Genomic DNA, 56,900 nt, shown 5'->3' with positions numbered 1-56,900 from the left:
GCCGCGACGGTCGCACCGTCTACGCGGTCAACGAACTGCCCGGCGACGACGGGCCGGCGACGCAGCGCGGCGGTGTCAGCGCGTTCCGCTTCGACGCGAAGACGGGCGCGCTGACCTTCATCGACCGCGTGTCGTCGGAGGGGAACGATCCTTGCTATCTCGCGCTGTCGCCGGACGGCAAGTACCTCGTGACAGCCAACTATTCGGTTGCGGCGGATCCGGGCGGCAGCTTCGCGGTGTTCCCGCTGCGCGACGACGGCGCGGTCGGCCAGGCCGTGCTGACCGTGCACCATGAAGGCACGGGGCCCGTGAAGGGCCGCCAGGACGGCGCGCACGTGCACTCGACGGTGTTTTCGCCGGACGGTCGTTACCTGTTCGTGCAGGATCTCGGCGCGGACAAGATCTACGGCTACCGCTACACGGTGGACGGCAGCCGCGGGCTGATCGGCCCGACCGACACGCGCTACACGACGGTGAAGGCCGGTTCGGGCCCGCGTCACATGGTGTTCGGCGCCGACGGCCGGTTCGCGTACGTGACGAGCGAGCTGAACGCGTCGGTCGAGGTGTTCGGCTACCACGACGGCAAGCTGACGCCGGTCGAGACGGTGCCGATGACGGCGCCGGGCTTCAAGGGCAAGGTCGGCGGCGGTGCGATTCATCTGTCGCCGGACGGCCGCTTCCTGTATGCGAGCAACCGCGGCGACGCGAACGACATCGTGATCTACGCGGTGAACAAGGCCGACGGCCGGCTCAAGCACGTCGGCCGCCAGTCGAGCCTCGGCAAGACGCCGCGCGAGTTCCTGATCGATCCGACCGGCAAGTGGCTGATCGTCGGCAACCAGGACAGCGATACGTTCTACGTGTTCAGCCGCGATGCCGAAACGGGGCAGCTCGGCGCGAATCCGCAGAAGGTTGCGGTCGGCAAGCCGGTCGACTTCAAGCTGGTGCCGGCGCTGTAAATGACGAAGGGCGCTGCCGAAGCAGCGCCCTTCGTGTTCCGGGGCGGCCGGTTTCGCGGTGCGCCCGCGCCGGCCGATCGCGGCCGGGCGGCCGCCTTGCTCAGTCGGCCGCGGCCGGCACGAGCACCTCGCGGCTGCCGTTGATGCCCATCGCCGATACGAGCCCGGCCGCTTCCATCTGCTCGACGAGGCGCGCGGCGCGGTTGTAGCCGATCCGCAACTGCCGCTGCACCGACGAGATCGACGCGCGCCGCGTGCGCACGACGAACGCGACAGCTTCGTCGTACAGCGGATCGGCTTCCGCGTCCGGCGCTTCGCCGAACAGGTCCTGCGTCGCACCGTCGGCGGCCGGGCCGTCGAGAATTCCTTCCTCGTACTGCGGCTCGCCGAACTGCTTCAGGTACTCGACGATCCGGTGCACTTCCTCGTCGGCGACGAACGCGCCGTGTACGCGCTGCGGGTAACCGGTGCCCGGCGGCAGGAACAGCATGTCGCCCATCCCGAGCAGCGATTCGGCGCCCATCTGGTCGAGGATCGTGCGCGAGTCGATCTTCGACGACACCTGGAACGCGACGCGCGTCGGGATGTTCGCCTTGATCAGGCCGGTGATCACGTCGACGGACGGACGCTGCGTCGCGAGGATCAGGTGGATGCCGGCCGCGCGCGCCTTCTGCGCGAGACGCGCGATCAGCTCTTCGATCTTCTTGCCGGCGACCATCATCAGGTCGGCCAGCTCGTCGATCACGACGACGATCAGCGGCAGCTTCGACAGCGGCTCGGGATCTTCGGGCGTCAGCGAGAACGGGTTGCCGATCTTCTTTTCCTTCGCTTCCGCGTCGCGGATCTTCTGGTTGAAGCCCGCGAGGTTGCGCACGCCGACGGCCGACATCAGCCGGTAGCGCTTCTCCATTTCGCCGACGCACCAGTTCAGCGCGTTCGCCGCGAGCTTCATGTCGGTGACGACCGGCGCGAGCAGGTGCGGGATGCCTTCGTAGACCGACAGTTCCAGCATCTTCGGGTCGATCATGATGAGCCGCACGTCCTCGGGCGTCGCCTTGTACAGCAGCGACAGGATCATCGCGTTGATCGCGACCGACTTGCCCGAGCCCGTCGTGCCGGCGACGAGCATGTGCGGCGCCTTCGCGAGATCGGTCACGACCGGGTGGCCGGTGATGTCCTTGCCCATCGCGATCGTCAGTTGCGACGGCGAATGCTGGTACTCGCGCGCGGCAAGGATTTCCGACAGGCGGATCATCTGGCGCTTCGCGTTCGGCAGTTCGAGGCCCATGCAGGTCTTGCCGGGGATCGTCTCGACGACGCGGATCGACGTGAGGCCGAGGCCGCGCGACAGGTCCTTCATCAGGCCGACGATCTGGCTGCCGCGCACGCCGAGCGCGGGCTCGATCTCGAAACGCGTGATCACGGGGCCGGCCGACGCGCCGACGACCGTCACCGGCACCTTGAATTCCTGCAGCCGCTGTTCGATCACCTGGGCCGTCTGCGCGAGGTGTTCCTCGGTGATCATTTCGACGTCGTCGGACGCGGGCTCGAGCAGGTCGAGCGTCGGCAGTTCGACGTTGAACGACGCGGGCGCGTGGAATTCGAACGCGTTCGGGCGCGGCTGGCGCGCGGGGGTGTCGGGGGCGACGGCTGTGTCGGCCGCGGCGGGCACGGCCGGTTCGGTTGCCACGGTGGCGATGGCGCCGATGGGCGCGGCAACGGGAAGCGTCGACGCAGCAGCGACAGTCACCGGCGTGGGCAGGCCCGCGCCGGGAACGGTTGTTGCCGGTTGCGGTGCTGCGATCGATGCGGCAGTCGGTGTCGCGGACACATTCGGCGCCGACCAGCTCGCCGACGATGCGGCAGCGGCGGGCGGTGTAGCGAACGTCGTAGTTGCGGTTGCCGCAGGCGCCGATGCGATCGGCAGCGGCTGCGTCGCGGTCGTTGCCGCGATGGACGCCAGCGATCCGGCCGCGGCGACATGCGAGGCTGCGACCGGTTGAGCCGGAGCCGCCGCGGTCGTGGTCATCGGGGTGACTGCGCCCGAGGACGATGTCGTTACGACGGAAGCGGCTGGCGGAACCGGCAGGCTGGCCGCCGGCTGCGGTGCGGTTGAGCCGGATCCGCCGAATGTCGTGCCGCTCGACGAGGTTGCCGTGTTGGCCGACAGAGTCGATGCGGGCGCGAAAGGCTGCGCGGCGATCGAGCCGGACGCGAAACTCACAGGCGTTGCGGGAGCGGGCGTAGGCGTTGCCGCCGGTGCAGGCGCTTGCGCGGTCGAGCTGAATGTCGAATCCGACGCGCCGGCCGTCGATGGTGCCGTGGCGGGCGCGACGGTCGATGCGCGGACGGGTGAACCGTAAGTCTCGCCCGTGACGCCGACCGGCGCCGTCGATGCGACCGATGCAACGGCCGGTGCCGAGGCGGCTGGCTGTGAAAGCGGAGCGGATGCCGGGCCGGTTGCACCGACCGGTGAAGTCGAAGCGACCGGTGCAAAGGTCGGTGCCGAGGCAGCCGGCTGCGAAAGTGAAGCGGACGCAGTGCCGGTTACGCCGACCGGTGAAGTCGAAGCGACCGGTGCAAAGGTCGGTGCCGAGGCGGCCGGCTGCGAAAGTGAAGCGGACGCAGTGCCGGTTACGCCGACCGGTGAAGTCGAAGCGACCGGTGCAACGGTCGATGCCGATGCGGCCGGCTGCGAAAGCGAAGCGGATGCCGTGCCGGTTGCGCCGGCCGGTGCAGCTGCAGCTGTGTCGGGCGCCATGCTCGATGCAGATGCAGGTGCCTGCGCGGTCGCACCGTGAGCGGCGCCGCCGAGCGGCGAAGTAGCGGCGGCCGAAGCCGTCGGTGCTGCGGCAAACGGTTGAGCTGTCTGCGATTGCGGCAATTCCGCGGAAACGGCCGTATCTGTCGTTGCAGGTTGCACGGTCGGCGGAATCGATGGTGTCCGCGTCCAATCTGTCGCGGGCGTGGCGCCCTGCGCGATTGCTGGCAGCGGCGCGGCACGTTCGGCTGCTTTCGGCTCGACGGTTTCCGATGCGGTACGCGATGCAGTCAGTGCCGACGCCGCCGCTAGCGGCACGGCGTCGGAACTGGCGCGTGCCGACGATTCTGCGATCGACGAAGAGGGGAGGGCCACAAACGGCGCGATCTCCCCGGCGGGTCTGACGTCGGCGTGAGCATCGGCGACGCCCTGCGGCGCACGGGCCGGTGCAACGCGATCGATCGCGGGCACCGGTTGTGCTGCGCGCTTGTCATCGGTATCGACGGACGCAACCGGTTTGCTTGCAGCGATGTCGTGAACCGCCTCGTCTTGCCGGTGCGCGGAGGCCGCATTGGCCGGCTCCGATCCCGTCGCGTCCGTCAGCGACACGGCGATCGGGTTCCAGGCCGATCCATCGAACGCGGAAACCGGCTGGCTGGCGAGGTCTTCCCACGGAGCGAGGTCGATCGGCGCGTCGAACGATGGCGCGGGCGCGATCCCGGACGCCGGTGCGGCGGGCGCATCGGCGGCGTGCTGGACCGGGTTGTCGGCGTGATGGGCAAACGCGGCATCGTCGATGCCGGTATTCGACAGCGTGTGCGGTGCGGTGTCGTCGAACGCAGTGGTGCCCCAATCGGCAACCGGCGCGTGGATACCGGGTTCTGCCGGCATGAACGCATCCAGCATGATCGGCGCGTTGTCGTCGTAAGCGGGCGCCGCATCGTGTTCGACCGTGGCGCCGGCGTCATGGTCCGCGACGCCGTGCGTCGCGGAGACGAACCCGTTCGACACGGCAGCCGACACCGGCGCGGCAACGCTGCCGGCTGCCGCTGCCATACCGGCCACGGTTGCGGCGGCTGCCGCCGCGTGCGCGGCATCGGTCGACTGCGAACCGCCGAGCGTGGCCCATTGTGCGGTGCTGGCCTCGATCGAGCGCAGCGTGTCGTGAACGCTCGGCGCCGGCGTGATCGGCGCCGCGGGTTTTTCCGTCCATGCATAGAGCGGCGCGCGCGCTGGCGTTGGCGGTGCCGGGCGGCGTCGCGCGGTGTCCGGCGGCAGGCCGGCCGCGCCGATTCCCGCCGCCGGTCGCACGGGCGGGCGCGGCGGCGGTGCGCTGGCCGGCCGCGGCGTGACCGTGGTGTGTGGAGCGGCCTGTTTCAGCGCAGCGGTGGCTGGTCGCGCAGCCGTCGGCCGAGGCCGGACGGGTTCGAATCCGACCGGAAGCGGGGCGGGATCGGGGCGCGGCACTTGCGAGTTTGCCGCCGCACGCGCGAGGCTGGCGGTGCTGCCGGTCGTCGGGGGTGGCATCGCGCTGGCCGGGATCGGTGCGGGCGGTGCCGGCATGCTGCGACCGGTCGCGGTCGGCTTCAGCCAGCCCGACGGCGCGACGGGTTCCGTGTGCGGACGCGGGGGCGTTTTGCTGCGCGGCTTCGGCCGCGCCTGCGGGTCGGGTTTCCACAGCGTCGGGCGCGAATACCGGCCGTTCTGGCGCGGCGCCATCGAGTTGACGGTATGCGCGGTGGTCGGCTGCACGACGTCGTCGTCGCGATGCAGTGCGCTGCGCGGCAGGTCGGCGATACCGCGGGCATCGTCGTCGTCGCGCTCGCGCGACAGCTTGACGCCGAACGACGTGTCGACCCATGCGGCGAACTGGCGCCAGCCGATGCCGGTCAGCCAGGGCAGCCCGGCGAAGAACAGCACGACCGTCGCGACCGGCGTGCCGATCGGACCGAGCACATGGACGAAGCCGGCGGAGAACGCGTGGCCGAGCGCGTTCGTGTCGGGGCCCGACAGCGCGCTCGTGAGCGTGCAGCTTGCGACGAACACCGCGGCGAAGCCGAGCCACAGGCGGATCGAGCCGCGGCCGGCGAGGCCGCCGCCGCCGGGCAGCATCGCCTGCACGAGACGCCAGAACAGAAGGAGGAACCAGACGGCGGAGATGCCGAACCAGCCGAAGACAACCGTGTGCATGCTTTGAAACAGGAGTGGGGAGGGGCGCGCGCGGCGCGACCCGCCGAGTTTAACCGGCCGGCGAACAAGATTCTAAGGCGGCGTGAATTCGTTTCACGCCGTGCGGCGCGTGCGTCCGGCACACGCGCGCGACGCGCAACGCGAAGGCGGTCGGCCGGCCTTCGCGTTGCGCGGTGCGTCAGGGGCTCCGGTGCGTGAAGGTCAGCGTTGCGCCGGCATTGGTCACGATCTGCAGTTGCTTGGGTTCGCGCATCTGCACGCCGGTCTTCTCGATGTGGGCAAGCGCGTCGAGGTACGCGTGTTCGAGCTGGCCGCCGAGCGTATTCGGGCAGGCCATCCGTGTGCCGGCGAGCGGCCCGAAGCTCAGCAGGCCGTTCTTGATCGCGTAGGTGCCCATATAGCGGTTGCAGCCCGAGAACCCGCTGGCGCGCCGGATGCCCGAATCGGTCGACAGCGCGAGCTTGATCGGCTCGCCGTTGTCGCCGTGCGGGATCGTGCGCGGCGTGCCGTCGGCGTTCAGCCAGCTGGTGAGTTCCCAGCTCGTGTCGTCGAGCAACTGGACGGCGGCCGGGTTGTACGGGTCGGGGGCGGGGGCGGCGGAGTCGGGATGGGTCGGCATCGCGCAGGCGGCGAGAAGCGTGGCAAGCGTCAACGCGCAGAGCGGCGCGCGCAACGGACGAAGCAGGCCGGTGCGGGCGCGTGCGGCTGCGAACAGGTGGGACATGAGCCTCGTTCCTCATCGGATTCTGATCAAGGCGTAAGAGTAACGCACCCGCCCCGCGGCAGGCGAGCCGACACTTCACGCGTGAAAACGTTCGCAGCCTGCCCGCGCGCGGCGCACGGCCGGGCAGCGGCGTGGCGAAACCGCCAAACCGGCGACGTGGCGCGTGTTAACATCGGAGCCGTTTTCGTCCTCCACCAGAAGCGGGAAATCACATGCAGATCGGTCAGCGGCTCGGTACGCCGCTTTCGCCCTCGGCCACGCGCGTCATGCTGCTCGGCGCCGGCGAACTCGGCAAGGAAGTCATCATCGCGTTGCAGCGGCTCGGCGTAGAAGTCATCGCGGTCGACCGCTATCCGGACGCACCGGGCCATCAGGTCGCGCATCGCGCGCACGTGATCGACATGACGGACGCCGCCGCGCTGCGGGCGATCGTCGAGGCCGAGCGCCCGCACCTGATCGTGCCGGAGATCGAGGCGATCGCGACCGACGCGCTCGCCGCGATCGAAGCGGACGGCCTCGCCGAGGTGATCCCGACCGCACGCGCGACGCAGCTCACGATGAATCGCGAAGGGATCCGCCGGCTCGCGGCCGAGGAACTCGGGCTGCCGACGTCGCCGTATGCGTTCGCGGAATCGTTCGAGGCCTTCAGTGCGGCGGTTGCGAAGATCGGCATGCCGTGCGTCGTGAAGCCGGTGATGTCGTCGTCGGGCAAGGGCCAGTCGGTCGTGAAGACCGAAGCCGACGTGAAGCCCGCGTGGGACTACGCGATGGCGGGCGGGCGCGTGAACCACGGCCGCGTGATCGTCGAGGGTTTCATCGATTTCGAATACGAGATCACGCAACTGACCGTGCGCGCGATCGACCCGGCGACGCTCGGCACGCGCACCTACTTCTGCGAACCGGTCGGCCACGTGCAGGTCGCGGGCGACTACGTCGAATCGTGGCAGCCGCAGCCGATGAGCGCGGCGGCGCTCGAGAAGTCGCGCGAGATCGCGCACAAGGTTACCGAGGCGCTCGGCGGGCGTGGGCTGTTCGGCGTCGAGCTGTTCGTGCGCGGCGACGACGTGTGGTTCTCCGAGGTGAGCCCGCGGCCGCACGATACGGGCCTCGTCACGCTCGCGTCGCAGCGCCAGTCGGAATTCGAGCTGCACGCGCGCGCGATTCTCGGGCTGCCGGTCGATCCGGCGCTCGGTACGCCGGCCGCGTCGGCCGTGATCTACGGCGGGCTCGACGAGCGCGGGATCGCGTTCGAAGGCGTGCGCGACGCGCTCGCGGTGCCGGGCGCCGACCTGCGCCTGTTCGGCAAGCCGGAAAGTTTTGCGAAGCGGCGCATGGGCGTCGCGCTGGCGACCGGCGCGACCGTCGACGAAGCCCGCGAACGCGCGAAGCGCGCCGCCGCGGCCGTCCGGCCCGTGTCGGCCGGCTGACGGAACGAGGAGAGGGCGATGGCGCCGATCTGGCTGCGTATCGGAAAGCTGGGCGCCGCGCTGGCGCTTGCCGCGGGTCTCGCGGGCTGCGGCCTCGCGGCCGCGCCGTGCCGGGTGGCATCGGCCGGGCTCAAGATCGTGCCGCTCGTCGGCCATGTCGCAGCCGCGCCGACCGACGCGTGCGCCGACGTCATCGATCCCTGACGATAAGCGGTGCGATAACCAACAATAACCGCGCCCCGCGAGGGCGCGTTTCCACCCGTCTCGTGAGAGGACCTGCATGATTCGCCAAACCGTCGCCGCACTCGCGCTCGCCGGCACCGCCGTTTCCGTCGCGCATGCCGCGCAACTGACCGTCGAAGAGATCGACGCCGATGCGCGCCAGCAGACCGTCTACCAGTGCGCGAACCAGAAGCAGCCCGTGCGCGTGTCGTACTGGCTCGCGGGCAACGGCCAGAGCTTCGCGCTCGTGCCGGTCAACGGGCGGCAACTGCTGTTCGTCGATACCGTGTCGGCTTCGGGCGCGCGCTATCAGGCCGGCCGCTATACATGGTGGACGAAGGGCAAGGAAGCGACGCTGCGCGACGAGATCGCCGACCAGAAGTCGCCGCCGCTGCTTGGCGACTGCGTGCAGGTCGAGAAGAAAAAGAAGAAGGGCTGAGCACCGGGCGCGATCGCGGATCGTGCCCGCCAGGCGCCAGCGCAAGCCGGCTGCCGGACCTGAAGGTCCGGCGCTCAGGCCCGCCGCGGACGCCTGGCAACGCCATTCTTGATCAGGCCCCTGATATCGCTCGACGACCGATCGGGATAGCTCGTCCGGGCCGTGCGCCGGCCGTGCGGCCTGTCCGGGCCCGCCGCGCGAACCGCCGTTGCGGCCGTTCGCGGCGTTGTCACGGACAGATGGCCGCGCAGTGCTACAATACGGCCCTTTCCGCCGGCATTCGCGCCGAACGGAGTCCGCACGGCCTGGTGTCCGGCGTTCGCATTGAACCGGTCCCAAGCGCCAGAGCGGCGCCGCGCGGCGCGCCGCGGCTCCGTCTATTTCCGAATTGTGATGAGCGCAGGCCCGGCTGGCCTGACGCACGATGTCCCCGCCGCGCCTTTTGAGCGAAACGCCACCATGTCCGATTCTGTCGCCAAGCCCGTCGACGCAACCTTCGACCAATTCGGCCTAGCCGCCGATATCCTGAAAGCCATTGTGGAGCAGGGCTATACGACGCCGACGCCGATCCAGGCGCAGGCCATTCCGGTCGTGCTTGCCGGCCGCGACGTCATGGGCGCCGCGCAAACAGGCACCGGCAAGACCGCGAGCTTCTCGCTGCCGATCATCCAGCGCCTGCTGCCGCAGGCCAACACGAGCGCATCGCCCGCGCGCCACCCGGTGCGTGCGCTGATCCTCACGCCGACCCGCGAACTGGCCGACCAGGTCGCCGCGAACGTGCATGCGTACGGGAAGCACACGCCGCTGCGCAGCGCGGTCGTGTTCGGGGGCGTCGACATGAACCCGCAGATGGCCGAGTTGCGCCGCGGCGTCGAGATCCTGATCGCGACGCCGGGCCGCCTGCTCGACCATGTGCAGCAGAAGACCGCGAACCTCGGGCAGGTGCAGATGCTCGTGCTCGACGAAGCCGACCGGATGCTCGACATGGGCTTCCTGCCCGATCTGCAGCGCATCCTGAACCTGCTGCCGAAGGAGCGCCAGACGCTGCTGTTCTCGGCCACCTTCTCGCCGGAAATCAAGAAGCTCGCGTCGACCTACCTGCGCAACCCGCAGACGATCGAGGTCGCGCGCAGCAACTCGACGAACGCGAACGTCACGCAGATCGTCTACGACGTCGCCGAAGGCGACAAGCAGGCGGCCGTCGTGCAGTTGCTGCGCGATCGCGGGCTCAAGCAGGTGATCGTGTTCTGCAACAGCAAGATCGGCGCGAGCCGGCTCGCGCGCAATCTCGAGCGCGACGGCGTGGTCGCGTCGGCGATCCACGGCGACAAGACGCAGATCGAGCGGATGCAGGCGCTCGACGCGTTCAAGCGCGGCGAAATCGAGGCGCTGGTCGCGACCGACGTGGCCGCGCGCGGCCTCGACATCGTCGAGCTGCCGGCCGTGATCAACTTCGACCTGCCGTTCAGCGCGGAAGACTACGTGCACCGGATCGGCCGTACCGGCCGCGCGGGCGCGACCGGCGACGCGCTGTCGCTGTGCAGCCCGAACGAGCGCAAGCAGCTCGCCGATATCGAGAAGCTGATCAAGCGTCCGCTCGAAGTGCAGACGCTCGCAATCGACAAGCCGGCGCGCCATCGTCAGGACGAACGTGGCGGCGAGCGTAGCGGCGACCGCAACAGCGAGCGCGGTGGCGAACGCGGTGGCCGGCGCGAACGCGACGAGCATCGCGGTGCATCGGCGCGCCGCTCGGCCGGTTCCGAGCGTAGTGGCCATCACCGTCGCCACGAAGCGCCGGTCGACGATTTCTTCCTGAAGCCGTACGAGCCGTCGGCGGCGGCGAAGCAGTCGGACGACGCGCAGCCCGCGCAGCAGCCCGAGAAGAAAGGGCCGAAGCGCCAGGTCGCCGCGCTGCTCGGCGGGTTCGGGATGCCGCGCAAGCCGTCGGCTTAAGCCGGACGAACATGGCGGGGCGGCGCGCGAGCGCTGCCGGAAAAGCGGGTGCATGCGATGAGCATGTGCCCGTTTTTTATTGGGGCTGTGGTTGGATGGGGCGGGCGGGATGCGGGCTTCGCGGCGCGCGATGCCAAACCGGCACTCGATCGGCGCGAAACCGGCTCGCCGGCCGCTTCAGCCGGCCAGCGGCCCGAAGCGTTGCGCCCACGCAGCCGTCGCGGCCGTGTAGAACGCATCCAGCGTCGTGCCAGCGAGCGCGCCATCGGGCGCGAGGCCCAGATGCGCGGCCGCGGCCTGCAGTGCCGGCAGCGGATCGTCGCGCTCGAGTGCGGTCGCGCCCGTCTGCTTGCTGAGCTTCTCGCCGTTCGCATCGACGACGACGGGTACGTGCAGATACCGCGGCGTCGGTACGCCGAGGCAGTGTTGCAGATGGATCTGGCGCGCGGTCGAATCGAGCAGGTCGGCGCCGCGCACGACGTGCGTGATGCGCGCATCGGCATCGTCGACGACGACCGCGAGCTGATAGGCCCATTGCCCGTCCGCGCGCTTCAACACGAAATCGCCGACTTCGGTCGCGAGGTCTTGCGATTGCGTGTGCTGCCAGCGGTCGTCGAACGTGACGATCGCCGCGTCGCCGTCCGGTACGCGCAGCCGCCATGCGCGCGCAGGCTTGCCGTGCAGGCCGGTGCGGCAGGTGCCCGGATACGCGAGCGTCGTGTGGCGCTCGTGCGCGGCGCGCAGCGAGTCGGCGATTTCCTTGCGCGTGCAGCCGCACGGATAGACGAGCCCCGCTGCGACGAGCTGCTCGAGCGCGGCCGTGTACGCGGCATCGCGCGTGCTTTGCCATACGGGCGGCTCGTCGGGCGTCATGCCGAAATGCGCGAGCGTTGCGAGGATGTCGTCGGCCGCGCCGGGTACCGTGCGCGGGCCGTCGAGATCCTCGATGCGCACGAGCCATGCGCCGCCGTGCGCGCGCGCGTCGAGCCAGCTTGCAAGCGCGCCGACCAGCGAGCCGAAGTGCAGCGGCCCGGTGGGTGACGGCGCGAAGCGGCCGCGATAGCCGTTCATCGGGGCGCGGGTCGCGCGCTTACGCGGCGCTGGCTGCCTGCGCGCAGGCCGGGCACGACTTGCCGGGCACGTAGCTCGGCGACTGTTGCGCTTCCGGCGTGACGACCGCGCGGCACGCGAAGCACGTGACGTTCTCGGTAGGCTGGAGTTGCGGGTTCAGCGCGGTGCGGTAGTCGAACACGAAGCAGTCGCCGTGATAATGGGCGCCGCCGACTTCCTCGAAATACTTCAGGATCCCGCCTTCGAGCTGGTACACGTTCTCGATGCCGATTTCCTTCATGTGGATCGCGGCCTTCTCGCAGCGGATGCCGCCCGTGCAGAACGACACGACCGTCTTGCCGTCGAGATCGGCGCGGTTCGCATCGATCACTTCCGGGAATTCGCTGAACTTGTCGATCCGGTAGTCGAGCGCGTCGTCGAACGTGCCGACGTCGACCTCGAACGCATTGCGCGTGTCGAGCATCACGACCGGGCGGCCCGTGTCGTCGTGGCCGCGGTCGAGCCATGACTTCAGCGTGCGCGCGTCGACGAACGGCGCGCGACCGAGTTCCGGCTTGATCGCCGGCTTCTTCATCGTGATGATCTCGCGCTTCAGGCGCACGAGCATGCGGCGGAACGGCTGCGAATCGGACAGGCTTTCCTTGAACTGCAGCGTCGCGAACTTGCCTTCGAACAGCGGATCGTGGCGGATGTACGCGATGAACGCGTCGGCCGCTTCGCGCGTGCCGGCGATGAACAGGTTGATGCCTTCCGGCGCGAGCAGGATCGTGCCGCGCAGGTCGAGTTCGTTGCAGCGGGCGGTGACGAGCGGGCGCCATTGCTCGTTCGCGTCGAGCGACACGAAGTGGTAGGCGGCGAGGTTGACGATGGTCATGATGGTCCGACGGGAAACGGCCGCACGGCGGCCCGCAAAAAAGGGTGCGAAGCCGTGGCGATGATTCGAAAACCCGTATTATCCCGCAAACCGCTTGCGCACCGACATCCAGCCGTTTGGCCAGCCGCGCGACGTGGTGTCGCGCGCATCGGCCGAACGGCCAGTGCGGGGATTTTTTGGGCAGCCTGCGCGGCGACGCGGCTACAATAACGCCCATGTCAGATCCCCGCTTCGTTCATCTTCGCGTTCACTCCGAATTCTCGATCGCCGACGGCATCGTGCGTCTCGACGACATCGTCAAGGCGGCGGCCGCGGACGGCCAGGGCGCGCTCGCGCTCACCGATCTCGGCAACGCATTCGGCCTCGTCCGTTTCTACCAGGAAGCCCGCGGCAAGGGCATCAAGCCGATCGCCGGCTGCGACGTCTGGATCATGAATCCGGACGATCGCGACAAGCCGTCGCGGCTGCTGCTGCTCGTGAAGGACAAGGTCGGCTACCTGAATCTCTGCGAGCTGCTGTCGAAGGCATGGCTCACGAACCAGTATCGCGGCCGCGCGGAACTCGACGCGAGCTGGCTCGACGGCGAACTCGCGCAGGGGCTGCTCGCGCTGTCGGGCGCGCAGCAGGGCGATATCGGGCTCGCGCTCGCGGCCGGCAACGAAGAAGCAGCGCGCCGTCACGCCGAGCGCTGGGCGAAGGTGTTTCCGGGCGGCTTCTACATCGAACTGCAGCGATACGGCCAGCCGGGCGCCGAGGCGTACATCCAGCAGGCCGCGACGCTCGCCGCGTCGCTGAAGCTGCCGGTCGTCGCGACGCACCCGACGCAGTTCATGACCGACGACGATTTCACCGCGCACGAGGCGCGCGTGTGCATCTCGGAAGGCGACATCCTCGCGAACCCGCGGCGCCAGAAACGCTTCACGACCGACCAGTATTTCCGCACGCAGGACGACATGGTCGCGCTGTTCGCCGACCTGCCGTCGGCAGTCGCGAACACGGTCGAGATCGCGAAACGCTGCAACCTGAAGCTCGAGCTCGGCAAGCCGAAGCTGCCGCTGTTCCCGACGCCGGACGGCATGTCGCTCGACGACTACCTGGTCCAGCTGTCGAAGGAAGGGCTCGAGACGCGACTCGTGCAGCTCTATCCGGCCGAAGCCGAACGCGACGCGCAGCGCGACACGTACTACAAGCGCCTCGAATTCGAATGCGGGACCATCACGAAGATGGGCTTCCCCGGCTACTTCCTGATCGTCGCGGACTTCATCAACTGGGCGAAGAACAACGGCGTGCCGGTCGGCCCGGGCCGCGGCTCCGGCGCCGGTTCGCTGGTCGCGTACGCGCTCGGCATTACCGACCTCGACCCGCTGCGCTACAACCTGCTGTTCGAGCGCTTCCTGAACCCGGAACGCGTGTCGATGCCCGACTTCGACATCGACTTCTGCCAGCACGGCCGCGACCGCGTGATCCAGTACGTGAAGGAGAAGTACGGCGCGGACGCCGTGTCGCAGATCGCCACCTTCGGCACGATGGCAGCGAAGGCGGCCGTGCGCGACATCGGCCGCGTGCTCGACCTCGGCTACATGTTCACCGACGGCGTGGCGAAGCTGATCCCGTTCAAGCCGGGCAAGCACGTGACGATCGCCGACGCGATGAAGGAAGAGCCGCAGCTGCAGGAGCGCTACGACCACGAGGACGAAGTCCACCAGCTGCTCGATCTCGCGCAGCGCGTCGAGGGCCTCACGCGTAACGTCGGGATGCACGCGGGCGGCGTGCTGATCGCGCCCGGCAAGCTGACCGATTTCTGCCCGCTGTACACGCAGGGCGACGACGGCGGCGTCGTCAGCCAGTACGACAAGGACGACGTCGAAGCCGTCGGCCTCGTGAAGTTCGACTTTCTGGGCCTCACGACGCTGACGATCCTCGACTGGGCCGAGCGCTACATCCGCCGCCTCGATCCGTCGAAGGCCGACTGGTCGCTCGCGCAGGTGCCGCTCGACGATCCGGCTTCGTTCCAGATCCTGAAGAAGGCCAACACGGTCGCGGTGTTCCAGCTGGAAAGCCGCGGGATGCAGGGCATGCTGAAGGATGCGCAGCCCGACCGCTTCGAGGACATCATCGCGCTGGTGTCGTTGTACCGTCCGGGCCCGATGGACCTGATCCCGAGCTTCTGCGCACGGAAGCACGGCCGCGAGAAGGTCGACTATCCGGATCCGCGCGTCGAACCCGTCCTGAAAGAGACCTACGGCATCATGGTCTATCAGGAGCAGGTGATGCAGATGGCGCAGATCATCGGCGGCTACTCGCTCGGCGGCGCGGACTTGCTGCGTCGCGCGATGGGCAAGAAGAAGCCCGAGGAGATGGCCAAGCACCGCGAGATCTTCGCCGAGGGCGCCGCGAAGAACGGCCTCACGCGCGAGAAGTCCGACGAGATCTTCGACCTGATGGAGAAGTTCGCGGGCTACGGCTTCAACAAGTCGCACGCGGCCGCGTATGCACTGCTCGCGTATTACACCGCGTGGCTGAAGGCGCACCATCCGGCCGAATTCATGGCGGCCAACATGACGCTCGCGATGGACGACACCGACAAGGTGAAGATCCTGTTCGACGACTGCGTCGTGAACAACCTCGTCGTGTTGCCGCCCGACATCAACCAGTCGCATTACCGGTTCGAGCCCGTCGCAGAAGCCGACGGCAAGCGCTCGCGCACGATCCGCTACGGCCTCGGCGCGGTGAAGGGCAGCGGCCAGAACGCGATCGAGGAAATCCTGCGCGCTCGCGAGGAAAAGGCGTTCACCGACCTGTTCGACTTCTGCGAACGGATCGACCGGCGCGTCGTCAACCGCCGCACGGTCGAGGCGCTGATCCGCGCCGGGGCGTTCGATTCGCTGAACGCGAACCGCGCGCAGATGCTCGCGTCGGTGCCGCTCGCGATGGAAGCGGCCGACCAGGCCGAGGCGAACGCAATGCAGGCCGGGCTGTTCGACATGGGCGCCGAGTCGCCGCACGCGCATGCGCTCGTCGATGAACCGGCGTGGGACGACAAGCGTCGCCTGCAGGAAGAAAAGGGCGCGCTCGGCTTCTACCTGTCCGGTCACCTGTTCGACGCGTATCGCGACGAGGTGCGCCGCTTCGTGCGGCAGAAGGTCGGCGACCTGAAGGAAGGGCGTGACAAGCTCGTCGCGGGCATCATCGCATCGCTGCGCACGCAGATGACCCAGCGCGGCAAGATGCTGATCGCGCTGCTCGACGACGGTTCGGGCCAGTGCGAGATCACGATCTTCAACGAGCAGTTCGAGGCGAACAAGGCGCTGTTCAAGGAAGACGAACTGCTGATCGTGCAGGGGCAGGCGCGCAACGACGCATTCACGGGCGGCATCCGCTTCACGACCGATACCGTGATGGATCTCGAACGCGCGCGCAGCCGCTACGCGCAGGCCGTGCGGCTGACGATGAACGGCAACGCCGACGCAGCCGCGCTGCGCCGCGTGCTCGAGCCGCACGTGTCGAAGGACGATCCGGCCGCCGCGCACGCGGTCGAAGCGCCCGCGCCGCGCGGCGGCGGGCGTGACGGCGGCCGTCGCCCGCAGGCGCCGCTGCCGAACGGCCTCGCGGTCCAGATCCACTACAGCAACGCGCGGGCGCAAGGCGAAATGCGTCTCGGCGACGCGTGGCGCGTGAAGCCGAGCGACATGCTGCTCGCGGAACTGCGCGCGGCGTTCGACGGCAGTGTCGTCGAAATCACGTACTGACCGCTTCCCGACCACCGGACGGCTGTCGCGATACGCGGCCCGTCGCATCGCCATCGTGCGGTGCGGCGGGCCGTTTTTGCATCTTCGGTTACCCGGGGCTTGGGCCGGCCATCCGGACGCTATACAATCCGGCGCAAGCCGCGCTCGCACGCGCGCACACAAACGGGGGCGGATCCATGCGGCGAGCGGCAACGCGCGACAGGGCCGTCCCGGAACTGGATGCCGGGGCATCGGCCCGTCGCGACGATAAAAACTGACAGTCCACCACATGACCATGGCCAACAGGAACCCGACGGGGCGGATCCTCGTGATCCGGATTGATTTTCTGGGCGACATGCTGTGCACGACCGCGTTCCTCGGTGCGCTGAAGGAGCGCTGGCCCGGCGCAGAGCTGCATGTGGTCGCGAACCGCTACAACGCGGCCGCGCTGGCCGGCAACCCGGACGTGCACGCGGTTCACACGTACGTGTACAGCCGCCAATGCGAACGCAACGACCGTCCCGGGCGGATGCGCGCGTTCTTCGACCGGCTGCGGCTCGTGCGCCGCCTGCGTCGCTTGCGGTTCGACCTCGTGGTCGTGCCGAACGGCGGCATGCATCGCAGCAGCATGCAGTTCGCGCGCCAGCTCGGCGTGAAGGATTGCCGCTGGCACGATGCCGACACCGAATTCGACGATCGCAAGCCCGAACACGTCGCGCAGCGGCCGATGTGCCACGAGGCGCTGTCGGGGTTCCGGCTCGTGCCCGAACTCGGCCGTGCCGATCTCGACCGCCTCGCGCTGTCGGTTCATCCCGATCGCACGTTGCAGGACGAGTGGTATCGCCTGCTCGGGGAGCGCACGAAGCCGCGCGTTGGTTTGTTCGTGTCGAACAAGGCGGCCGAGCGCCGCTGGCCCGCGGACCGCTGGCGCGACCTCGGCGAGCGGCTCGCGCCGTTCGCCGACGTGATCGTGTTCCGCGATCCGGCCATCCGCAAAACCGCCGAGGACGAGGCGTGGCGCGATGTGAGCGCGCGCCATGTCGCGCCGTCGTCGGTCGCCGATCTGGTGGCTGCCGCGAGCCTGCTCGATACGATCGTGTCGGCCGACAGCGCACCCGTGCATCTCGCGTCGGCGCTCGGCGTGCCGGTTGCCGCGCTGTTCGAGGACCGTCCCGAGAAATACCTGCGCTGGCATCCGCTCGGCGTGCCGCACGTGATCCTCCGCGCCGGCGCGACCGTCGACGCGATCGGTGTCGACGCGGTCGAGCGCGCCGTGCGTCATCTGCTGCCGCAGGCCGGCCATTGCGACGAGCAGGTGACGGATGCGGCGCGCGCACGGCCGGCGGCCGCTGCGACATCCGCGGTCGTGACCATCGCTTCGTAGCGCCGGAAGAAGCACCGCACGTGGTGCAAGCGCCGGCGCGTGCCGCACTGCGTTCCGCAGGCAGGGCTTGCATCAGGGTCACGTCAGCGCGTCCTGCACGGCCGGTTCGCGATGCCGCGCCGGCTGCTGCAAAATCCTGTACATTGCCAGCCTTGTTCAGCCAGCTAGACAGACCGATTGCCGTGGCCCTGTTTTCCTCCGCCCGCCCGCCCAGAACCATCCTCGTTGCCGCGCCGCGCCGTATCGGCGACGTGCTGCTGACGACGCCGCTGGTGCGTTCGCTGAAGGCCCGCTGGCCCGATGCGCAGATCGACATGCTGGTGTTTCGCGGCACCGAGGGCGTGCTCGAGCACAATCCGGACGTGCGGCGCGTGATTGTCGTCGCGCAGCGCGCGGGATTCCGCGAGCGGCTGCGCGACGCGCTGTCGATGTGGCGCCGCTACGATCTCGCGTGCGCGGCGCTGAGCTCCGACCGGCCGCGTTTCTATAGCTGGTTCGCGGGCCGCAAACGGGTCGGCCTCGTCGATCCCGACCGCGTCACGTGGCTCACGCGGATGATGCTGAACGGGATCGCGATCAATCACCACGAATCCGCGCATACGGTCGTCAGCACGCTCGCGCTCGCCCCCGTGATCGGCATCGAGCCGGTGTCCGAGGTCGTCGCGCCCGGCATCGGCGACGATCCCGCGCGGCGCGCGCGCTTCGACGCATGGCTCGCGGAGTCGCCGGCGATCCGCGACGGCAAGCCGCTGGTCGTCCTGCATCCGTATCCGATGTTCCGCTACAAGCAATGGCGGCTCGAAGGCTGGGTCGAGATGATCGACTGGCTGCGCGAGCGCGGCTTTGCGGTCGCGTTGTCGGGCGGTCCGGCCGATCGCGAGCGCGAGTATGCGGAGCAGGTCGCGGCCGAGGCGGGCGGCGACGTGCTGAATCTGGTCGGCCGCCTTACGTTCGGCGAGAGCGCGGAACTCGTGCGGCGCGCGCGGCTCTTCATCGGCCCCGACACCGGCGCGACGCACGTCGCGGCTGCGACGGGCACCGACACGATCGCGCTGTTCGGCCCGTCCGACCCGGTGCGCTGGGGGCCGTGGCCGCAGCACTGGCCCGCGACCGAGAATCCGTGGCCGCTGCGCGGTTCGGGGCGGCACGGGAACGTGTGGCTGCTGCAGGGGGAGGGCGATTGCGTGCCGTGCCGGCACGAGGGCTGCGAGCGCAAGGTCGACAGCCGCAGCGATTGCCTCGCCAATCTCGGCGCGCAGCGCGTGAAAGCTGCGGCGGCCGAGATGCTCGGGCTGAATCCGCCGAGTCCGGCCGGGGCCGTCGTCGATACGTCGCGACTGCATCGCGCCGGATCCGACTGACGACTGACGCGCGGAAGACGCGCGTTTTTGCTGCGTTGCAGGCAGCTTGTTTCGCGACGAGCCGTGCAGCCCGCACGCTTTGACGGCGTGCCTCCACTGCCGCCGAAGCCGGCCGGCGGCAGCGCGGATGCCGTTGCGCGTTACGCGCTGCGCCTGATCGCGGACGTCTCGCGCGGCAGCGCCTCGCCGCTCGCGCCGCAACCGAGCAGGATGCCGGCCAGCAGCACGATCAGGTGCCCTTCGGCGAAATCGAGCAGCAGCGAATTCGCGAGACTGCCGATCGCGAAGATCGCGAGCCACGCGAGCAGCAAGTGTCGCGAGCGCGGATCGAGCGTGCGGCTGCCGCGCGCGATCTGCACGATCAGGTTCACGAACAACAACAGGCCGAGCGAGCCGAGCTGCACGGCCATCAGCAGGTATTCGTTGTGCGGGTTCGACGTGAGCTGGCCTTCGGCGGCCGTTTTGCCGGCCGTGAGCTTCTCGAATTCAAACTCGAGGCCGCCCGCGCCGTAACCGATCACCGGGCGCTGACGAAACAGCTCGAGCCCCTTCTTGTACCACTCGAGGCGCAACCCGGTCGACGTGGCCGCATCGCTCTGCCGGTATTGCTGCACTTCCGTCACGACCTTCACGAGCCGGCCGTTGTGAACCGTGCACGCGGCGACCACGAGCGCGACGCCGAACAGGACGAGCACGCCGGCGGCGAGCCCCGCGCGCAGCGCCGATTGCCGGCGCAGCAACAGCACGAAACGCACGGCGACGACGAGGATCAGCAGCAGCGCGATGACCTGCCCCGTGCGTCCCTGCAGCATCACGAACACGTTGACGAGCGACCACGCGGCGACGCCCGCATACGCGGCGCGGGACAGCGCCGTGCGGGCGGCAAGCGCGAGATCGGCCGCCTGGTAGAACAGCAGCGCGCCGAACATGCCGGCGGCGATATGGTTCTTGAACACCCACGCACGCGACAGCGGCAGTTGGGTCGCATACGCGGGCCCGATCGCGGTCAGCCCGAGATAGTTGGTCGTCGACAGCAGCAGGATCACGCACAACGTGCCGAACCAGCAGCGCCGCACGATCGGCGCCCAGTTCGAATGACGGAACGCGAGCACGGCGAACGGCAGCAGCAGCAGCTTGTCGTATTTGGCGACCCAGTTCCACGCCTTGTTATGCGGCGCGACCGTATACGCGACGCTGGCAGTCAGCGCGGCGAGGATCAGCAGCGCCGCGAGCGAAGCCGGGTCGGTCACGAACGAGCGCAGGTCGCGCCAGAATTCGGGGGAGATCACGAGCGCGGCGGCGAACAGCCCGCAGAAGACGTTGGTCAGCGCGGTCGAGACGGGCACCATGCAGAGCGCGGCAACGGCGAAGGCGCGGGCGGCGGTCAGGCGCCGCGTGGCGGGAGCGGAAAACGAAAGCATCGGAACCTGTCGAATGAACGAATGCGGCTTGCGGACATCGTGCTCGCGCCGCGCGTCCCGGCGGGAGCTCCGGGACGAACGGCGCAGTATACGCGAAGCAGGCGGCGTTTCTGTGCCGTTTCAGGGGGCCGATCAGCTGAATGCGCGCTTGATCCGCGAGCGCAGCAGCGCGCGCTTCAGGCGCCCGGCGACTGCCGGCGTATCGAGCGCGATGCGCGTGCCGGCCGGCTCGCCGCGATGCAGGTAGTAGCGGTCGAACGTCGCCTGGGTCATGCCCCATTTGTTCAGGAACTGGCGGCGGCCGTCGTTCTTGACGATCTTGCCCGTGCTCTTCTGCTGGAAGTGGTAGACGAGGCTGTCGCCGACGCCGAGGAAGATCCGGCAGCCGGCGTCCCAGAATTTCATCGAGAAGTCGTTGTCGCTGCTCATGCCGGGCGACAGCTCGCTGCTGTAGCCGCCGATGCGGTTCCACCAGTCGCGGTGCACGAGCGTCGGCGGCCAGGTCGAGCCGAGCCAGTCCGCGCGCGCGAGCCGCGGGGTCGCTTCGACGAGGCCCGCCGCGTCGAAATGCTCGGCATCGCGGCCGAAATTGCTAACGACGACGCACGGGTTGCGCGTGTCGACCGGCTCGATCATCGTGCCCGACAGCATGAAAAGGTCGGTCGGCATCTGTTCGATGCGGCGCACGAGCGCCGCGTCCCAGCCGGGGCAGCAGAACATGTCGTCGTTCATGTAGACGACGTAGTCGCGCGTCGCGCGCGCGGCGGCCAGGTTCACCGCATGGCAGATGCCGATGTTGGTCGGCGACGCGGTGTGCTCGATCCCTTCGCTGCGCACCCAGTCGAGCGTGCCGTCCGAGCCGTCGTTCACGTGCACGATGATCTGGTGGTCGTACGCGGAGTGGCGGCGCAGGCTGTCGACGACGAGCTTGAGGTACGGCAGGTTGTTCCAGGTCGGGATGATGATGGAGAACATGGCGGTCGGATTCGGTAGTCGTCGTGGCGGGCGGCGCGCGGTGCAGCCGTTTGGGCGGGCACGCGCGGCGCGGGCAGCCCGGCATTGTAACGCCGGGCCGGCCGCTTGCCGGCGGCGCGCAGGGGTGGGCGCTCAGCGCGCCGGTCCGTGGCCGAGCTTCAGGAAGCGGTAATACACGGTCTCCGCGTTGAACACGGCGATCATGAAGCCCGCGCGGCCGTCGAGGAACCCGCGCCGCAGCACGTAGGTGCGCACGAACGCCCAGGCGCCGCGCGCGAGTGCCTTGCCGAAGCCGCCGCGCTGGCCGGCCGCGCGGCGCTGGCGCGCGCCGGCCGTCGAATACGCGTCGAGCTTGCGCACGACGGTTTCGAAATCCTCGTACGAGTAGTGCATCAGCTTGCCGGGCAGGCGCTGCGCGGCGGTATCGAACACGAGGCGCTCGTGCACGAGATCGTCCGAGAAACGCGCGGCGCCGCGCCGGAACAGGCGTGGCACCCAGTCGGGATACCAGCCGCTGTGATGGATCCACTGGCCGCAGAAGCTCGATAGCCGGTCCAGCGCATAGACCTGCGCGGCCGGCGCGCGGATCGCGTCGCGGATCGACTGCGCGAGCTCCGGGCTGACGATTTCGTCGGTGTCGAGCGACAGGATCCAGTCGGTGCCGAGCGCGTCGAGCGCGCGGTTCTTCTGCGGACCGAAGCCCGGCCAGTCGCGCTCGACGATCACGCGCGCGCCGTGCGCCTGCGCGATCGCGACGGTATCGTCGGTGCTGCCGCCGTCGATGACGACGACATCGTCGGCGAACGACAGCGCATCGAGGCACTGGGCGAGCCGCGCGGACGCGTTGAGGGCGATGAGGGCGACGCCGAGGGAGGGTTCAGCCATGAAATCGTCGGAAAGGCGGAGAAAACGGTGAGCGGCAGTATACCCGCGGCCCGGCCGCCGGCCGCATCGGCCATGACCGTGCCGGCGGGGGCGGTACGGCTATAATGTTGAGCCCTTTTCGGCACCCGCCCGACAGGGGCGAAATCCCGGGCGGCCACGCGCCGGGCGCCGCATCGCGGCTCAAGAAGGATTGCCTTGGAAACCCAGAACACTCTTCGCAAACCGATGGACGGCACCGGCACCTCGCCGGTCACGGTCCTGAAGCGCCTGTGGCCGTACATCCGGCCGCTCATCGGCATCGTGGTGCTCGCCGTGATGACGATGGGCGTCGTCGCGGCCACCGAAGCCGGCATTCCGGCGCTGCTCAAGCCGCTGCTCGACCATGGCTTCGGCGCACACGGCAGCGACAACGCGAAATGGTACGTACCGATCGCGGTGATCGGCCTCGCGCTCGTGCGCGGCGTATCGCAGTACGCATCGAATTATCTGCTCAACTACGTATCGAACCGCATCCTGCTGCAACTGCGGCTCGAGATGTTCCAGCGGATGCTCCACACGAGCGCGTCGTTCTTCCAGCGCGAAACCGCGAGCACGGTGATCAACGCGATCGTGTTCGAGGTCAACCAGATCCTGTCGGTGCTGACCGGCGTGATGGTCACGCTGGTGCGCGATTCGCTGACGGTGATCTTCCTGCTCGGCTACCTGTTCTACCTGAACTGGCGGCTCACGCTGATCGTCGCGGTGATCCTGCCCGGCATCGGCTGGCTCGTCAGCAAGATCAACCGCCGCCTGCGCCGCCTGAACCGCGAGCACCAGACGCTGACCAACGAGTTGTCGTACATCGTCGAGGAGACGGTCGGCGGCTACAAGGTCGTCAAGGTGCACAACGGCGAAGCGTACGAGATGGACCGCTTCACGTCGATGAGCAAGCGCCTGCGCGGCTACGCGATGCGCATGACGATCTCAGGCGGTCTCGCGCAGCCGCTCACGCAGTTCCTCGCGTCGATCGCGCTCGCGGTCGTGATCACGATCGCGGTCGTGCAGTCGACCAACGACCAGACGACGGTCGGCGGCTTCGTCGCGTTCGTCACGTCGATGCTGCTGGTGATCTCGCCGCTCAAGCACCTGATCGACGTCAACCAGCCGCTGCAGCGCGGGATGACGGCCGCCGAACTGATCTTCGGGCTGATCGACGAGCCGGCCGAGCCGCAGGGCGGCGGCCGGCCGCTGCCGCAGGCGCGCGGCGAGATCGAGTTCCGCGGCGTGTCGTTCGACTACGGCGCAGCCGAGCGGCCGACGCTCGACCGCATCTCGTTCAAGGTCGCGCCGGGCGAGATGATCGCGCTCGCGGGCCCGTCCGGCAGCGGCAAGACGACGCTCGTGAACCTGCTGCCGCGCTTCTTCGATCCGACGGACGGCGCGATCCTGGTCGACGGCGTGCCGGTTGCCGACTACGACCTCCACGCGCTGCGCAGCCAGATGGCGATGGTCAGCCAGGACGTCGTGCTGTTCAACGACACGATCGCCGCGAACGTCGCATACGGGCAGACACCCGACCGCGCGCGCGTGCAGGCCGCGCTCGAGGCCGCGAACCTCGCCGACGCGGTCGCCGCGATGCCCGACGGGCTTGATACGCTCGTCGGCGGCAACGGGATGCGGCTGTCCGGCGGCCAGCGCCAGCGGCTCGCGATCGCGCGCGCGATCTACAAGGACGCGCCGATCCTGATCCTGGACGAAGCGACGTCGGCACTCGATTCGGAATCGGAGCGCCACGTGCAGGCCGCGCTCGAACGGCTGATGGAAGGGCGCACGACGCTCGTGATCGCGCACCGGCTGTCGACGATCGAGCGGGCGGACCGCATCCTCGTGCTCGAAGCCGGCAAGATCGTCGAAGAGGGCAGCCACGACGAACTGCTGCGCCACGGCGGCCTCTATGCGCATCTGCACCGGATCCAGTACCAGCAGCAGGCGGCGTGATGCGCGTTCCGTTCGCGTCAGAGCGGTGTGCTAGTCTTCATTGGGCAGGCCCGGTCGTTTGCTACGACGTGACAACACGGAGGGAAGGCACGATGAAGAAGATGCACTGCATGATGCTGGCCGCGCTGATCGCGGCGGGTTTTGCCGCGCCGGCCGCAATGGCGCAGGATCACGGCAACTACGACAAGCACGACAATCACGGCATGCATCGCGGCCATGGCCCGAAACACATGCCGCCCGGCCAGGCGATGCACCGCGAGGACGACGTGCCGCCGCGCTGGGCCGACCAGCCGCGCCGCGACTGGCACAAGGGCGACCGGCTGCCCGACGAATTCCGCGACCGCCAGTACGTGATCGACGACTGGCGCGGCTACCACCTGAGCCCGCCGCCGCGCGGTTATCACTGGGTCGGCGTGGGCGGCGATCACCTGCTCGTGCAGATCGGCTCGGGCATCGTGCTGCAGATCGGCCAGTAACCTTTCCCGCCGTTTATCCGGTTGCCGGGCGTGCGCCCGGCAACCGTGTCACTTTGCCGCCGCGCGGCGGAACCAGCGCCGCTCGATTCTCGACATCCCCCAGCACACGCCCAGCGCACACACGGTGCCGAGCGTCACCTCACCGAGCCGCATCAGCGGAATGTCCCACAGCGGGCCGTTGCCCGGAAACAGCAGCACGATCGTCGCGGTCACGCCGCCGAGCCGCGCCGCGCTGCCGACGTTCAGGCACCAGCAGCAGACGATCGTGAGCGCGACCGCGAGCGCATAGGCGACGAGGCGATCGCCGCCGAGCGCGGCGCCCGCGAAGCCGAGCACGCCGCCGATCATCGCGCCGACGAACTGGTCGCGCGACAGCGACATCGTGTCGGAGTAGTTGTGCTGCGTGACGGCGATCGCGGTGACCGCCGCCCACACGGCCTGCTCGGTGTGCAGCGCACGTCCGATCGTGTACGCGAGGCACGCGCCGCAGACGGCCTGGATGGCCATCAGCACGCCTTGCACGAAACGCTCGCCGAAGGTCAGCCCCTTGAACAGATCGAAGACCGACTGCTGGATCTGCTGGCGGGCTTCGTTGAGTGTCCTGATCGTATCCATCATGAGTTGGCCAGGAAGCGGGTAACGGCGGCGCGCCGGCCTCAGTGCGCCTGTTCGGGCGATGCGGCGGCCGGCTCGTCGGCCGCTGCGTCGCCGTTCTCGACGCGCGTTTCGGGCATCACGAGCCAGACCAGCAGCACCGCGAGCGCACCTGCGGCCGCGAGCCCGAAGAAGCTGACCGCGTTGCCGAAGTGATCGGCGACGTAGCCGGCCGCGGCCGTGCTGAGCGTCGCGCCGATCCCGGCCGCGAGCCCGAACAGCCCGATACACAGGTTATAGCGGCCCTTGCCGCCCGCGACGTCGGCCGCGATCAGCGGCAGCATCACGCCGAACACGGCCGCGCTGATGCCGTCGAGCATCTGCACGGGCACGAGCAGGTACGGGCTGCTCACGCCGGCGAACAGCAGCGCGCGCACCGGCAGCGCGGAGAAGCCGAGCAGCAGGATCGGCCTGCGCCCCCAGCGTTGCGCGGAGCGGCCGACCCACGGCGACAGCATCGCGACGATCGCCTGCGGCACGATGATGCACGCGGCGATCACGAGCTGCACGTTCTCGCCCATCCCGGCCGTGACTTCGCCGGCCGCGAGGTTAAGCATCGCCGCGTTCGACAGGTGGAACAGCACGACGCACGCCGCGAAGATCAGCATCCGGCGGTCGCGCAGCAGTTCGAGCAGCGTTTCGCGCTCGCCGGCTTCGTCGTGATCGCCATGGTCGTCGGGCTTCGACGACTGCGGAATCACTTCGTGCGTCGGCTGGATCATCGCGAGCGCGAACAGCGCGGGCAGCGCCAGCACCGCGGTCAGCCAGAACACCGCGCGCGCGGAGAAGTATTCGCCGGTGAGCCCCATCAGGCCCGCCGCGACCGCGCTGCCGATCGATGCCCAGCGCGCGTTGCGGCCGAGCCGGTCGCCGAGGTCGGCGCGGCCGACGAGCGAGAACGAGATCGCGGCCATTGCCGGCACGAGCATGCAGCTCGCGAACCCGTGGAACACCTCGGCGGCGATCACCGGCACGATCGTCGGGCTCGACGCGAGCAGCACCGCGGACAGGATGATGGCCGCGATCGCCCACGCGGCCGCGCCTTTCTTGTTCTTCAGCGCATCGACGGCCGCGCCGCCCGGCACCTGGCTGACCATCGCGCTGATCGTGCCGATCGACAGCACCATGCCGATCTCGCCCTGCGTCCACTTGTGCGACGCGAGGTAGGACGCGATGAACGGACCGAACCCGGTTTGAACGTTTGCAACGAAAAAGTTGAGCCAGTCGAGGGACCGCAGACTGCGAACGCTGACGGAATGCTTGATCGTCATCGGGTGGCACTCGCAGACGAAGCCGGTGCGGGGGCGGCAGGGGGAGGCGGCGAGACCGCGACGATCGGCTTGTCGGCCGCGTAGGGCGGCGACGCCTTGATCTGCGCATCGTTCAGGTCGAGCTGCGGATGCAGCGCCTTGTCGCGCGTGACGAAACGCAGCGCGGCCCAGTTCGCGGCGATCGAGCGGCGGTCGGTATTGACGAGCCCGCCGAGGTCGAGCACGACGGCCTGCGGTTGCGCGGCGCGGTCGATCAGCACGTCGACGACGCGGCCGATCTTCGTGCCGTTCGGGCGCTCGACGTCGCTGTCGAGCATCGGCAGCCGCGTCGCGGGCGATGCCGCGGCGGAGCCCGACAGCGGCACGGCCTTCGGCCGCGCGGCCGGCGGCAGGTCGCCCGACGGCACGTCGAGCACGATCGGCTCCTGTTTGCCGCCCGGCGTGAAGCGGAACACGTTCCACGGGAAGATGACCTTGCGGTCGCCGACGCCCATGAAGCCCTGCAGGTTGACGATCATCTCGCGCGGCTTGCCGTTCGCGTCGGTCACCATGTCGATCGCGCGGCCGATCACCTTGCCGTTGCGGCGCGCGACTTCGCTGTCGAGCAGCGCATGGATCTGGGTGCGGTCGAGCACGCGCGTCGCGACGAGCGGCGCGGGCGGCGGCGGGGGCGGCGTCGGCGATTCGGGGCGCGGTACGGGCTTCGGCCGCGTCACTTCGCGGTGCGGCTTCTTCGGCGCTTCCGGTTCCTCCGGCTGCGTCGGCGCCGGTACGGGCGGCATCGTCAGCGGTTCGCCGGCGGTTTCCTCGACGGGCTCGACGAGCGCCTCGCTGATCGGCGCGGGCGGATTCTGGGTCGGCAGCAGCCCGCAGCCGGACAGCAGCACGGCGGCGGCGAGAATCAGGAAGACCGTCGACGACGGAAACGACTTGCGGGATGCGGGAAACGGAAGTCCGCCGCTCATTGACACTCACTCCATGGGTCGGGGGCGGCCCGAGGGCACGCGGCTGGCGATGGATGGCGGGTGCGGGCGGCGCACCACGCGAGGTGAGAGTTTAACGTGTCTTGCTTTCAGGACCGATTTCGATGGCCGATTGGAGGCGGACTGTCGGGGAAAAGGAAGGGATCGGAGGCGGGGCGGGGGATGCCGAATGACGGTTGAGGTCAAGGTTGCGGCGCCTGATCAGGGGTAGTCACGGTCGACGCGGCGCGAATCGTGTGAGTCGGTGCCGGTCGCGCGGGTGTCGGGCGACGGGGAAGGGAGGGAGCGGGAGAGGAGGCGGTGCACGCAGGCGCCGGCCTGGCCCGCCTTCACGGCGGGCAGGCGCGGGCGCTGCCCGCTGCAGGGAGAAACCGGAAAGTCAGGCGTCCGGATACCACGCGTCGGTGAATTCGCTGACCTTGACGTCGGTCAGTTCCGGTCGTGCGGCCAGCCAGCCGCGCACGATCTCGCGATCGGCGTCGGTCGTCGTGCCGCGCGGTGCGCCGGAGATCACGTAGGCGCCGATGCCTTCGTCCGCGGACGCGACGGTCAGCAGCCCGTTCGCTTCGACGAAGTCGATGAACGCGTCGATCAGTTCGCCGCGTTCGAGGTCGGTCATCTCGTTGCGGTAATGCGCGGTCGCGTTGAACGCGAGTTCCTGGAATTCGCCGATGTGGAGTTTCTTGCGCTGGCGGCGGTTGTGGCCTTGGCTCATGGTGCGTGATGAATACGAAAAGGGTAAGTGAAAGGGCGGCGGCGGGCGCTGGCGCGGGATGCGCGAGCGGCCCGGGCGCCGCATCGAAGCGCCGCGCGGCGATGCCGGCGGCGGACGGGCGGAACGTTACATCAGCACGATATCGTACTGCTCCTGGCTCAGGTTCGATTCGACCTGCAGCGACACCGGCTTGCCGATGAAGTCGATCAGCATCGCGAGATGCTGCGACTCCTCGTCGAGGAACAGATCGATCACCTGCTGCGCGGCGATCACACGGAATTCGCGCGGGTTGAACTGCCGCGATTCGCGCAGGATCTCGCGCAGGATGTCGTAGCACACGGTGCGCGACGTCTTCACCTGGCCCTTGCCCTGGCAGGTCGGGCAGGGCTCGCACAGCACGTGCGCGAGCGATTCGCGCGTGCGCTTGCGCGTCATCTCGACGAGCCCGAGCTGCGAGAAGGTGTTGACCGTCACGCGCGTGCGGTCGCGCGACAGCGCCTTCTTCAGCTCGGACAGCACCGCGTCGCGATGCTCTGCGTTCTCCATGTCGATGAAGTCGATGATGATGATCCCGCCGAGGTTGCGCAGCCGCAGCTGCCGCGCGATCGTGTGCGCGGCCTCGAGGTTGGTCTTGAAGATCGTGTCGTCGAAGTTGCGCGCGCCGACATAGCCGCCGGTGTTCACGTCGATCGTCGTCATCGCCTCGGTCTGGTCGATCATCAGGTAGCCGCCCGACTTCAGGTCGACGCGGCGCGACAGCGCGCGCTGGATCTCCGTCTCGATGTTGTACAGGTCGAACAGCGGCCGCTCGCCGGTGTAGTGGTGCAGCTTCGGGCTCACGGCCGGCGTGAACTCGGACGCGAATTCGGAGAGGCGCTGGTACGTCTCGCGCGAATCGACCTGGATGCGCGTCGTATCGTCGTTCGCGAAATCGCGCAGCACGCGCTGCGCGAGATCGAGATCCTGGTACAGCAGGCTCGTCGCCGGCAGCCGCTGCGCCTGCGCGACGATCGTCGCCCACGTCTTGCGCAGGTAGGCGACGTCGCCGGCCAGCTCGTCGGAGGTCGCATCCTCGGCGATCGTGCGCACGATATAGCCGCCTTTCTCGTCCGGCGGGATCACGGCCGTCAGGCGCGCGCGCACGGCCTCGCGCTCGGCCTCGCTCTCGATCTTCTGCGAGATGCCGATATGCGGCTCCTGCGGCAGGTAGACGAGCGTGCGGCCCGCGATGCTGACCTGCGTCGACAGCCGCGCACCCTTCGTGCCGATCGGATCCTTGATCACCTGGACCATCAGCGTCTGGCCTTCGAACACGGTCTTCTCGATCGGCTGGTGCGGCGCGCTCGATTGCGGCTCGCCCGCGAGGCGCGGATGCCAGATGTCGGCGACGTGCAGGAACGCCGCGCGCTCGAGGCCGATGTCGATGAACGCCGACTGCATGCCGGGCAGCACGCGCACGACCTTGCCGAGATAGATGTTGCCGACCCGCCCGCGCGACAGCGTGCGCTCGACGTGAAGCTCCTGCACCGCGCCTTGCTGGACGAGTGCGACCCGCGTTTCCTGCGGCGTGAGGTTGATCAGGATTTCTTCGTTCATGGTGGGATTCAGAAGGCGACACGCGCGGCGCGCAACAGCGCCGCGGTCTCAAAAAGGGGCAGACCCATGATACCCGAATGGGAACCGTCGATCCGCTCGATGAATTCGGCCGCGCGCCCCTGGATCGCGTACGCGCCGGCCTTGCCGAACGGCTCGCCCGTTTCGACGTAGCGCGCGTATGCGTCGCGCGATGCCGCCGCGAAGCGCACCGACGAGCGCGACAGCGCGGGCGGCAGCAGTTCGCCGCGCGCGTCGATCACGGCGACGGCGGTCAGCACCGCGTGTTCGCGGCCCGCGAGGCGCGTCAGCATCGCGAGCGCGTCATCGGCGTCGGCCGGCTTGCCGAGGATCGCGCCGTCGATCGTGACGGTCGTATCGGCAACCAGCACCGGCGCGGCCGGCTTGCCGCTCGCGACGAGGCGCGCACGCGCGGCTTCGGCCTTCGCGACGGTCACGCGCCGCACGTACGCATCGGCGGCTTCGCCGGGCAGTTCGGCTTCGAGCGCCTCGGCGTCCTCGTCGGGGCGCGGCAGTAGCAACTCGAAGCGTACGCCGATCTGCTGCAGCAGCTCCTGGCGGCGCGGGCTTTGCGAAGCGAGGTAAAGGATCGGGAAAAGCGCGGGGGACGTGCTGGACGGCATGGTGTCGTTATCTCGGTGAGCGCGCGCGGCGCGCGTCTCGAGGACGACACGTCATGCGCGGTGGTAGGGGTGATTCTGCGTGATGCTCCACGCCCGGTAAAGCTGTTCGGCGAGCAGCACGCGCACCATCCCGTGCGGCAGCGTCATGCTCGAGATGCGCAGCAGCACGTCGGCGCGTGCTTTCAGTTCCGGATCGAGCCCGTCGGCGCCGCCGATCACGAACGCGACGTCGCGGCCGTCCTGCTGCCAGCCGGGCAGCGCCTGCGCGAGCTGCATCGTGGTCCAGTCGCGGCCGCGCTCGTCGAGCGCGACGACGCGCGCGCCCTTCGGCAGCGCGGCCTCGATCTTTTGCCGCTCGGCCGCCATCACGCTTTCGGCGCTACGGCCGCCCGAGCGCAGTTCGGGCTTGATCTCGCGCAGCTCGATGCGCAGCTCGGGCGGCATCCGCTTCGTGTATTCGTCGAAGCCGGATGCGATCCAGCCCGGCATCTTGTGGCCGACCGCGAGGATGAAAAGCTTCATCGGGACGATTCGTGACGACTTAGCGGCGGCGGGCGGCCGTCTTGCGTGCCGGGCGGGCCGGCACGGCTTCTTCCTCGTCTTCGTCGTCTTCGCTGGCCGTCGCGAAGCCATTCTGGCCCTTGCCGCCGCCGAGCTTCATCCGCACGGGCTTGTCGCCCCAGATTTCCTCGAGGTTGTAGTACTGGCGCAGGGCCGGCTGCAGGATGTGCACGACGGCGTCGCCGCAGTCGACGAGCACCCATTCGCCGGTCTCCTCGCCCTCGGAGCTGACGATGTCGCCGCCGGCTTCCTTGACCTTGTCGCGCACGCTCGACGCGAGGGCCTTGGTCTGGCGGTTGGAGGTGCCCGATGCGACGACCACGCGGTCGAACAGTTCGGTCAGGTGGCTGGTGTTGAACACCTTGATGTCTTGCGCCTTGACGTCTTCGAGGGCGTCGACGATCACGCGCTGCAGTTTGCGAATATCCATGGAATCAGGTGTGGTAGAGGCGATGTTGAAGAATATAGGCCCATACGGCGGCCGGTACATGTTCGGCCGATGCGTCGGGCATTTGCGCATGGCGCGCGATGCATTCGCGCAGGTGCGCGCGGATGTCGGTCGCGGCGATGTCGAACGCGAGGGTCGTGTCGATCAGCAGGCGGCCGGCCGGCGTGGCCTTCAGCACGTCGGCGCCGGCCTGCCGCGCGGCGATTTCCTGCGCAACCTCCGGCGGCGCCGCGCCGAGCTCGAAGCCCGGGCGCGTCGACGCGCAGATGTGCGCGTAGTCGAACAGCTTGCGCCAGTCGCGCCACGTGTCGAGGCGCACGAGCTGGTCGGCGCCGATCAGCAGCGACAGCGACGCGTCGGGGCCGATCCGCTCGCGCCAGCGCGCGAGCGTGTCGACCGTGTAGGTCGGGCCGGCGTGCTCGATCTCGTCGGTGGCGACGGTCACGGTCACGCCCGGCAGCACGAGCGAATCCGCGGCCGCGCGCGTCATCGCGAGCCGATGCTCGGCGGCCGACACGTCGCGCTTCTGGTACGGCTGCCCGGCGGGCAGCAGCACGAGCTCGGTCAGGCCGAGCAGCTCGGCGAACCGGCGCGCGAGCGCGAGATGGCCGTCGTGGATCGGGTCGAAAGTGCCGCCCAGCAAGCCGATACGACGCGGCAGCGGGGCGGGGCGGGCGGTGGTGTCCAGAAACGCGTCCTTTTCTTGGGGCAGCGGGGCGCGCGGGCTCAGACCCAGTCGCGCGGCACGATGAAGTCGCTGTACAGGCGCGCTTCAGGCGTTCCCGGTTCGGGCTGCCAGTTGTAGCGCCAGTTCGCGACCGGCGGCATCGACATCAGGATCGACTCGGTCCGGCCGCCGCTTTGCAGGCCGAACAGCGTGCCACGGTCGAACACGAGGTTGAATTCGACGTAGCGGCCGCGGCGGTAGGCCTGGAAGTCGCGCTCGCGCTCGCCGTACGGCAGGTCGGCGCGGCGCTCGACGATCGGCAGGTAGGCCTGCAGGAACGCGTCGCCGACGCTTTGCATCATGTCAAACGAGCGTTCGAAACCGGGCTCGGAGAAATCGTCGAAGAAGATCCCGCCGATGCCGCGCATCTCGTTGCGGTGCTTCAGGAAGAAATACTCGTCGCACCATTTCTTGAAGCGCGGGTAGAGCTCGGCGCCGAACGGGTCGAGCGCATCCTTGCAGGTCTGGTGGAAATGGCGTGCGTCGTCCTCGAAACCGTAAACCGGTGTCAGATCCATGCCGCCGCCGAACCAGAACACGGGGTCTTCGCCCGGTTTCGTCGCGATCAGCATCCGCACGTTCATGTGCACGGTCGGGCAGTACGGATTGCGCGGGTGCAGCACGAGCGACACGCCGAGCGCCTCGAAGCCGCGGCCCGCGAGCTGCGGGCGCGCCGCGCTCGCCGACGGCGGCAGCGCGTCGCCTGCGACGTCGGAAAAGCCGATTCCCGCGCGTTCGAACACGCGGCCGCCTTCGAGAATCCGCGTGCAGCCGCCGCCGCGCAGGCGCTCGGCCGGCCCGCGCTGCCACGCATCGGTCGCGAGCGGCGTGCCGTCGAGCGCGCCGAGCGCGTCGGCGATGCGTGCCTGCAGGCCCTGGAGGTACGTGCGCACGCGCGCCACGTCGTAGGTCGAATCGGTCATGTCTGGACTGGGTGCCCCTGCTCGAAGCGGGGGCCGTAAAAAAGGCATCTGCCGGGCATTCTATCGAACCCCGGCAGAGAGGCCGCCGCGCGAGGGCGGGGCGGCGGTTGCGATCGTCACACGCTCTTGCGGTTGAGCGCGCGGAAACCGATGTCGCGGCGGTACTGCATGCCTTCGAAATTGATCTGGTTGATCGTGTCGTACGCATGCTGCTGCGCTTCGCGCACCGAATCGGCGAGGCCGACCACGCACAGCACGCGGCCGCCGGACGTCACCAGCTTGTCGCCGTCGCCGAGCGTCGTGCCCGCATGGAACGTGACGGCCTGTTCGGTCTCGGCCGGGATCCCGTTGATGCGGTCGCCCTTGCGCGGCGCGTCCGGGTAGCCGTGCGCGGCCAGCACGACGCCGAGCGCGGTGCGGCGGTCCCAGTCGAGCTCGACCGTATCGAGCGTGCCCGCGATCGCCTGCTCGACGACCTTCGAGAAATCGCTCTTCAGGCGCGCCATGATCGGCTGCGTTTCCGGGTCGCCCATCCGGCAGTTGAACTCGAGCGTGCGCGGATTGCCTTCCTTGTCGATCATCAGGCCCGCATACAGGAAGCCCGTGAAGCGGATGCCGTCCTTCTCCATCCCGCGCACGGTCGGCATGATGATTTCGCGCATCACGCGTGCGTGCATCTGCGGCGTGACGATCGGCGCGGGCGAATACGCACCCATGCCGCCGGTGTTCGGGCCGCGGTCCTCGTCGAGCAGGCGCTTGTGGTCCTGGCTGGAAGCCAGCGCCAGCGCATGCTTGCCGTCGACCATCACGATGAAGCTCGCTTCCTCGCCATCGAGGAATTCCTCGATCACGACGCGCGCGCCGGCATCGCCGAGCTTGTTGCCCGACAGCATCATGTCGACGGCGGCGTGTGCCTCTTCGAGCGTCATCGCGACGACGACGCCCTTGCCGGCCGCGAGGCCGTCGGCCTTCACGACGATCGGCGCACCCTTCGCGTCGATGTACGCGTGGGCCGCAGCAGCATCGGAGAAGGTTTCGTAGTCGGCCGTCGGGATGCCGTGACGCTTCATGAACGCCTTCGCGAAATCCTTCGAGCTTTCGAGCTGCGCGGCTTCGCGGGTCGGACCGAACACCTTCAGGCCGCGCGCGCGGAACAGGTTGACGATGCCGGCCGCGAGCGGCGCTTCCGGCCCGACGAGCGTGAACGCGACGCCTTCGCTTTCCGCGAAATCGGCGAGTTCGTCGAGCGACGTGATGTCGACGTTCTTCAGACGCTCGTCCTGCGCCGTACCGCCATTGCCGGGTGCGACGTAGACCATCTGGACGCGCGGCGACTGCGCGAGCTTCCACGCCAGCGCATGTTCGCGGCCGCCGGAACCGACGACGAGTAGTTTCATGGGATTCCCCGCAGACTAGAAAACAGGGCGGCCGGCACGCTCAGGCGCGCCGGCCGCGGATTCGGTCGGGCCGCCGCCGCGACAGGAGCACGGCGGCCGGCATCTCATTCCTCGACGATGACGGCGTTCGTATACACGTCCTGCACGTCGTCGAGGTTCTCGAGCGCGTCCAGGAGCTTCTGCATCTTCGCCGCGTCGTCGCCGGTGAATTCGACTTCGTTCTGCGGCTTCATCGTCACTTCGGCGAGTTCGGCCTTGAAGCCGGCAGCTTCGAGCGCGTCCTTCACCTTCGAGAATTCCTGCCAGTCGCACAGCACTTCGATCGAGCCGTCGTCGTTCGTGTTCACGTCGTTCGCGCCGGCTTCGAGCGCGGCTTCCATCAGCGCGTCTTCCGACGTGCCGGGCGCGAACAGGAACTGGCCGACGTGATCGAACATGAACGCGACCGAGCCGTCGGTGCCCATGTTCCCGCCGAACTTCGAGAACGCGTGGCGGACTTCCGCGACCGTACGGGTGCGGTTGTCGGTCAGCGTGTCGACGATGATCGCCGCGCCGCTGATGCCGTAGCCTTCGTAACGGATTTCCTCGTAGTTCGCGCCGTCCGCGCCGCCGACGCCGCGATCGATCGCGCGCTTGACGTTGTCCTTCGGCATGTTCGCGTCGGCCGCCTTGTCGACCGCGAGACGCAGGCGCGGGTTCGAGTTGACGTCGCCGCCGCCGAGGCGGGCCGCGACCTGGATTTCCTTGATCAGGCGGGTCCAGATCTTGCCGCGCTTCGCGTCGGCCGCTGCCTTCTTATGCTTGATGTTGGCCCATTTCGAATGACCAGCCATACCTTTCTCCGTGCCCGGGCGCGCTGCGCGGGCGATTGTGCCAATGTGTCGTTGAATCGGCGGCCGTTTCGGCGGGCATGAAGCCGCGGGGCCGCGCGTGTCGAGTGGATCGAGATTTTATCACGCGGCGACCGCCGGATCGGGGCCGCCGCGCATGGCCGAACGGCCGGGCAGGCCGCCGCGGGATACCCGACGGCGCGCCGCGCGGCCGCGCAGGCACGTCAGTTCTTGGTGCCGAACAGGCGGTCGCCCGCGTCGCCGAGGCCCGGCACGATGTACGCGTGCTCGTTCAGGTGCGAGTCGAGCGAAGCCACATACAGCTTCACGTCCGGGTGCGCGTCCTGGAACACCTGCACGCCCTCGGGCGCGGCGACGAGCGCGACGAACATGATGTTCGCGGCCGGCACGTTGCGGCGCTTGAGCACGTCGACCGCATGCACGGCCGAATAGCCGGTCGCGACCATCGGGTCGCACAGGATGAAGATGCGGTCCTCGAGGTCGGGCAGGCGCACGAGGTATTCGACCGGGCGGTGGTCTTCGGCGCGGTATACGCCGATGTGGCCGACGCGCGCGGACGGGACCAGGTCGAGCAAGCCGTCCGACATCCCGATTCCCGCGCGCAGCACGGGCACGATCGCGAGCTTCTTGCCCGCGATCACGGGCGCGTCGACTTCGACGAGCGGGGTTTCGACCCGTCTGGTCGTGATCGGCAGGTTGCGGGTGATCTCATAGCCCATCAGCAGCGTGATCTCGCGCAGCAGCTCGCGGAACGTGCGCGTCGACGTGTCCTTGTCGCGCATGTGGGTGAGCTTGTGCTGGATCAGCGGGTGATCGAGGATGAAGAGATTCGGGAAACGGCTGTCCTGTTTCATGACGGGGGCGCCTTGGCGGCAAAAGGGGATCGGGGCGACGGCGGCGCCGGGCCGGCCGCCGCTTATGGCCGCAATTTTACCAAGGCGCGCCACATGATCCGGATATTATCGACGTCTCACGACAATCCGCGTGCCGCGCACGCCCGTTCGCCCGCCCGCCGGCGCGACTCGGGGCCGCATCGGCGCGCTTCGCCACCAGGGAATCGACGATGGATCTCGGCATCGCAGGAAAGACCGCGCTCGTGTGCGCGGCAAGCAAGGGCCTCGGGCGCGGCTGCGCGGAAGCGCTGGCCGCCGAGGGCGTGAACCTCGTGATCGTCGCGCGCACGCGCGACACGCTCGAGGCCACCGCCGACGCGATCCGCGCGGCGTCCGGCGTATCGGTCACGGCGGTCGCGTGCGACATCACGACGCCGGACGGGCGCGCGGCCGCGCTTGCCGCGTGCCCGCAGCCGGACATTCTTGTGAACAATGCGGGCGGCCCGCCGCCGGGCGACTTCCGCGACTTCTCGCACGACGACTGGATCCGCGCGCTCGAGTCGAACATGCTGACGCCGATCGAGCTGATCCGCGCGACCATCGACGGGATGATCGCGCGCGGCTTCGGCCGGATCGTCAACATCACGAGTTCGGCCGTGAAGGCGCCGATCGACGTGCTCGCGCTGTCGAACGGCGCGCGCTCGGGGCTGACCGGCTTCGTCGCGGGGCTGTCGCGCAAGGTCGCCGGCCAGGGCGTGACGATCAACAGCCTGCTGCCGGGGCTGTTCGACACCGACCGGATCGCGACGACGCTCGCCGCGTCGGCGCAGGCGCAGGGCGTGACGGTCGACGAAATGCGCGCGCGGCGCACGAAGGACATCCCGGCCGGCCGCCTCGGCACGCGCGAGGAATTCGGCGCGGCGTGCGCGTTCCTGTGCAGCGTGCATGCCGGCTACATCACCGGGCAGAACTGGCTGCTCGACGGCGGCGCGTATCCGGGCACGTTCTGACGCGCGCCCGCCAGATCACGATCACGACAACAACTGAACGACAAAGGAACCGGAGATGAGCAAACCCCGCATCGCACTGATTGCGCACGACGCGAAGAAGGACGAGATCGTCGCGCTCGCGGGTCAATTTCGCGAGACGCTCGCGCAATGCCGGCTGGTCGCGACCGGCACGACGGGCGGCCGCATCGCGGCCGCGCACGGGCTGGAGGTCGAGCGCAAGCTGTCGGGGCCGCTCGGCGGCGACCTGCAGATCGGCGCCGAGCTGGCCGACGGCCGCATCGACATCGTCGTGTTCCTGCGCGACCCGATGACCGCGCAGCCGCACGACCCCGACATCACCGCGCTCGTGCGCGCATGCGACGTGCACGACGTGCCGGTCGCGACCAACGTCGCGACGGCGCGGATGCTGCTCGACGATCTGGCGCGGAGCATGCAGGACGTTTGCTAGGCGCTTGCTGGGGCTGGTGGCGAAACGAGGATGAGCGGTGCGCCCGCTCGGGCGTTGACCGCTTCTCGCGCCGGCGGCGACGAATGATCGTGGCAGTGAAGTCGTCATCGGTCGTTCGCCGCGTCTGGGGGTAACCTCCGCTGGCGGATCAGTTGACCGTCTGGATCAGCAGGGTGGCCTGCCCGCTGTTGTCGGCGCATGCGTCGTCGGTGACGAAGCTCCAGAGGGTGAGGGCGGTCGCGCCGCCGGTCACGTCGACGACGGTCGGCTGCTTCGTCACCGCCACGCCCCATCGCGCATTGCCCATGCCGCCCAGCACATGCACGGTGTCGATCAGGCAACCGTTCCCGCCCGTGCAGCTCATGGTATTTGTCGAAAGTGACATCACGTACCGACCGGGGGCGAGCTGGACGGCAGCCGAATTGCCGTACGACGGGCCTGGCGTGATCGCATTTTGAATGCAGTTCTGCTTCGCATCGATCGTGATTGAGGTCGCGGCTTGCGCGGTGTAGGAGGCAAGGGCAAGCAGAATGGATGCAACGACGGGAATGCGCATGACTCGGATCCTTGATTTGAATGTAATGGGTTTTTGACGGCGCATCTGCACATCGGCGCGACTTGGCCGACCTCTTGCTTAACGGCATGCACGAACCTGTCTTTAGGCTTTCATGTGAGCTTGTTTGGCGCGTCGCATCGAGTCGTCTTGCCACCTTCCCGAGACGGCGCGAGCAAGGAATTCGCCGATGCGCGAGAATCATGCGTTCCGTCGTCAGACGGCCGAATCTCCCCTGAACCTCCAACCCAGGAGTACGACGATGCCGAAAGCAATCCGATACGACCAGCCGGGCGGCCCGGACGTGATGAAGTGGGTCGATGTCGAGGTCGGCGAGCCGAAGGCGGGCGAAGTCCGCATCCGGCAGCACGCGGTCGGGCTCAACTACATCGACGTGTATTTCCGCACGGGTCTCTATCCGCAGCCGCTGCCCGGCGGCCTCGGGATGGAGGCGGCGGGCGAGGTGACGGCCGTCGGCGACGGCGTGGCCGCGCTCAAGGTCGGCGACCGCGTCGCCTATGTCGGGCAGCCGCCGGGCGCGTATGCGCAGGAGCGCGTGATGCCGGCCGAGCGGCTCGTGAAGCTGCCGGACGGCATCAGCTACGACGACGCGGCGTCGGTGATGCTGCAAGGCCTGACCGCGCACTACCTGCTGCGCCGCACGTATCCGGTGAAGGCCGGCGACACGATCCTGATCCACGCGGCGGCCGGCGGCGTCGGCCTGCTCGTGTGCCAGTGGGCGAAGGCGCTCGGCGCGACCGTGATCGGCACGGTCGGCTCCGACGAGAAAGCCGAGCTGGCGAAGGCGCACGGCTGCGACCATCCGGTCGTCTATACGCGCGAGAACTTCACGCAGCGCGTGAAGGAGATCACGAACGGCGCGGGCGTGCCGGTCGTCTACGATTCGATCGGCAAGGACACCTACATCGGCTCGCTCGACAGCCTCGCGCCGCTCGGCCTGTTCGTCAGCTTCGGCAACGCGTCGGGCCCGCTGCCGCCGATCGACTCGAAGGAGTTCTCGTCGCGCGGCTCGCTGTTCTTCACGCGGCCGACGCTGTTCTCGTACATCGCGAAGCGCGCCGATCTCGAAGCCGCGGCCGCCGAGCTGTTCGACGTGATCCTGTCGGGCAAGGTGAAGACGAGCATCAACCAGCGCTATCCGCTCGCGGAAGTCGGCCGCGCGCATGAAGATCTCGAGGCGCGCAAGACCACCGGCTCGACGATCCTCGTTCCCTGACCGTTCCCTTCGTGCCGGCGTCATGCTGGCACGCGCCTTCGCGGGCGGCGCTGCGGCGCCGCCCGTCCTGCGTCCGTTTTCCTCCCGCCTCGCGTTTACACGTTTTTTACATCCGCCCCGATACCTTTGACCCGTCCTTTACGTGCGTTCCAATAAGGTTCTAGTCGTCTGATTTCGACGACGGAGAACACAAAAATGGATGGGGTATTCATCGGCGCCCTGGTGCTTTTCACCGTGCTGATCCTCGGTTTGGTTGCCGGTTGCGAGAAGCTCGTGCAATACGGTCGCGGGGGGCGAGCATGACCTGGATGCTTTGGCTGGCGGGCGCATCGACAGCCCTGCTGTTCGCGTATCTCGTCTTTGCGCTGCTGCGCGCGGAGGACATCGAATGAACGCGAACAACCTGTTGCAGATGCTGCTGTTCATCGTCGTGCTGCTGGCGGCGGCCGTTCCGGTCGCGCGCTACCTGACGGCGGTGATGGACGGCAGCTCGCGCGTCGTGCGCGTGTTCGGGCCGCTCGAACGCGCGCTGTACCGCATCGCCGGCGTCGACGCCGGCAGCGAGATGAGCTGGAAGCAGTACGCGATCGCGACGATCGCGTTCAACGCGCTCGGCGCATTGTTCCTTTATGGCCTGCTGCGCCTGCAGGGTTTCCTGCCCGGCAACCCGCAGCAGTTCGGCGCGATGACGGTCGACGGCGCGTTCAACACGGCCGTCAGCTTCGTCACCAACACGAACTGGCAGGACTACACGCCGGAGCAGACCGTCAGCTACCTGACGCAGATGCTCGGCCTGACCGTGCAGAACTTCCTGTCGGCGGCGACCGGCATCGTCGTCGTGATCGCGCTGGTCCGCGGCTTCGCGCGCCACACCGCGCAGACCATCGGCAACTTCTGGGTCGACCTCACGCGCGTGACGATGTACGTGCTCGTGCCGATGTCGATGATCGTCGCCGCGCTGCTGATGAGCCAGGGCGTGATCCAGAACATGAAGGCGTACCAGGACGTGCCGGTGCTGCAGGCGAGCACCTATGCGGCGCCGAAGCTTGATGCGCAGGGCAACCCGGTGAAGGACGACAAGGGCGCTCCGGTGACGGTGCCGACCCCGCTCACGAAGCAGACGCTCGCGATGGGCCCGGTCGCGTCGCAGGAAGCGATCAAGATGCTCGGCACCAACGGCGGCGGCTTCTTCAACGCGAACTCCGCGCATCCGTACGAGAACCCGACACCGTTCGCGAACTTCATCCAGATCTTCGCGATCCTGATCATCCCGGCCGCGCTGTGCCTCGTGTTCGGCCGCGTGATCGGCGATCGCCGGCAGGGTATCGCCGTGCTCGCGGCGATGACGGTCGCGTTCGCGGTCGCGGTCGGCGTCGAGGTGAGCGCCGAGCAGGGCGGCAACCCGACGCTCGCCGCGCTGCACGTCGACCAGTCGGCGAACGCGCTGCAGTCGGGCGGCAACATGGAAGGCAAGGAAACCCGCTTCGGAATCGCGCAGACCGGCATCTTCACGGTCGCGACGACGGCCGCGTCGTGCGGCGCGGTCGACACGATGCACGATTCGCTGACGCCGCTCGGCGGCCTCGTGCCGATGCTGCTGATGCAGCTCGGCGAGGTGGTCTATGGCGGGGTCGGCTCGGGCCTCTACGGGATGCTCGTGTTCGCGCTGCTCGCGGTGTTCGTCGCCGGCCTGATGATCGGCCGCACGCCGGAGTACGTCGGCAAGAAGATCGAGTCGTACGAGATGAAGATGGTGTCGATCGTCGTGCTGCTCACGCCGCTGCTGGTGCTGGTCGGCACGTCGATCGCCGTGCTCGCCGATGCGGGCAAGGCCGGCATCGCGAACCCGGGCCCGCACGGCTTCTCGGAAATCCTGTACGCGTTCAGTTCGGCTGCGAACAACAACGGCAGCGCGTTCGCGGGCCTGACGGTCGGCACGCCGTTCTACAACTGGATGACCGCGATCGCGATGTGGTTCGGCCGCTTCGGCACGATCGTGCCGGTGCTGGCGATCGCCGGCTCGCTCGCCGCGAAGAAGCGCATCGCGGTGACGAGCGGCACGCTGCCGACGCACGGTCCGCTGTTCGTCGTGCTGCTGCTCGGCACCGTGCTGCTGGTGGGCGCGCTGACCTACGTGCCGGCGCTAGCGCTCGGCCCTGGCGTCGAGCACCTGATGATGTGGCTGGGCGCGTGACGCGCGCCCGCATGGTCACACATTGAAAAGACTGAAGAGATCGCAATGACTCAACATTCCGCAACACGGTCCATGTTCGATCCGGCGCTGCTGCGCCCGGCGATCGTGGATTCGTTCAAGAAACTCACGCCGCGCACGCAGTTCCGCAACCCGGTGATGTTCTGCGTATACGTCGGCAGCATCCTGACCACGATCCTGTGGATCGCGGCGCTTGCCGGCCAGGCCGAGGCGCCCGCGGGCTTCATCCTCGCGATCGCGCTGTGGCTGTGGTTCACGGTGCTGTTCGCGAACTTCGCCGAAGCGCTCGCCGAAGGGCGCTCGAAGGCGCAGGCTGCATCGCTGCGCAGCGCGAAGAAGGACGTGATGGCGAAGAAGCTCAACGAGCCGCATCCGAAGTCGCCGATCCGCGTCACGACCGCATCCGACCTGCGCAAGGGTGACATCGTGCTCGTTGAGACCGGCGACGTGATCCCGGCCGACGGCGAGGTCGTCGACGGCGTTGCGTCGGTCGACGAATCGGCGATCACCGGCGAATCCGCGCCGGTGATCCGCGAATCGGGCGGCGACTTCTCGTCGGTGACGGGCGGCACGCGCGTGCTGTCCGACTGGATCGTCGTCAGGGTCACCGCGAACCCCGGCGAGGCGTTCCTCGACCGGATGATCGCGATGGTCGAAGGCGCGAAGCGCAAGAAGACGCCGAACGAGATCGCGCTGACGATCCTGCTCGTCGCGCTGACGATCGTGATGCTGCTCGCGACCGCGACGCTGCTGCCGTTCTCGACGTTCGCGGTCGACGCGATGAAGGCCGGCCACGTGGTGACGATCACCGCGCTCGTCGCGCTGCTCGTGTGCCTGATCCCGACGACGATCGGCGGCCTGCTGTCCGCGATCGGCGTGGCGGGGATGAGCCGGATGATGCAGGCGAACGTGATCGCGACGTCGGGCCGCGCGGTGGAAGCGGCCGGCGACGTCGACGTGCTGCTGCTCGACAAGACCGGCACGATCACGCTCGGCAACCGCCAGGCGTCGATGTTCGTGCCCGCGCCGGGCGTGACCGAGGAAGCGCTGGCCGACGCCGCGCAACTGTCGTCGCTCGCCGACGAAACGCCGGAAGGCCGCAGCATCGTCGTGCTCGCGAAGGAGCGCTTCAACATTCGCCAGCGCGACATGGGGCAATTGCACGCGACGTTCATCGGCTTCTCCGCGCAGACGAGGATGAGCGGCGTCGACCTGCCCGGCCGCGAGATCCGCAAGGGCGCGGCCGACGCGATCCGCCGCTACGTCGAGACGCACGGCAGCCGCTTCCCGGAAGAAGTGCGTCGCGCGGTCGACGACGTCGCGCGCCGCGGCAGCACGCCGCTCGTCGTGGCCGACCTGCATGAAGGGGCGGCGCGCGTGCTCGGCGTGATCGAGCTGAAGGACATCGTGAAGGGCGGCATCAAGGAGCGCTTCGCGGAACTGCGCAAGATGGGCATCAAGACCGTGATGGTGACGGGCGACAACCGGCTGACGGCCGCGGCGATCGCGGCGGAAGCGGGCGTCGACGATTTCCTCGCGGAAGCGACGCCGGAAACCAAGCTCGCGACGATCCGCGAGCACCAGGCGGCGGGGCGCCTCGTCGCGATGACGGGCGACGGCACCAACGACGCGCCGGCGCTCGCGCAGGCCGACGTGGCGGTCGCGATGAACACGGGCACGCAGGCCGCGAAGGAAGCGGGCAACATGGTCGACCTCGATTCGAACCCGACGAAGCTGATCGAGATCGTCGAGATCGGCAAGCAGATGCTGATGACGCGCGGCTCGCTGACGACGTTCTCGATCGCGAACGACATCGCGAAGTACTTCGCGATCATCCCGGCTGCGTTCGTGACGACGTACCCGCAGTTGCGCGTGCTCGACATCATGCACCTGACGTCGCCGGCGTCCGCGATCCTGTCGGCGGTGATCTTCAACGCGCTGATCATCGTCGCGCTGATCCCGCTCGCGCTGAAGGGCGTCACGTACCGGCCGCTCGGCGCCGCATCGCTGCTGCGCCGCAACCTGCTCGTGTACGGCCTCGGCGGCTTGCTGCTGCCGTTCCCGTTCATCAAGCTGATCGACATGACGCTCGCCGCACTCGGCTGGGCCTGAGGTCCTGAAGGAAACATCATGAAAACGTTGATTCGTCCGCTCGTCGTGCTCTTTGTCGTGCTTGCCGCGGTGACGGGGCTCGCGTATCCGGCCGTGATGACCGTGTTCGGCCAGGCCGTGTTCCCGTCGCAGGCGAACGGCAGCCTGATCGAGAAGGACGGCAAGGCGGTCGGCTCCGCGCTGATCGGCCAGCCGTTCGATGCGCCGAAGTACTTCTGGGGCCGGCTGTCGGCCACGGCGCCGATGCCGTACAACGCGACCGGTTCCGGCGGCTCGAACCTCGGCCCGCTGAACCCGTCGCTCGCCGACCAGGTGAAGGGGCGCATCGCCGCGCTGCGCGATGCCGGCACCGACATGTCGAAGCCCGTGCCGGTCGACCTCGTGACGGCGTCGGCGAGCGGCCTCGATCCGGAGATCACGCCGGCCGCCGCCGCATACCAGGTCGAGCGGGTCGCGAAGGCGCGCAACCTGGCGCCCGACGCGGTCGCGCAACTCGTCGCCGCGAACACGACGGCCCGCCAGTTCGGCGTGCTCGGCGAGCCGCGCGTGAACGTGCTGAAGCTGAACCTCGCGCTCGACGCGGCGCAGGCCGCGCACTGATCGCGCATCCGGGCTCCAGGCCCGGCAACCGGTGCCCGGCGCGGCGTGAGCCGCGCCGGACGCACATTTTCCCGACGGCGCATGCGCCGTCTTTGCCTTTTGCGGCGATTTGGAACAACAATGCTCGTACTCGCGCGCATCCGGGCGCTCCGCTTTCCTGACGCATGAACCGTCCCGATCCAGACCAACTCCTCGACAAGCTGCAGCGAGACGAAGAAAAGCAGCGGCGCGGCCAGCTCAAGATCTTCTTCGGCGCATCGGCCGGCGTCGGCAAGACCTACGCGATGCTGCAGGCCGCGCGCCAGCGCCTGCAGGACGGCGTCGACGTCATCGTCGGCATCGTCGAAACCCACGGCCGCGGCGAAACCGCCGCGCTGCTCGACGGCCTCGACGTGCTGCCGCTCGCGCGCATCGACTATCGCGGCCGCACGCTCGCCGAATTCGATCTCGACGGCGCGCTCGCGCGCCAGCCGCAACTGATCCTCGTCGACGAACTCGCGCATTCGAACGTGCAGGGCGCACGGCACCTGAAGCGCTGGCAGGACGTCTACGAACTGCTCGACGCGGGCATCGACGTGTATACGACCGTCAATGTCCAGCACCTCGAAAGCCTGAACGACGTGGTCGGCGCGATCACCGGCATCCGCGTGTGGGAGACCGTGCCCGACCGCGTGTTCGACGCGGCCGACGAAGTCACGCTCGTCGACCTGCCGGCCGAGGAACTGCTCGAGCGGATGCGCGACGGCAAGGTCTATCTCGCGCAGCAGGCCGAGCGCGCGGTGCGCAACTTCTTCCGCAAGGGCAACCTGATCGCGCTGCGCGAGCTGGCGCTGCGGCGCACGGCCGATCGCGTCGATGCGCAGATGCGCGAATACCGCGCCGACCGTTCGATCCAGCGCATCTGGCAGGCGCGCGAGCGGCTGCTCGTGTGCGTCGGTCCGGGCGCCGAAGCGCCGACGCTCGTGCGCGCGGCCGCGCGGCTCGCCGCGAGCCTGAAGGCCGACTGGATCGCCGTGTATGTCGAGACGCCGCGCCTGCAGCGGCTGCCCGACGCGCAGCGGCAGCGCACGCTCGACGCGCTGAAGCTCGCGGCCGAACTCGGCGCGGAAACGGCCACGCTCGCCGGCGGCGACGCGGTCGCCGCGCTGATCGGCTATGCGAAGGTGCGCAACGTGTCGAAGATCGTTGCGGGCGGCTCGCCGAAGGTCGGGCTCATGCGCCGCTTCGCGCGGCCGTTCGGCGAGCAGCTCGCCGAACGCGCGGGCGACGTCGACCTGATGCTGATCCGTGCGTCCGCGAGCGACGAGGCGCGCGCGGCGCCGCTCGACCCGCGTGCGCGCGACTGGCGCGATGCGTTCGCGAAGTTCGGCACGCATCGTTCGCCGCCGCGGCACTACGTGTACGCGGCCGCGATCTGCGCGGCGATCACCGTCGTCGCAAACGTCGTGTCCGAGCGGCTCGACCTCACGAACCTCGTGATGCTGTACCTGCTCGGCGTCGTGTTTTCGGCCGTGCGGCTCGGGCGCGGCCCGGGCGTGCTGCAGTCGTTCCTGTCGGTGGCCGCATTCGATTTCTTCTTCGTGCCGCCGCGCATGTCGTTCTCGGTCAGCGACACGCAATACCTGCTGACCTTCTTCGGAATGCTGCTGACGTCGCTCGTGATCAGTCACCTGACGTCGACGCTGACGCGCCAGGCGAGCATCGCGCAGCGCCGCGAGCGCCGCACCGGCGCGATCTACGCGATGGCGCGCGAGCTGGGCGCGGCGCTGACGACCGAGCAGATCGTCGAGATCGGCAGCCGCCACGTGGGCGAGGTGTTCCGCGCGCGTGTCGCGTTCCTGCTGCCCGACAGCGCGGACAAGGTGCGCCAGAAGATCGAGGAGCCCGACGCGGCCGTCACGCTGACGGGCGCCGATCTCGACAGCGACGTCGGCCAGTGGGTGTACGACCAGCAGAAGCCGGCCGGCCGCGGCACCGACACGCTGCCCGCGACGGCCGCGCTGTACCTGCCGCTGAAGGCGCCGATGCGCACGCGCGGCGTGCTCGCGGTCGTGTCGCGCGAGCCGCGCGAGCTCGAGGTGCCCGAGCAGCAGCGGATGCTCGACGCATTCGCCGCGCAGATCGCGCTTGCGCTGGAACGCGTGCACTACGTCGAGATCGCGCGCGACGCGCTCGTCAACATGGAATCCGAGCGGCTGCGCAACTCGCTGCTGTCGGCGATTTCACACGACCTGCGCACGCCGCTCACGACGATCGTCGGCTTCTCGTCGATGCTCGCGAACGGGCGCGCGGCCGCGCAGGGCGGCGACACAGCGGCGGCCGAACGGTTCGCGCAGCGCGAGGGCGAACTCGTCGACGCGATCCACGACGAGGCGCTGCGGATGACGGGCATCGTCACGAACCTGCTCGACATGGCGCGGCTGCAGGCCGGCAGCCTGCAGCTCAAGCGCCAGTGGTCGCTGCTCGAGGAAACCGTCGGCGCCGCGCTCGCCGCGTGCAAGCGCGTGCTCGCGCGCCATCCCGCGCGGGTGTCGCTGCCGGCCGACCTGCCGCTGCTGCAGATGGACGCGGTGCTGATGGAACGCCTGTTCACCAACCTGTTCGAGAACGCGGCGAAGTACACGCCGCCCGACACGCCGCTCGAGATCGGCGCGGAGCGCGTGACCGACGACGGGCTGCCGTTCGTGCGCGTGCACGTCGACGATTACGGCCCGGGCCTGCCGGCCGGCATGGAAACGCGGATCTTCGACAAGTTCACGCGCGGCGAGAAGGAATCGGCGACGCCGGGCATCGGGCTCGGCCTCGCGATCTGCCGCGCGATCGTCGAGGCGCACGGCGGTAGAATCGGCGCGCTCAACCGCACCGCGCCCGACGGCCGCGTGACGGGCGCGCGCTTCTGGTTCACGCTGCCGGTCGAGACGCCGCCGGCCGCGCCCGCCGTGCCCGACGACGAATCCGACGTGCCGAGCGCATCGTCCCCATCCGAGCCATTGCCAGACCATGAGTGAACCCAGCCTGACCGTTGTCCTGATCGAGGACGAAAAGCAGATCCGCCGCTTCGTGCGCGCCGCGCTCGAAGAGGAGGACATCGCCGTGTTCGAGGCCGAGACGGGCAAGCAGGGGCTGATCGACGCGGCGACGCGCAAGCCCGATCTCGTGATCGTCGACCTCGGCCTGCCCGACACCGACGGCCTCGACGTGATCCGCGAGCTGCGCGGCTGGTCCGAGGTGCCGGTGATCGTGCTGTCCGCGCGCACGCAGGAAGAGGAGAAGGTCGCGGCGCTCGACGCGGGCGCCGACGACTACCTGACCAAGCCGTTCGGCGTGTCCGAACTGCGCGCGCGGATCCGCGCGCAATTGCGCCGGCGCAACCAGGGCGGCGCGAACGAGACGCCGAAGGTGAGCTTCGGCACCGTGACCGTCGATCTCGCGCTGCGCCAGGTGTGGCGCGACGGCGAGATCGTGCATCTGACGCCGCTCGAATACCGGCTGCTTGCGACGCTCGTGCGGCACGCGGGGCGCGTGCTTACGCACCGCCAGTTGCTGCGCGACGTGTGGGGGCCGTCGCACGTCGAGAGCCATCACTACTTGCGCATCTACATGGCGCACCTGCGCCAGAAGCTCGAGCGCGACCCGGCACAGCCCGAGTACATCGTCACCGAGACGGGCGTCGGCTACCGGCTGGTCGGCGCCGCGTGACGGGCATCGCACGGCGGCGGCAGCCCGGGCTGGCGTGACGCCGCGCGCGGGCAGGGTTGCGCCGGCGCGACAGTCGCGCGGCCGGCGCCGGCCTTGCACACCGGCCGCGGATTCCCCGTTATGCTGACCGTTCCGCGAACAAAAACGAGGAGCGTGCAATGTCCGTCCGTCTGGTCGTCATCTGTGCGCTGGCGCTGACTGCGCCCGGCGCGTTCGCCCAACCGCTGCCGCCGGGGCAACAGCCGCCCGCGCAGGCCGCGCTCGCCAATCCCGCGTCGGTCAACTGCGAGAAGCTCGGCGGTCGTCACGTGATCCGCAGCCTGCCGAGCGGGCAGGTCGGGATGTGCATGTTCAAGGATGGCCGCGTGTGCGAGGAGTGGGCGCTGTACCGCGACGATCGCTGCGTCGGCGGCGTCGCGCCGAAGCGTGTGTCGAATTGATGCCGAACTGACCGGGCCCGGCCGATCCTGCCCCGGATCGGCCGCCGGCCGTGCGCCGCGTCCGGCGTGTCCGTAAGCCTCTTGTTATACTCGGCGCCGCCCGGGGACGACCCCGGGTCATTCGCTTAAACGGGGACGGCCCCATCCGATACGGAGTACGTCGCGATGGCGTGGGTATTGTTGTTGATTGCCGGTTTGCTGGAAGTGGCCTGGGCGGCCGGCATGAAATCGTCGGACGGCTTCACGAAGCTCGGCCCGTCGGTGTTTACGATCGTGACGGCGCTGGCCAGCTTCGGGCTGCTCGCGGTCGCGATGCGCCAGTTGCCGCTCGGCACCGCGTACGCGGTGTGGACGGGCATCGGCGCGGTCGGCGCGTTCGTGTTCGGCATCGTGATGATGGGCGAGGCGCTGACCGTCGCGCGCGTCGCGAGCGCTGCGCTGATCGTCGCCGGGCTGATTGGCCTCAAGCTGTCGTCGGCCGCCTGACGCCGGGGTCCCGGACGACGGCATCCCGGACGACGGCATCCCGGGCCCGCCGTGCCCGGGCACCGCACTGCGGAATTGCGTCGGGTGCCCGGTTAGCCTGTCTATAATGGAACGCATTCGGGCCTGAATGTCGTTGTGCCGTTCGCGGCCTGCGGCGCCGGTCGCCACGCGCCGCGCGGCCGGTCTGACCGACCCGACCCGATCGATCGGCAAAGCGCACGGAAAGTGCAAGGAGAGGGCCATGATCGAAGCCATTTCGCTCGGCGCGGGGCTCGCGTGGGCGAGCGGGCTGCGCCTGTACCTGACGGTGCTGATCGCCGGCGTGCTGGCGCGGGTCGGCTGGCTCCATCTGCCCGACACGCTGGCCGTCCTGATGTCGCCGTGGGTCATCGGCGCCGCCGCCGTGCTTACCGTCACCGAATTCCTTGCCGACAAGATCCCCGCGTTCGACTCGCTGTGGGATGCCGTGCATACCTTCATCCGCATCCCGGCCGGCGCCGTGCTCGCAGCCGGCGCGCTCGGCCATGCCGATCCGACCGTGCTCGCGGTCGCGGGCCTTGCAGGCGGTTCGCTTGCCGGCGCCGCGCACGTGGCGAAGGCCGGTACGCGCGCACTGATCAACCTGTCTCCCGAACCGATTTCGAACTGGGTCGCGTCGTCGACCGAGGACGGCCTCGTGGTCGGCGGGCTTGCGCTCGCGTTCTTCGTCCCGCTCGCGTTCCTCGTGCTGCTCGCGGCCTTCATCGCCGCTTCGGCCTGGGCGCTGCCGCGCCTGTGGCGCGGCGTGTCGGGCGGTTTTCGCGGGATGGCGAACCACATGGTGTCGCGGCTCAACTCGATCGGGGGTAAGCGCGATTGAAGGGGCGGCAACACGCGGCGCAGCCGCCGGCCGGGCAACCCGGCCATGACATGCCCGCGCATGCCGGCCGCTTCGGTCTGCGCGACCTGATCCGCCAGGCCGCGCGGATGACTGCGCGCGACTGGCGCGCGGGCGAGTTGACGCTGCTCGTACTCGCACTGGTGCTCGCGGTCGCGGCACTGACGAGCGTCGGCTTTCTCGCCGACCGCCTGCGCCAGGGGCTCGAGCGCGACGCGCGCCAGATGCTCGGCGCCGATTTCGTCGTGCGCGCCGACCGTCCCGTCGATCCGTCGTTCGACCGTCAGGCCCGCGCACTCGGCCTGCGTACCGCGACGACCGCGATTTTCCCGAGCATGATCGCGTCCACCGCGGGCGGGCAGGCGAGCGACGCGGCGCCCGCGCGCCTCGCGGCCGTGAAGGCCGTGTCGCCCGGGTATCCGCTGCGCGGCGCGGTCGAGATCCTGCCGGCCGGCGCCGCCGCCGCCGCGCACAAGGCGACCGCGATTCCCGCGCCCGGCACCGTGTGGGCCGATCCCGCACTGCTCGATGCGCTGCACCTGAAGGCGGGCGATACGGTGCGGGTCGGGCTGCGCACGTTCACGGTCGCCGCGTCGATCTCCCGCGAACTCGATCGCGGTTTTTCGTTCGTCAATTTTTCGCCGCGGCTGATGATGCGCGCGGACGAACTCGCCGCGACGGGGCTCACCGGCTACGGCAGCCGCGTCACGTACCGGCTGCTGGTCGCCGGCGACGCGCAGGCCGTCGCGCGTTTCGAAACCTATGCGCACGAGCGCGTCGACGGCGGGAAGCTGCGCGGCGTCGGGCTCGAGTCGTTGCAGGAAGGCCAGCCGCAGGTGCGGCAGACGCTGGATCGCGCGCGCCATTTCCTGACGCTCGTCGCGCTGCTGACCGCGCTGCTCGCGGCGGTCGCGATCGCGATGGCCGCGCAGCGCTACATGCGGCGCCATCTCGACGGCTGCGCGACGATGCGCTGCCTCGGCGTGAGCCGCCGCACGCTCGGCGCGCTGTTCGCGCTCGAATTCGTCGGCATCGGGATCGTGTCGGGCGCCGCGGGCGCGGTGCTCGGCTACGGCGGCCACTGGGCGTTGCTGGCCGCGCTCGGCGGCCTGATCGAAGTCGTGCTGCCGCCGCCCACGCTGTGGCCGGCGCTCATCGGCGTGGGTGCCGCGCTCGTGCTGCTGCTCGGCTTCGCGCTGCCGCCGCTCGTGCCGCTCACGCGCGTGCCGCCGGTGCGCGTGCTGCGCCGCGAGTGGGGCGATGCGTCGCGCACCGCGTGGGCCGCGTATGCGGTCGGCGTCGTGCTGTTCGCAGGGCTGCTGATCGCGGCCGCCGGCGACCTGAAGCTCGGCCTGATCGTCGCGGGCGGCTTCGCCGGCGCGCTGGTCGGTTTCGCGCTGATCGCGCGGCTCGTGCTGTTCGCGGCCGCGCACGCGGTGCGCAACGCGCGCGTGGCCGCGGGCGTCGGCTGGCGCTATGCGCTCGCGTCGCTGCACCGGCGCGGCACGGCCAGCGCGCTGCAGATCACCGCGCTCGCGCTCGGCCTGATGTGCCTGCTGCTGATCGCGATCACGCGCAACGACCTCGTCGCGGGCTGGCGGCAATCGACGCCGCCCGATGCGCCGAACCAGTTCCTGATCGACATCCAGCCCGACCAGCGCGACGACGTCGCGGCGTATCTGGCCGCGCACGGCGTGCGCGACGCGGTGCCCGCGCCGATGGTGCGCGGCCGCCTCGTCGCGATCAACGGCAAGCCGGTGAATCCGGACGCCTATCCGTCCGACGAGGCGCGCCGGCTCGTCGACCGCGAGTTCAACCTGTCGTATACGACCGAGCTGCCGTCCGACAACCGGATCGTCGCGGGCGACTGGTTCGGCACCGCGGCCACGCCACAGATCTCGATCGAGGCCGGCCTCGCGAAGACGCTGAACGTGAAGCCGGGCGACACGCTGCGCTTCGACGTGACGGGGCTGACGGTCGACGCGCCGATCACGAGCGTGCGCAAGCTCGACTGGGGCACGTTCCGCGTCAACTTCTTCGTGCTGATGCCGCCGCCGGTGCTGAAGGATTTCCCGGCCGTCTACCTCACGAGCTTCCATTTGCCCGCATCCGACGCCGCGCTGCTCGATCCCCTGATCGCGCGCTACCCGAACCTGACCGCGATCGACGTCGCGCCGATCCTCGCGCAGCTGCAGCGGATGATGCTGCAGGTGGTCGGCGCGGTGCAGTTCCTGTTCGCGTTCACGCTCGCGGCCGGCGTGCTCGTGCTGTACACGGCGCTCGCTGGCTCGCGCGACGAGCGGGTGCGCGAGGCCGCGCTGCTGCGCGCGCTCGGCGCGTCGCGCGCGCAGGTCAATGCGGTGCAGCGTGCGGAATTCGTCGTGGTCGGTGCGCTGGCAGGCGCGCTGGCGTCGGCGGGCGCGATCGCGGTCGGCTGGGTGCTCGCGTCACGCGTGTTCGATTTCCGGCTCGCCGTCGATCCGTGGCTCGTGCCGGCCGGTATCGCGGCCGGCGTCGCGTGCGCCGGTGCGGCCGGCTGGCTGAGCCTGCATAATGTGTTGCGGCGCCCCGCGCTGCAGTCGCTGCGCGACGCATGAGCGTCGCCGGCGGCCCCGAAGATCCCGTTTTCCGACTATCCGTATGACCGATGTGAATGACGATGCGCCGTCGCAGCCGACGGCGTTCGAGCTCGTGGGCGGCGAAGCCCGCGTGCGCGAAATGGTGGACCGCTTCTACGACCTGATGGACCTCGAGCCCGAGTTCGCGCAGATTCGCGCGTTGCACCCGGCATCGCTCGACGGTTCGCGCGACAAGCTGTTCTGGTTCCTGTGCGGCTGGCTCGGCGGGCCCGACCACTACATCGACCGGTTCGGCCATCCGCGGCTGCGCGCGCGGCACCTGCCGTTCCCGATCGCGTCGGTCGAGCGCGACCAGTGGCTGCGCTGCATGGCGTGGGCGATGGAGGATGTCGGGCTGCCCGAGCCGCTGCGCGAGCGGCTCATGCATTCGTTCTACGACACGGCCGACTGGATGCGCAACCGGCCCGGTTGATCGACCGGTACGCCGCTGCCCGTGCGCGGGACGATCTGCGTCTGGGCGCGCGCGCCCCGCGGCGCGACACTGGCGGTTTCCCGCAATCGATACGAGGCTCGCCCGATGACGACACAAGCGCTGTTTCGCGAAGACGCGTACCTCACGCGGTGCGACGCGATCGTTCAGGCCGTCGGCGACGACGGCATCCGGCTCGACCGCACCGTGTTCTATCCGCTCGGCGGCGGCCAGGCCGGCGACACCGGCACGCTGACCCTGCCCGACGGCAGCACGATCGCGATCGCCGATACGCGCAAGGCAAAGTTCGACGGCGCGACGCCCGACGACGCGTTGCACCTGCCGGCACCGGGACAGGAGGCGCGCGTCGCGACGCTCGTGCCCGGCATGCGCGTGGTCGCGGCGATCGACTGGGCGCGCCGCTATCGGCACATGCGCCTGCATACGGCCGCGCACCTGATGTGCGCGGTGCTGCCGTACGCGGTCGACGGCTGCAGCGTGACGGCCGACTATGTGCGGCTCGATTTCGCGACGTCCGAAGCGATCGACCGCGACGACGTCGAGCGGCGCCTCGCCGGCCTGGTCGTCGGCGCGCATCCGGTCACGACCGAATGGATCACCGACGACGAGATGGCCGAGCGGCCCGAACTCGTGCGCACGATGAGCGTGAAGCCGCCGATGGGCCTCGGCCGCGTGCGGCTGCTGCGCATCGAGCAGGTCGACCTGCAGCCGTGCGGCGGCACGCATGTGCGCAACACGTCGGAAATCGGCAGCCTGCGCGTCGCGAAACTTGAAAAGAAGAGCGCGCGCACGCGGCGCCTCGTACTGGAGTTTGCATGACGATCGACACCGGGGTGGCGGGCGCGGCGGCGCTGGATCCGCAAGCGCGCGAGATTCTGGATTTCTGGTTCGGCGAACCGGGCTCGGCCGAATTCGGGCAGGAACGCAAGATCTGGTTCAACGGCGGCGCGGCGTTCGACGACGTGCTGCGCGCGCGCTACGGCGCGCTGCTCTACGCCGCGTGCGACGGCGCATGCGATCACTGGGCCGGTTCGCCGGAGGGTGCGCTTGCGTTGATCGTCGTGCTCGACCAGTTCTCGCGCAACATTCATCGCGGCACGCCGCGCGCGTTTGCCGCCGATCCGAAGGCGCTCGCGTTTGCACGCCGCATCGTCGCGGCCGGCTGGGATGCGCAACTGCCGAGCGGCCATCACCGCGCGTTCGCGTATCTGCCGTTCGAGCACGACGAGTCGATCGACAGCCAGCGCGAGGCCGTGCGCCTGTGCGCGGGCATTCGCGATGAGGCAGGGTGCGAGAGCTATCACCGCTTCGCGTTGCTGCATGCGGCCGTCGTCGAGCGCTTCGGTCGCTTTCCGCACCGGAACGCGATTCTCGGCCGTGCGTCGACCGATGAGGAGACGGCGTTTCTTCGCGAACCCGGTTCGTCGTTCTGACGCTCAGGGCGGTTGCGTGACTGAAGAGGGGGAGGGGCAAGCCCGCAGATTCGCGCGGTTGCGTTGGCGGTCGGCGAAACTGGCTGGCGGCGCGGCGTATCGCATGGGGAAGCCTGCGCGCGGCTCAGGCGGCCGGTCTCAACCTTTTTGCCGGAGATGAAGGCAGGCAAGACGGCGCGCGGCGCCGTCCCGCGTCATTGTAGGTGCTGTTCGGGCGTGCGCACGTAGACGCGCAGCAGTTCGTCGTTGTCGCCCGGGCGCGCGCCCGTCCAGAACAGCTTCCATTCGCTGCCGGGCGCCGGATCGACGGCCCGCACGCCCTGGACGATCATCCACGTGCAGCGCGTCGTCTTCGCGTCGTCGATCGGCGTGTGCTGGATGCCGGAGAAGTAGTACAGCATCGGCGCTTCCGATTCGCCGAGCCCGTGCAGGCTCGCCATGCAGTCGCCGTCGTTCCATTCGAGCGCGAGATGCGCGTTCAGGTCGTCGAACACCGAGCGGTAGCTCTTCGCGACGTCGAGCCACGGCAGCAGCAGCGTATAGATGAGCCCCCACGCGACGACCGCGCCGGCGCCCCACGACAGCGCGCCGCGCCAAAGGCCCGTCGTGCGCAGCTTTGGCAGCAGCGTCAGCCAGCCGACCGTCAGCGCGAGCGCACCGACCACGAGCGCGGGCTCGATCGGCATCGTCCAGTCGAGCGGCAGCCAGCGGCCGAGCAGCGCGAGATCCGCGCGCGACGCGGCCGGATCGGCCATTACTGCCCAGATGCCCCAGGCGAGTGCGACGGCCGTACCGAACAGCACGCGGCTGAAGTAATCCCACGCGAGATGCAGCGTGCGCGGAATGCGTTCGATCGCCTGCGCGGCGACCAGCGCGAGCGGCGCGAAGAACGGCAGGATGTAGAGCTGGCGCGACGTTGCGGACACCTGCAGCACCGCGAGCCCCACGCCGGCGAACAGCACGGGCAGCGCGATGCGCGGCGTGCGCCAGTCGCGCCATGCACCGCGCGCGAGCGCGACGCTCGCGAGCGGCGCGACCGGGAAGCCGACGAGCAGGAACGCGCGCAGGATGAAGAACGGCTTGTCGTTTTCCGCGCCGAGTTCGGGGACGGAGAAGCCGAAGAAGCGGCCGACGTTGTTGTCCCAGAACCACGTCATGAACAGCGTCTCGGAACGCAGGAACAGCGCGGTCGGCCAGATCAGCGCGAACGGCGCGAACACGAGCGCGGCGATGCCGAGTGCGCGCGCGAACGAGCGGGTGCGGCAGGCCGGGTACAGCACCAGCGCGCCGACGAGCGTGGCCGCGAACACGAGCGGCACGAACAGCCCCTTCGCCATCAGCGCGATGCCGACGCCCGCGCCGAAGATCGGCGCGGCCCAGCGGCCCGACGGCCGGACCGGCAGCCCGTGCCGCATCTGCTGCGCGTGCGCGACGTGCCGCATCACGAGTTCGAGCAGGCCGCAGAAGCCTATTGCCGTGCCGGCGAACAGCGCGACGTCCGTCATCATGTCGTGCATGTGCTTGATGACGACGAGCGTGCCCGCGCTCAGCACGACGGGGCCGATCACACGCAGGTCGAACCAGCTGTCCGCGCGGCTGGCGATGCGCGCCGCGCGAGCGATGAAGCCGAACGCGAGTGCGGCGAACAGCGCGCTCGCGAGCCGTGCCGCGTCGTGCAGCGGCATCACGCGCTGCAGCAGCCACGCGAGGCTGGTCGCGACCCACGCGTAAAGCGGCGGTTTTTCCATGAACGGCAGGCCGGCATTGGTCGGCACGACGAAATCGCCGGTCTCGAGCATGTGCTGGATGATGCCGAACGTGTAGGTTTCGTCCTGTTTCCACGGATCGTGGCCGAGCACGCCGGGCAGCACATACGCGCAGACCAGCGCGGCGGCGAGCAGCCACGCGCGCCAGCCGAGCAGGCGCGAGCGGTCGCGCGTGATGCTGGTCGCGGCGGTCACGGCCATGACGGGCGTGCCGGCGGCGTCAAGCGTCGCGGTGAGGTCGGCGTCGGCGGTTGGGCGGGTGTGCGGGGCCGGAGCCGGCACGGACGTGCGTCGCCGGCCGGGCGCTGCGGTTCCAGGCATGGAAAAGATCTCGGGTCGAGTCGAGCCGGTTCGGCGACATGGGCCGGACCGATAAGGGCCGCATCAGGGCGGCAAGAAACAGGCGTTTACGACGCCTGTCGGGCTGGCCGCTAGTAAATCACGGAACTGTTACGAATGTTTACTGAAACCGTCACGAAATTGTGGAGATTTGTGGCGCCGTGACGACAGCTTGTTCGAGGCAGCTGTTTT

48 protein-coding genes (1 of these 48 cut by a window edge) are annotated in these 56,900 nt (G+C 69.1%); 26 read left to right on the top strand and 22 right to left on the bottom strand.

Annotation, left to right across the window (positions count from 1 at the left end; genetic code table 11):
• A protein-coding gene (locus KVT39_RS31115) for a lactonase family protein (protein WP_217590902.1) crosses the window boundary here: on the top strand, positions 1-959 show its 3' portion. 286 nt of this gene lie to the left of the window's left edge; 959 of the gene's 1,245 nt are visible here — the last part of the coding sequence; its start codon lies off the left edge, out of view; the stop codon is at positions 957-959.
• Positions 960-1,059: 100 nt separating this feature from the next.
• On the opposite strand, the gene KVT39_RS38120 is transcribed toward KVT39_RS31115, so the two are convergent.
• On the bottom strand, positions 1,060-5,910 hold the full coding sequence (locus KVT39_RS38120; protein ID WP_254640693.1) for a DNA translocase FtsK: 4,851 nt from the start codon (positions 5,908-5,910) through the stop codon (positions 1,060-1,062).
• A gap of 178 nt (positions 5,911-6,088) precedes the next feature.
• Positions 6,089-6,634 carry an META domain-containing protein gene (locus KVT39_RS31100; protein ID WP_105391001.1) on the bottom strand — a complete coding sequence of 182 codons (546 nt, stop codon included), beginning with the start codon at positions 6,632-6,634 and terminating at the stop codon, positions 6,089-6,091.
• 212 nt (positions 6,635-6,846) lie between these two features.
• On the opposite strand from KVT39_RS31100, the gene purT reads away from it, so the two are divergent.
• From purT to KVT39_RS31080, 4 genes are all read left to right on the top strand, one after another.
• Complete coding sequence (purT, locus tag KVT39_RS31095; RefSeq protein ID WP_034184823.1) at positions 6,847-8,061, top strand: formate-dependent phosphoribosylglycinamide formyltransferase; 1,215 nt, start codon at positions 6,847-6,849, stop codon at positions 8,059-8,061.
• Positions 8,062-8,079: 18 nt separating this feature from the next.
• Entirely contained in the window at positions 8,080-8,265 is a 186-nt protein-coding gene (locus tag KVT39_RS31090) for a DUF6726 family protein (protein ID WP_034184824.1), read from the top strand.
• Between the two features lie 76 nt (positions 8,266-8,341).
• Positions 8,342-8,722, top strand: a complete 381-nt coding sequence (locus tag KVT39_RS31085) for an MliC family protein (RefSeq protein ID WP_096471436.1) — start codon at positions 8,342-8,344, stop codon at positions 8,720-8,722.
• A 393-nt stretch (positions 8,723-9,115) separates the two neighbouring features.
• Entirely contained in the window at positions 9,116-10,675 is a 1,560-nt protein-coding gene (locus KVT39_RS31080) for a DEAD/DEAH box helicase (RefSeq protein ID WP_034184826.1), read from the top strand.
• A 177-nt stretch (positions 10,676-10,852) separates the two neighbouring features.
• Here the strand turns inward: KVT39_RS31080 and gluQRS are convergent, their stop codons facing one another.
• Positions 10,853-11,746 carry a tRNA glutamyl-Q(34) synthetase GluQRS gene (gene gluQRS, locus KVT39_RS31075; protein WP_217590901.1) on the bottom strand — a complete coding sequence of 298 codons (894 nt, stop codon included), beginning with the start codon at positions 11,744-11,746 and terminating at the stop codon, positions 10,853-10,855.
• A gap of 19 nt (positions 11,747-11,765) precedes the next feature.
• Complete coding sequence (locus KVT39_RS31070; RefSeq protein WP_034184828.1) at positions 11,766-12,620, bottom strand: sulfurtransferase; 855 nt, start codon at positions 12,618-12,620, stop codon at positions 11,766-11,768.
• Positions 12,621-12,835: 215 nt separating this feature from the next.
• On the opposite strand from KVT39_RS31070, the gene dnaE reads away from it, so the two are divergent.
• From dnaE to KVT39_RS31055, 3 genes are all read left to right on the top strand, one after another.
• Entirely contained in the window at positions 12,836-16,369 is a 3,534-nt protein-coding gene (gene dnaE, locus KVT39_RS31065) for a DNA polymerase III subunit alpha (protein WP_034184829.1), read from the top strand.
• Positions 16,370-16,643: 274 nt separating this feature from the next.
• Positions 16,644-17,732: a glycosyltransferase family 9 protein gene (locus KVT39_RS31060; RefSeq protein WP_034184918.1), complete on the top strand. Its 1,089-nt coding sequence runs from the start codon at positions 16,644-16,646 to the stop codon at positions 17,730-17,732.
• Between the two features lie 182 nt (positions 17,733-17,914).
• Positions 17,915-19,093 (top strand): glycosyltransferase family 9 protein, encoded by a 1,179-nt coding sequence (locus KVT39_RS31055; protein ID WP_105390998.1) that lies wholly within the window; start codon positions 17,915-17,917, stop codon positions 19,091-19,093.
• A 140-nt stretch (positions 19,094-19,233) separates the two neighbouring features.
• Here the strand turns inward: KVT39_RS31055 and KVT39_RS31050 are convergent, their stop codons facing one another.
• The 3 genes from KVT39_RS31050 to KVT39_RS31040 all read right to left on the bottom strand — a co-directional run bounded on the left by KVT39_RS31050 (position 19,234) and on the right by KVT39_RS31040 (position 22,374).
• Positions 19,234-20,514 (bottom strand): O-antigen ligase, encoded by a 1,281-nt coding sequence (locus tag KVT39_RS31050; RefSeq protein ID WP_034184831.1) that lies wholly within the window; start codon positions 20,512-20,514, stop codon positions 19,234-19,236.
• Between the two features lie 132 nt (positions 20,515-20,646).
• Complete coding sequence (locus tag KVT39_RS31045) at positions 20,647-21,489, bottom strand: glycosyltransferase family 2 protein (protein WP_105390997.1); 843 nt, start codon at positions 21,487-21,489, stop codon at positions 20,647-20,649.
• A gap of 132 nt (positions 21,490-21,621) precedes the next feature.
• The gene (locus tag KVT39_RS31040) at positions 21,622-22,374 is read right to left on the bottom strand and encodes a glycosyltransferase family 2 protein (protein ID WP_034184833.1); all 753 of its coding nucleotides are present in this window, start codon (positions 22,372-22,374) and stop codon (positions 21,622-21,624) included.
• Positions 22,375-22,599: 225 nt separating this feature from the next.
• Here KVT39_RS31040 and msbA point away from each other — a divergent pair, with 225 nt between their 5' ends.
• A complete protein-coding gene (gene msbA, locus KVT39_RS31035; protein WP_244099634.1) occupies positions 22,600-24,351 on the top strand; it encodes a lipid A export permease/ATP-binding protein MsbA in 1,752 nt (583 codons plus the stop codon).
• Between the two features lie 92 nt (positions 24,352-24,443).
• Positions 24,444-24,827: an RcnB family protein gene (locus KVT39_RS31030; RefSeq protein WP_034184835.1), complete on the top strand. Its 384-nt coding sequence runs from the start codon at positions 24,444-24,446 to the stop codon at positions 24,825-24,827.
• Between the two features lie 48 nt (positions 24,828-24,875).
• Here KVT39_RS31030 and KVT39_RS31025 read toward each other — a convergent pair whose 3' ends face one another.
• The 13 genes from KVT39_RS31025 to upp all read right to left on the bottom strand — a co-directional run bounded on the left by KVT39_RS31025 (position 24,876) and on the right by upp (position 36,448).
• Positions 24,876-25,442, bottom strand: coding sequence for an aromatic acid exporter family protein (locus KVT39_RS31025; protein ID WP_034184836.1), 567 nt, complete (start codon positions 25,440-25,442; stop codon positions 24,876-24,878).
• A 41-nt stretch (positions 25,443-25,483) separates the two neighbouring features.
• Positions 25,484-26,752, bottom strand: coding sequence for an MFS transporter (locus KVT39_RS31020; protein ID WP_034184837.1), 1,269 nt, complete (start codon positions 26,750-26,752; stop codon positions 25,484-25,486).
• Positions 26,749-27,717 carry a PRC-barrel domain-containing protein gene (locus KVT39_RS31015; protein WP_131946543.1) on the bottom strand — a complete coding sequence of 323 codons (969 nt, stop codon included), beginning with the start codon at positions 27,715-27,717 and terminating at the stop codon, positions 26,749-26,751. The genes KVT39_RS31020 and KVT39_RS31015 overlap by 4 nt, the downstream gene beginning before the upstream one ends.
• Before the next feature lie 397 nt (positions 27,718-28,114).
• Positions 28,115-28,450 (bottom strand): YggL family protein, encoded by a 336-nt coding sequence (locus tag KVT39_RS31010; RefSeq protein WP_034184839.1) that lies wholly within the window; start codon positions 28,448-28,450, stop codon positions 28,115-28,117.
• Positions 28,451-28,576: 126 nt separating this feature from the next.
• Positions 28,577-30,046 (bottom strand): ribonuclease G, encoded by a 1,470-nt coding sequence (rng, locus tag KVT39_RS31005; RefSeq protein ID WP_034184840.1) that lies wholly within the window; start codon positions 30,044-30,046, stop codon positions 28,577-28,579.
• 8 nt (positions 30,047-30,054) lie between these two features.
• Positions 30,055-30,687 carry a nucleoside triphosphate pyrophosphatase gene (locus KVT39_RS31000; protein ID WP_034184841.1) on the bottom strand — a complete coding sequence of 211 codons (633 nt, stop codon included), beginning with the start codon at positions 30,685-30,687 and terminating at the stop codon, positions 30,055-30,057.
• Between the two features lie 51 nt (positions 30,688-30,738).
• Positions 30,739-31,209 (bottom strand): 23S rRNA (pseudouridine(1915)-N(3))-methyltransferase RlmH, encoded by a 471-nt coding sequence (gene rlmH / locus KVT39_RS30995; RefSeq protein WP_034184842.1) that lies wholly within the window; start codon positions 31,207-31,209, stop codon positions 30,739-30,741.
• Between the two features lie 19 nt (positions 31,210-31,228).
• Positions 31,229-31,678 (bottom strand): ribosome silencing factor, encoded by a 450-nt coding sequence (rsfS, locus tag KVT39_RS30990; protein ID WP_131946542.1) that lies wholly within the window; start codon positions 31,676-31,678, stop codon positions 31,229-31,231.
• 4 nt (positions 31,679-31,682) lie between these two features.
• Positions 31,683-32,408 carry a nicotinate-nucleotide adenylyltransferase gene (locus KVT39_RS30985; RefSeq protein WP_175749849.1) on the bottom strand — a complete coding sequence of 242 codons (726 nt, stop codon included), beginning with the start codon at positions 32,406-32,408 and terminating at the stop codon, positions 31,683-31,685.
• 14 nt (positions 32,409-32,422) lie between these two features.
• The gene (gene hemF / locus KVT39_RS30980; protein WP_034184845.1) at positions 32,423-33,346 is read right to left on the bottom strand and encodes an oxygen-dependent coproporphyrinogen oxidase; all 924 of its coding nucleotides are present in this window, start codon (positions 33,344-33,346) and stop codon (positions 32,423-32,425) included.
• Positions 33,347-33,462: 116 nt separating this feature from the next.
• Entirely contained in the window at positions 33,463-34,743 is a 1,281-nt protein-coding gene (gene purD / locus KVT39_RS30975) for a phosphoribosylamine--glycine ligase (protein ID WP_034184846.1), read from the bottom strand.
• Between the two features lie 104 nt (positions 34,744-34,847).
• Positions 34,848-35,576, bottom strand: a complete 729-nt coding sequence (locus KVT39_RS30970) for a YebC/PmpR family DNA-binding transcriptional regulator (protein WP_034184847.1) — start codon at positions 35,574-35,576, stop codon at positions 34,848-34,850.
• Between the two features lie 221 nt (positions 35,577-35,797).
• Positions 35,798-36,448, bottom strand: coding sequence for a uracil phosphoribosyltransferase (gene upp, locus KVT39_RS30965; RefSeq protein ID WP_034184848.1), 651 nt, complete (start codon positions 36,446-36,448; stop codon positions 35,798-35,800).
• A gap of 209 nt (positions 36,449-36,657) precedes the next feature.
• Between upp and KVT39_RS30960 the strand changes: the two genes are divergently transcribed.
• A complete protein-coding gene (locus KVT39_RS30960; RefSeq protein WP_034184849.1) occupies positions 36,658-37,437 on the top strand; it encodes an SDR family oxidoreductase in 780 nt (259 codons plus the stop codon).
• Between the two features lie 55 nt (positions 37,438-37,492).
• A complete protein-coding gene (locus tag KVT39_RS30955; protein WP_034184850.1) occupies positions 37,493-37,885 on the top strand; it encodes a methylglyoxal synthase in 393 nt (130 codons plus the stop codon).
• 148 nt (positions 37,886-38,033) lie between these two features.
• Here KVT39_RS30955 and KVT39_RS30950 read toward each other — a convergent pair whose 3' ends face one another.
• Positions 38,034-38,441: a hypothetical protein gene (locus KVT39_RS30950; protein ID WP_105390990.1), complete on the bottom strand. Its 408-nt coding sequence runs from the start codon at positions 38,439-38,441 to the stop codon at positions 38,034-38,036.
• Positions 38,442-38,700: 259 nt separating this feature from the next.
• On the opposite strand from KVT39_RS30950, the gene KVT39_RS30945 reads away from it, so the two are divergent.
• The 14 genes from KVT39_RS30945 (at position 38,701) to KVT39_RS30880 (ending at position 54,603) form a co-directional block, all read left to right on the top strand.
• Positions 38,701-39,675 (top strand): quinone oxidoreductase, encoded by a 975-nt coding sequence (locus KVT39_RS30945; RefSeq protein ID WP_217590900.1) that lies wholly within the window; start codon positions 38,701-38,703, stop codon positions 39,673-39,675.
• Between the two features lie 299 nt (positions 39,676-39,974).
• Complete coding sequence (gene kdpF, locus KVT39_RS30940; RefSeq protein ID WP_006752209.1) at positions 39,975-40,067, top strand: K(+)-transporting ATPase subunit F; 93 nt, start codon at positions 39,975-39,977, stop codon at positions 40,065-40,067.
• The gene (gene kdpA / locus KVT39_RS30935) at positions 40,064-41,869 is read left to right on the top strand and encodes a potassium-transporting ATPase subunit KdpA (protein WP_175749727.1); all 1,806 of its coding nucleotides are present in this window, start codon (positions 40,064-40,066) and stop codon (positions 41,867-41,869) included. The genes kdpF and kdpA overlap by 4 nt, the downstream gene beginning before the upstream one ends.
• A 45-nt stretch (positions 41,870-41,914) precedes the next feature.
• Entirely contained in the window at positions 41,915-43,999 is a 2,085-nt protein-coding gene (kdpB, locus tag KVT39_RS30930; RefSeq protein WP_217590899.1) for a potassium-transporting ATPase subunit KdpB, read from the top strand.
• 18 nt (positions 44,000-44,017) lie between these two features.
• The gene (gene kdpC, locus KVT39_RS30925) at positions 44,018-44,599 is read left to right on the top strand and encodes a potassium-transporting ATPase subunit KdpC (RefSeq protein ID WP_217590898.1); all 582 of its coding nucleotides are present in this window, start codon (positions 44,018-44,020) and stop codon (positions 44,597-44,599) included.
• 164 nt (positions 44,600-44,763) lie between these two features.
• Positions 44,764-47,607, top strand: a complete 2,844-nt coding sequence (locus tag KVT39_RS30920) for a DUF4118 domain-containing protein (protein ID WP_217590897.1) — start codon at positions 44,764-44,766, stop codon at positions 47,605-47,607.
• The gene (gene kdpE / locus KVT39_RS30915; RefSeq protein ID WP_072440742.1) at positions 47,600-48,298 is read left to right on the top strand and encodes a two-component system response regulator KdpE; all 699 of its coding nucleotides are present in this window, start codon (positions 47,600-47,602) and stop codon (positions 48,296-48,298) included. Before KVT39_RS30920 ends, kdpE begins: the two co-directional genes overlap by 8 nt.
• 158 nt (positions 48,299-48,456) lie before the next feature.
• Positions 48,457-48,738, top strand: a complete 282-nt coding sequence (locus tag KVT39_RS30910) for a DUF333 domain-containing protein (RefSeq protein WP_034184857.1) — start codon at positions 48,457-48,459, stop codon at positions 48,736-48,738.
• Positions 48,739-48,903: 165 nt separating this feature from the next.
• Entirely contained in the window at positions 48,904-49,224 is a 321-nt protein-coding gene (sugE, locus tag KVT39_RS30905) for a quaternary ammonium compound efflux SMR transporter SugE (protein ID WP_034184858.1), read from the top strand.
• A gap of 241 nt (positions 49,225-49,465) precedes the next feature.
• Positions 49,466-50,083, top strand: coding sequence for a DUF4126 domain-containing protein (locus KVT39_RS30900; RefSeq protein ID WP_034184919.1), 618 nt, complete (start codon positions 49,466-49,468; stop codon positions 50,081-50,083).
• Positions 50,084-50,133: 50 nt separating this feature from the next.
• Positions 50,134-52,698 carry an FtsX-like permease family protein gene (locus tag KVT39_RS30895; RefSeq protein WP_217590896.1) on the top strand — a complete coding sequence of 855 codons (2,565 nt, stop codon included), beginning with the start codon at positions 50,134-50,136 and terminating at the stop codon, positions 52,696-52,698.
• A 43-nt stretch (positions 52,699-52,741) separates the two neighbouring features.
• Positions 52,742-53,152, top strand: coding sequence for a group II truncated hemoglobin (locus KVT39_RS30890; RefSeq protein WP_017331548.1), 411 nt, complete (start codon positions 52,742-52,744; stop codon positions 53,150-53,152).
• Positions 53,153-53,257: 105 nt separating this feature from the next.
• Positions 53,258-53,989 (top strand): alanyl-tRNA editing protein, encoded by a 732-nt coding sequence (locus tag KVT39_RS30885; protein ID WP_217590895.1) that lies wholly within the window; start codon positions 53,258-53,260, stop codon positions 53,987-53,989.
• Positions 53,986-54,603: a DUF924 family protein gene (locus KVT39_RS30880; protein ID WP_217590894.1), complete on the top strand. Its 618-nt coding sequence runs from the start codon at positions 53,986-53,988 to the stop codon at positions 54,601-54,603. Before KVT39_RS30885 ends, KVT39_RS30880 begins: the two co-directional genes overlap by 4 nt.
• A 194-nt stretch (positions 54,604-54,797) precedes the next feature.
• On the opposite strand, the gene KVT39_RS30875 is transcribed toward KVT39_RS30880, so the two are convergent.
• Positions 54,798-56,690 carry a glycosyltransferase family 39 protein gene (locus KVT39_RS30875; protein ID WP_217590893.1) on the bottom strand — a complete coding sequence of 631 codons (1,893 nt, stop codon included), beginning with the start codon at positions 56,688-56,690 and terminating at the stop codon, positions 54,798-54,800.
• Positions 56,691-56,900: the final 210 nt, after the last annotated feature.

This window comes from Burkholderia sp. GbtcB21 (assembly GCF_019091065.1).
Taxonomy (GTDB): Bacteria; Pseudomonadota; Gammaproteobacteria; order Burkholderiales; family Burkholderiaceae; genus Burkholderia; species Burkholderia pyrrocinia_C.
The sequence above is the reverse complement of the archived record's forward strand: the minus strand, read 5'-3'. Positions and strand labels throughout refer to the sequence as shown.

What these genes read in the sequence shown, in the direction of transcription:
- KVT39_RS38120 (WP_254640693.1), bottom strand. Translation starts at nt 5,910, where the DNA reads ATGCACACGGTTGTCTTCGGCTGGTTCGGCATCTCCGCCGTCTGGTTC.
- KVT39_RS31100 (WP_105391001.1), bottom strand. Translation starts at nt 6,634, where the DNA reads ATGTCCCACCTGTTCGCAGCCGCACGCGCCCGCACCGGCCTGCTTCGT.
- purT (WP_034184823.1), top strand. Translation starts at nt 6,847, where the DNA reads ATGCAGATCGGTCAGCGGCTCGGTACGCCGCTTTCGCCCTCGGCCACG.
- KVT39_RS31090 (WP_034184824.1), top strand. Translation starts at nt 8,080, where the DNA reads ATGGCGCCGATCTGGCTGCGTATCGGAAAGCTGGGCGCCGCGCTGGCG.
- KVT39_RS31085 (WP_096471436.1), top strand. Translation starts at nt 8,342, where the DNA reads ATGATTCGCCAAACCGTCGCCGCACTCGCGCTCGCCGGCACCGCCGTT.
- KVT39_RS31080 (WP_034184826.1), top strand. Translation starts at nt 9,116, where the DNA reads ATGAGCGCAGGCCCGGCTGGCCTGACGCACGATGTCCCCGCCGCGCCT.
- gluQRS (WP_217590901.1), bottom strand. Translation starts at nt 11,746, where the DNA reads ATGAACGGCTATCGCGGCCGCTTCGCGCCGTCACCCACCGGGCCGCTG.
- KVT39_RS31070 (WP_034184828.1), bottom strand. Translation starts at nt 12,620, where the DNA reads ATGACCATCGTCAACCTCGCCGCCTACCACTTCGTGTCGCTCGACGCG.
- dnaE (WP_034184829.1), top strand. Translation starts at nt 12,836, where the DNA reads ATGTCAGATCCCCGCTTCGTTCATCTTCGCGTTCACTCCGAATTCTCG.
- KVT39_RS31060 (WP_034184918.1), top strand. Translation starts at nt 16,644, where the DNA reads ATGGCCAACAGGAACCCGACGGGGCGGATCCTCGTGATCCGGATTGAT.
- KVT39_RS31050 (WP_034184831.1), bottom strand. Translation starts at nt 20,514, where the DNA reads ATGCTTTCGTTTTCCGCTCCCGCCACGCGGCGCCTGACCGCCGCCCGC.
- KVT39_RS31045 (WP_105390997.1), bottom strand. Translation starts at nt 21,489, where the DNA reads ATGTTCTCCATCATCATCCCGACCTGGAACAACCTGCCGTACCTCAAG.
- KVT39_RS31040 (WP_034184833.1), bottom strand. Translation starts at nt 22,374, where the DNA reads ATGGCTGAACCCTCCCTCGGCGTCGCCCTCATCGCCCTCAACGCGTCC.
- msbA (WP_244099634.1), top strand. Translation starts at nt 22,600, where the DNA reads ATGGACGGCACCGGCACCTCGCCGGTCACGGTCCTGAAGCGCCTGTGG.
- KVT39_RS31030 (WP_034184835.1), top strand. Translation starts at nt 24,444, where the DNA reads ATGAAGAAGATGCACTGCATGATGCTGGCCGCGCTGATCGCGGCGGGT.
- KVT39_RS31025 (WP_034184836.1), bottom strand. Translation starts at nt 25,442, where the DNA reads ATGGATACGATCAGGACACTCAACGAAGCCCGCCAGCAGATCCAGCAG.
- KVT39_RS31020 (WP_034184837.1), bottom strand. Translation starts at nt 26,752, where the DNA reads ATGACGATCAAGCATTCCGTCAGCGTTCGCAGTCTGCGGTCCCTCGAC.
- KVT39_RS31015 (WP_131946543.1), bottom strand. Translation starts at nt 27,717, where the DNA reads ATGAGCGGCGGACTTCCGTTTCCCGCATCCCGCAAGTCGTTTCCGTCG.
- KVT39_RS31010 (WP_034184839.1), bottom strand. Translation starts at nt 28,450, where the DNA reads ATGAGCCAAGGCCACAACCGCCGCCAGCGCAAGAAACTCCACATCGGC.
- rng (WP_034184840.1), bottom strand. Translation starts at nt 30,046, where the DNA reads ATGAACGAAGAAATCCTGATCAACCTCACGCCGCAGGAAACGCGGGTC.
- KVT39_RS31000 (WP_034184841.1), bottom strand. Translation starts at nt 30,687, where the DNA reads ATGCCGTCCAGCACGTCCCCCGCGCTTTTCCCGATCCTTTACCTCGCT.
- rlmH (WP_034184842.1), bottom strand. Translation starts at nt 31,209, where the DNA reads ATGAAGCTTTTCATCCTCGCGGTCGGCCACAAGATGCCGGGCTGGATC.
- rsfS (WP_131946542.1), bottom strand. Translation starts at nt 31,678, where the DNA reads ATGGATATTCGCAAACTGCAGCGCGTGATCGTCGACGCCCTCGAAGAC.
- hemF (WP_034184845.1), bottom strand. Translation starts at nt 33,346, where the DNA reads ATGACCGATTCGACCTACGACGTGGCGCGCGTGCGCACGTACCTCCAG.
- purD (WP_034184846.1), bottom strand. Translation starts at nt 34,743, where the DNA reads ATGAAACTACTCGTCGTCGGTTCCGGCGGCCGCGAACATGCGCTGGCG.
- KVT39_RS30970 (WP_034184847.1), bottom strand. Translation starts at nt 35,576, where the DNA reads ATGGCTGGTCATTCGAAATGGGCCAACATCAAGCATAAGAAGGCAGCG.
- upp (WP_034184848.1), bottom strand. Translation starts at nt 36,448, where the DNA reads ATGAAACAGGACAGCCGTTTCCCGAATCTCTTCATCCTCGATCACCCG.
- KVT39_RS30960 (WP_034184849.1), top strand. Translation starts at nt 36,658, where the DNA reads ATGGATCTCGGCATCGCAGGAAAGACCGCGCTCGTGTGCGCGGCAAGC.
- KVT39_RS30955 (WP_034184850.1), top strand. Translation starts at nt 37,493, where the DNA reads ATGAGCAAACCCCGCATCGCACTGATTGCGCACGACGCGAAGAAGGAC.
- KVT39_RS30950 (WP_105390990.1), bottom strand. Translation starts at nt 38,441, where the DNA reads ATGCGCATTCCCGTCGTTGCATCCATTCTGCTTGCCCTTGCCTCCTAC.
- KVT39_RS30945 (WP_217590900.1), top strand. Translation starts at nt 38,701, where the DNA reads ATGCCGAAAGCAATCCGATACGACCAGCCGGGCGGCCCGGACGTGATG.
- kdpF (WP_006752209.1), top strand. Translation starts at nt 39,975, where the DNA reads ATGACCTGGATGCTTTGGCTGGCGGGCGCATCGACAGCCCTGCTGTTC.
- kdpA (WP_175749727.1), top strand. Translation starts at nt 40,064, where the DNA reads ATGAACGCGAACAACCTGTTGCAGATGCTGCTGTTCATCGTCGTGCTG.
- kdpB (WP_217590899.1), top strand. Translation starts at nt 41,915, where the DNA reads ATGACTCAACATTCCGCAACACGGTCCATGTTCGATCCGGCGCTGCTG.
- kdpC (WP_217590898.1), top strand. Translation starts at nt 44,018, where the DNA reads ATGAAAACGTTGATTCGTCCGCTCGTCGTGCTCTTTGTCGTGCTTGCC.
- KVT39_RS30920 (WP_217590897.1), top strand. Translation starts at nt 44,764, where the DNA reads ATGAACCGTCCCGATCCAGACCAACTCCTCGACAAGCTGCAGCGAGAC.
- kdpE (WP_072440742.1), top strand. Translation starts at nt 47,600, where the DNA reads ATGAGTGAACCCAGCCTGACCGTTGTCCTGATCGAGGACGAAAAGCAG.
- KVT39_RS30910 (WP_034184857.1), top strand. Translation starts at nt 48,457, where the DNA reads ATGTCCGTCCGTCTGGTCGTCATCTGTGCGCTGGCGCTGACTGCGCCC.
- sugE (WP_034184858.1), top strand. Translation starts at nt 48,904, where the DNA reads ATGGCGTGGGTATTGTTGTTGATTGCCGGTTTGCTGGAAGTGGCCTGG.
- KVT39_RS30900 (WP_034184919.1), top strand. Translation starts at nt 49,466, where the DNA reads ATGATCGAAGCCATTTCGCTCGGCGCGGGGCTCGCGTGGGCGAGCGGG.
- KVT39_RS30895 (WP_217590896.1), top strand. Translation starts at nt 50,134, where the DNA reads ATGCCCGCGCATGCCGGCCGCTTCGGTCTGCGCGACCTGATCCGCCAG.
- KVT39_RS30890 (WP_017331548.1), top strand. Translation starts at nt 52,742, where the DNA reads ATGACCGATGTGAATGACGATGCGCCGTCGCAGCCGACGGCGTTCGAG.
- KVT39_RS30885 (WP_217590895.1), top strand. Translation starts at nt 53,258, where the DNA reads ATGACGACACAAGCGCTGTTTCGCGAAGACGCGTACCTCACGCGGTGC.
- KVT39_RS30880 (WP_217590894.1), top strand. Translation starts at nt 53,986, where the DNA reads ATGACGATCGACACCGGGGTGGCGGGCGCGGCGGCGCTGGATCCGCAA.
- KVT39_RS30875 (WP_217590893.1), bottom strand. Translation starts at nt 56,690, where the DNA reads ATGCCTGGAACCGCAGCGCCCGGCCGGCGACGCACGTCCGTGCCGGCT.